The following is a 47,723-nucleotide window of genomic DNA, read 5'->3' as shown; positions in this document are numbered from 1 at the left end:
TTCCTCGCCCCCGCCAAAGGCGGGGGAGAGGTGGCTCGGCGAAGCCGAGACGGAGAGGGGGCAGCGCCGTCGGCGATTGCATACGGCCGCACGGCAAAGTGAGAACCTCCCGACGCCTTCATTCGTATATAGTGAGACAACAACAAGGAGACCCAACATGACCGGCATTGAAAAGAAAGCCGCGCGGCCGTTCCTTGCCAAAGGCGCGCTGGCGGCGCTGGTGCTCAGCGCGGCGGCGGCCGTGTTCTGGCAGAGCCCGGCCCGCTCGGCCGAGGACGCGGTGGTGATCCCGCCGCCGGCGATGGATGAGAAGGCGGCGAGCGGCAGCGAGACGGCGATCTTCGCCGGCGGCTGCTTCTGGGGCGTGCAGGGCGTGTTCCAGCACGTCAAGGGCGTGAGCAAGGCGGTGTCCGGCTATACCGGCGGCAGCGCCGACAACGCCGTCTATGAAGTGGTCGGCACCGGCCGCACCGGGCATGCCGAATCCGTCGAGATCACCTACGACCCGTCGAAAATCACCTATGGCCAGCTGTTGCAGGTCTATTTCTCGGTCGCGCACAATCCGACGCAGCTCAACTATCAGGGGCCGGATTCAGGCACGCAATACCGCTCGACGATCTTCGCCGAGAATGACGAGCAGAAGAAGGTCGCCGAGAGCTACATCGCGCAGCTCGACAAGGCCAAGGTGTTTGGCAAGCCGATCGTCACGACGCTGGAAACCGGCAAGACCTTCTATCCGGCCGAGGATTACCATCAGGACTTCCTGACGCTGAACCCGACCTATCCCTATATCGTCTACAACGACCTGCCCAAGATCGAGAATCTGAAGTCGCTGTTCCCCAAGCTCTACAGCGAGAAGCCGGTGCTGGTGCTCGCCTCCAGCAAGAGCTGAGGGACGCCGACCGGTTCCTGACACAGGAATTTACCGTCGGCATGTCTGCGACGGCAGGGGCATGCGGCGATTGGCGGACGCCGCCCGAACCTCGTCATTCCAGGGCGGAGCAGCCGCGAAGCGGCGTCGCGGAGACCCTGGAATCCATTCCGTGACCTTGATCGAAGAGCGCAGCGGAGCAGAATTCTGGATCGTGAGCGGCGCTTCCAAGTCACGGAATGGATCCTCGGGTCTGCGCGCGTCGCTTCGCTCCTTGCTCCGCCCGTGGATGACGAGGCTGGGGAGGCCTCGGCTAATCTCCAAGGCAGGCGGCCTGCCGGCATAGCCGACTGGTCAAAACTCCTGTGCGGGGGAACTTGGTTCCTCTTTTTTCGCAACCCGAACGGAAGGCTCCGGCGAAGTCGCCGGGCCCAGCCGCTACTCATCTTAAGGCCACATCTCGTGCGAGGCGTTCAGCTTTTGCATCAGCTCATGCTGACGCAGCCTCGCCCACAGGCGCTCGATGTTCGGCCAGGCCTTGCGCGCCCGCTCGACCTCGGGATGCCAGGCCACCAGCATGACGAGGTAGATGTCGGCGAGCGAGAGCGTGTCGCCAGCGAGCCAGTCACGTCCGGCCAGCGCCTGGTCGAGAATGGCAAAGCCGCGGTCCATCTCGGCGACCGCCGCCTGCTTGACCGGCTGCAGGCCTTCGCCGTCGGCGGTGTAGCGGTGCGCGTAGTAGAGCCTGAGGACGGCCGGATAGAGCACCGACGACATGAAGGCCAGCCAGCGCAGGAAATCGGCGCGGCCGGGCGAACCTGCTTCCGGCGCGAGGCCCGCTTGCGGGTGGCGCTCGGCGAGCAGGATGCAGATTGCCGCAGATTCGGTCAGCGAATGGCCGTTCGGCAGCGTCAGCGCCGGCACCTGGTTCAGCGGGCTGACGGCGAGGAAGGCCGGATCGGGCGGATCTTTCTTGGGCACATCGATCTGCTCGAAGGGCACGCCGGCCATGGCCAGCGCCGCCTCGACGACGAAGCCGCCGCTGCCGGGGCGCGTATAGAGCTTGTACATGCGAATCCTCCCGCAGGCCGATTGGGCCAGCGGCGATATGAGCCGGAAGCCCAGCCTCGCTCAAGCCAGTCAGCGGCTGCCACGGATGCTTTTTTGAACAGTCCAGCCACTCCGGGAGTGCCGCTTGTCCGCAAACTCTGGAGATTTGCCGAGGCGTTCCCGCCTTCGTCATCCACGGGCGGAGCAAGGAGCGAAGCGACGCGCGCAGACCCGAGGATCCATGCCGTGACGTCTCCGCGCCACGGCGTTGCAGGTCTTTCTTTCGAGGAACAGCAGCTCCGTTAGTGCATGTCGCCCAAAAGTGCGGAGCGGTTTTGGGACAACGACATGCATTAAAACAAGGACTTAAAGCGTGTCGCCTGAATCCGTTTCAACGCGACACGCTTTAGTCTCGACAAAATGCGGTGACAGACGGGATCCGTTCTGGACCGCGGCATTCCTCGGCCACGGTCACGGCATGGATCCTCGGGTCTGCGCGCGTCGCTTCGCTCCTGCTTCGCCCTGGGATGACGACCGCGAGGACCGCTGAAGCCACTCTCGGAGGTATGTTTGCCTACGCGCCCAACCCGTCGAACAGGATGGTCGAGAGATAGCGCTCGGCGAAGGAGGGGATGACGACGACGAGGTTCTTGCCCTTGTTCTCCGGCCGCGAGCCGACGACGATTGCCGCCTGGAGCGCCGCGCCCGACGAGATGCCGACCGGCACGCCTTCGAGGCGGGCGACGAGGCGGGCATTGGCGACCGAATCCTCGTTCGAGACCCTGACGACCTCGTCATAGATCGAGGTGTCGAGGATTTTCGGCGCGAAGCCGGCGCCGATGCCCTGGATCTTGTGCGGGCCGGGCTGGCCGCCGGACAGAACCGGCGAGGCTTCCGGCTCGACAGCCACGACCTGCAGCGACGGCTTGCGCTTCTTCAGCACCTGGCCGACGCCGGTGATGGTGCCGCCGGTGCCGATGGCGGAAACGAAGATGTCGACCTCGCCATTGGTGTCGTTCCAGATCTCCTCGGCCGTGGTGCGGCGGTGGATCTCGGGATTGGCCGGGTTCTCGAATTGCTGCGGGATGATGGCGTTGGGCAACGTCGCGGCGAGCTCGTCGGCCTTGGCGATGGCGCCCTTCATGCCTTTCGGCCCTTCGGTCAGCACCAGCTCGGCGCCGAGCAGCGCCAGCATCTTGCGACGCTCGACCGACATCGTTTCCGGCATGGTGAGGATCAGCTTGTAGCCCTTGGCGGCGGCGGCGAAGGCGAGCGCGATGCCGGTGTTGCCGGAGGTCGGCTCGATCAGCGTCGTCTTGCCGGGCGCGATCTTGCCCGCTTCCTCCAGCGCCTCGATCATGGCGACGCCGATGCGGTCCTTGACCGACGCGATCGGGTTGAAGAATTCGAGCTTGGCCATAAGGTTGGCGACGATGCCCTTCTCCTTGGCGAACTTGTCCAGCCGGACCAGCGGCGTGTCGCCAATCGTCTCCGTGATCGAATTGAAGACGCGGCCGCGGCCGGGCACGCGCGCGGAGGTGACGGGCTTGTTCATTGGTTCGCTCCCAGGCAATGGTACAGGCGGACAGAATAGGGCTTTCAGCCGCGCAAGATAGGCCGGCGGCGGAAAATATCCCAGTTGCGCGGTTGCTCAAAAGCGCCCGTGACCGGAAATGCATTTTCCGCCGCGGCCGGTTTCAGGAATGGTTTGGCTGAAATCGGGGAGCGGTTGAGATCGGAGCCTATTGACGCGCCGCGATCGCGGCGGCCGCGCCCATCATGAAGCCGGCGGCGGTGCGGTTCAGCACCTTCAGAGCGCGCGGCGATTTCAGGAACCAGCGCGCCTTGGCGGCCAGCGCCAGGTAAGGCACCAGCACCACGAACAGCACCACCACGGTCAGCATCGCAAGAATGGCGTAGTCGGCGAGCGTGATCGTCTTCAGGTCGACGATGGTCGGCGTGATGGCGAGATAGAAGATCATCGTCTTCGGATTGCCCAGCGTCACCGTCAGCCCGGCGATGAAGCTCGACGCCAGCCCGCCCTTGGCCTTCCGCGCCTCGACGGTTTCGGGCGTGATGCCGCTGGTCCAGAAGCGCCAGGCGAGGAAAGCGAGATAGGCGACGCCGGCCCATTTGATGGCGAGGAAGACCATGCCGAAGGTCTGGGCGACGAAGGCGAGCCCGAGCACCACTGCGGTGAGATAGGTGAGGTCGCCGAGCATCAGGCCGAACGACATGGCGAGCGAGGAACGGAAGCCCGAGCCGAGCGCGCGGGCGACAAGCGCCGTGACGCCGGGGCCTGGAATGGCGGCGGCGACGCCGAGCGCGGCACTGTAAGCGAGGAATCCGGTGAGTGTCATGGTTCTGGCCTAAGATCAGGACGCGTCTGTTGCACGAAACAGCACGAAACGGAACGGGAATGAATTCGCTTAGAGCCGGATTCGTTTGCGCCAGCCCCCTCATCCGGCCGCTTCGCGGCCACCTTCTCCCCGAGGGGAGAAGAGGTTGGCGCCGCCGCTTACCTGCTCCTCTCGCCTTGGGGAGAGGTCGGATTGCCCCGAATTGCAGTTCGCAATTCGGCTGGCCATCCGGGTGAGGGCGAGCCCGCTACAGCTCGACCGAGGAACTACCCGCCATAGGTAATGCGCCAGATGGTGCCGTTGCCGTCCTCGGTTAGGATCAGAGCGCCGTCCCTGGCCACCGCGACGCCGACCGGCCGGCCCCAGACCGCGTCGTCCGCAATGACGAAGCCGGTGGCGAAATCCTCATATTCGCCGGTCGGCTTGCCGTCCTTGAATCTCAGCCGCACCACCTTGTAGCCGGTGCGGACATTGCGGTTCCACGAACCGTGCAGCGCGACGAAGGCATCGCCCTTGTAGTCGGCCGGGAAATTGCCGTTGTCGTAGAAGGCGATGTTGAGCGGCGCCGAATGCGCCTGCATCAGCACATCCGGAACCGTGACCTTGCCGGCGAGATCGGGGCGCGTGCCCTTGTAGCGCGGATCCTCGTTGTCGCCGATGAAATACCAGGGCCAGCCATAGAAGGCGCCGTCCTTCACGGCGGTCGCGTATTCGAAGGGGGTGTTGTCGCCAAGCTCGTCGCGTTCGTTGACGACGCACCAGAGCGCGCCCGTCGCCGGCTGCACGGTCATGCCGGAGCAGTTGCGCAGGCCGGTGGCGACGGTTCTGCGGTTATTGCCGTCGGGGTCGAAGGCGAGCACGTCGGCCCGGCCCTTCTCCGAACCCCAGGCGGCGCCCAGCGGCTGCGATTTCGCCCAGTCCTCGAGGCCGCCTCTCGGACTGGCGCCCATGTCCTCGGCGATGTTGGAACCGGAACCGACCGACAGATAGAGCGTCTTGCCGTCGTGCGAGAAGGCGATGTCGCGCGTCCAGTGGTGGCTGGCGGGGACTTTGGCGACGATGGTCTCCGGCTTACCGGACGCTTCGAGGTCGCCGTCGCGATAAGGGAAGCGCACGACGCTGCTGCTGTTGGCGACATAGACCCATTGCGGCTTGTCGCCCGGCGGGTAGAAGGCGATGCCGTAGGGGCGGGTCAGGCCCTTGGCGAAGACCGATTTCTGCACGGGCTTGGCACTGCCTTCCGCCAGGCGATAGACGCGGACCTGGTTCGCCCGGCTGTCGGCCACGAAGAGATCGCCGTTCGGCGCCACGCGCACGACGCGGGGGCTGTCGATGCCGGAAGCGACCAGCTCGGCGGAGAAGCCGGGCGGAAGTTTTGGCTTCGCGTCCCCGGGGCGATCGGCGACACCGCCGCCGTTCGAAGCGGACTCTGCCAAATCCGGTTTCGGCAAATCTTGCGGCTTCAGCAGCCTGCGCACGCCCGGGTGGTCGGCCCTCCAGCCGCCGAAGGCCTTTTCGCCGCTGAGCAAGGGTTGACCGGCCTGCTGTGCAAAGGCGCCGCTGGCCAGAACCAGCGCGAGGCCCGCAAGGCCGGCGATCCGCATCATGCTGTCCTCCGTCGTCTGTCGACGTGTCTCGATCGATCGAGCGCCGCAGACCGGAGATATTGGGCAAGCGATCTGAAAGAGAAGCATGCGCACGCGGATTTGACGTTAGAGCGCCGGGGCTCAGGCCTCCTCGGCATCCAGATCGTCGTCGAGACGCTTCTCCAATTCGACGAGGTCGGCCGGCAAGGGCATGCCCATGGCGCGCATTTCCCTCAGCTTCTCGCGCAACTGTTCCTGGATCTCGTGCTCGTCCTCGGGCTGGTTCACCATTTCCTCGAGCAGCAGGCTGATCTGGGCCTTGAGTGCTTCCAGCGCCATTTTCTTACCTCCTTGAGGTGCCTTACCGGAGCATGCGCGAAATCAGCTGCGCGGTATAGTCGACCATCGGCACGATGCGGGCGTAATTCAGGCGCGTCGGGCCGATGACGCCGAGCGCGCCGACGACGCGGGCGTCCTTGTCGCGATAGGGGGCGACGACCAGCGACGAGCCGGACAGCGAGAAAAGCTTGTTCTCCGAGCCGATGAAGATGCGCACGCCCGGCCCTTCCTCGGCGAGGTCGAGCAGCTGCAGGAGCCCGTCCTGGGTTTCGAGGTCCTCGAACAGATGGCGCAACAATTCGAGATCGGCCTGGGCGGTGACGTTTTCCAGCAGGTTGGCGCGGCCGCGCACGATGAGACGCGCCGGCAGGCCGCTTTCGGCGCCGGCCCAGACCGCGAGGCCCTTCTCGACCAGATCCTGCGACAAGGTATCGAGGGCCGCGCGCGTCTCGTCCTTGATGCGGGCGATCTCGATGCGCGACTCGGCGAGCGTGCGGCCGCGGATATGGGCGTTGAGGAAATTGGACGCCTCGTGCAGTTGCGACACGGTGATGCCGGCCGGCAGGTCGATGACGCGGTTCTCGACGTCGCCGTTCTGCGACACCAGCACGGCAAGCGCCTTGGTGGGCTCGAGCTGGATGAATTCGATATGCTTCAGCGCCACCTCGTTCTTGGAGGCGAGCACAAGGCCGGCGCCGCGCGACATGCCGGACAGCATCTGGCTGGCCTCGGTCAGCATATGCTCCAGCGTCGCGCCCGAGCCGGAGGCGCGCACCTGCGCCTCGATGATGCGGCGCTCGTCGTCGGAAAGGTCGCCGAGCTCCATGAAGGCGTCGACGAAGAAGCGCAGGCCGGTCTGGGTCGGCAACCGCCCGGCGGAAACATGCGGCGCGTAGATCAGCCCCAGATGCTCGAGGTCGCTCATCACGTTGCGGATGGTGGCCGGCGACAGCGAGGAGGGCATGATGCGCGACAGGCTGCGCGAGCCGACCGGCTCGCCGTCGCGCAGATAGGAATCGACGATCCGCCGGAAAATATCGCGCGAGCGCATGTCCAGTGACTGAAGTACCGGCGACTGAAGCCCGGGCGACTGCGACGTCGGATCGACTGGTTTGTTCATTCCGGCGAGAAACCTCCTATCGAAAAGATATAGACTTAAGCCACAGCGGCGCAACCCGGTGCTGTGTTTGCGGTTACCCAGGTGCCGCGTTTGCGGTTACCGAGGTGCCGCGTTTGCGGTCACCCCGACGTTTTCCTTGCCGCCCCTTTTCCTTTGCGACTTGCCTCGCATGCGTCTACAAGCCGGCCACGATTCCGAAAACGAGAAGAAAGCAGGCCGAATGCGCCCCTCCAAACGCCAAGCCGACGAAATGCGCGCCATCTCCTTCGAGCGCGGCGTCTCCAAGCATGCCGAAGGCTCGTGCCTGGTGAAGTTCGGCGACACGCATGTGCTGTGCACGGCGAGCCTGGAGGAAAAGGTGCCGGCCTGGATGCGCAATTCCGGCAAGGGCTGGGTGACGGCCGAATACGGCATGCTGCCGCGCTCGACCGGCGAGCGGATGCGCCGCGAGGCCTCCGCCGGCAAGCAGGGCGGCCGCACGCTGGAGATCCAGCGGCTGATCGGCCGGAGCTTGCGCGCCGTGGTCGACCTGCAGGCGCTGGGCGAACAGCAGATCACCGTCGACTGCGACGTCATCCAGGCGGATGGCGGCACCCGCACCGCCTCGATCACCGGCGGCTGGGTGGCGCTCTACGATTGCCTGCGCTGGATGGAAGCGCGCCAGATGGTGAGCGTCGCCAAGGTGCTGAAGGACCATGTCGCGGCGATCTCCTGCGGCATCCATGACGGCCAGCCGGTCATCGATCTCGATTATCTGGAGGATTCCTCGGCCGGCACCGACGCCAATTTCGTCATGACCGGCAAGGGCGGCATCGTCGAGATCCAGGGCACGGCCGAAGGCGAGCCTTTCTCAGAGGAGCAGTTCGCGGCGCTGATGGGGCTGGCGAAGAAGGGCATTTCGCGGCTGGTGAGCCTGCAGCAGATGGCGGTGGCGTAGGTTTTCGAATGCCGAGCCTAGGCCCCCCTCTCTGGCCTGCCGGCCATCTCCCCCTCAAGGGGGGAGATTGGGTGTCGCTACGGCTTTCGCCAATCGCCGGCGTTGCAATATTTGCGGCGGCATCGAAGCTGCTGATCTCCCCCCTTGAGGGGGAGATGCCCGGCAGGGCAGAGAGGGTGGCCTCGTGACTCCCTCGGGAATTTTGGAATCCGCCCTCTACGTCACCGACTTGCACGCCGCCGAAGCCTTCTACCGCGACATCATCGGCCTCGAGGCGCTGGGCAAGGTCGAAGGCCGCCACGTCTTCTTCCGCTGCGGCAATGGCGTGCTGCTTCTGTTCAACGCGGAGGCGACGAAAATCCCGCCGGCGCCCGACGCCAGGCTGAAAGTGCCACCGCACGGCACCGCCGGCGAGGGGCATCTCTGTTTCGCCGCAACCGCCGATGAAATCGCCGCGTGGCGCAAGCATCTCGCGGCCAGGAACATCGCCATCGAAAGCGATTTCGAGTGGCCGCAGGGTGGGCATTCGATCTATATCCGCGACCCGTCGGGCAATTCGATCGAGTTTGCCGAGCCAAGGATCTGGGGTTTTTGATGCATTCCCAAACTTTTCATTCCCTTGGGGGAAAGAAGATCGTCGTCGCCAGCCATAATGAAGGCAAGCTGCGCGAATTCGCCGATTTGATGGGCCCGTTCGGCTTCGAGGCGAAATCGGCCAAGGAATACGGCCTGCCCGAGCCGGACGAGACCGGCACCACCTTCGAGGAGAATGCCTATATCAAGGCATACGCCGCGGCCAAGGCCACCGGCCTGCCGGCGCTGTCGGACGATTCCGGACTCTGCGTCGACGCGCTCGACGGCGCGCCGGGCGTCTATACCGCCAATTGGGCTGAAACGCCGGACGGGTCACGCGATTTCGGCATGGCCATGCAGAAGACGGAAACAGCCTTGCAGGAAGCCGGCGCGACCGAGCCTTCGCAGCGCAGCGGCCGCTTCGTCGCCGTCATCTGCCTGGCCTTTCCGGACGGCGAGGCTGAATATTATCGCGGCGAGGCCGAAGGCAGGCTGGTGTGGCCACCGCGCGGCACGCTGGGTTTCGGCTATGATCCGGTGTTTCTGCCCAACGGCTTCGACAAGACCTTCGGCGAGATGAGCGCGGAAGAAAAGCATGGCTGGAAGCCCGGCCAGGCGACGGCGCTTTCGCACCGCGCCCGCGCCTTCCAGAAATTCGCGCAAGCGAGATTGGATTTGGCACACCTCGACTTGGCCAGATTAGGATCGGCATGAGCGCGGTTACGATACCGCTCGACCGGACCCCCGGCTTCGGCGTCTACATCCACTGGCCGTTCTGCGCGGCCAAGTGCCCTTACTGCGACTTCAACAGCCATGTCCGCCACCAGCCGGTCGACCAGGAGCGTTTCGCGCGCGCCTTCGAGACGGAGCTTGCGACCATGCGCGACCGCACCGGGCCGCGCGAGGTGACCAGCATCTTCCTCGGCGGCGGCACGCCGTCGCTGATGAAGCCGGAAACGGTGGGCGCCGTGCTGGAGGCGGTGGCGAAGAACTGGACGGTGCCGGACGGCATCGAGGTGACGCTGGAAGCCAATCCGTCCTCGGTCGAGGCCGAGCGTTTCCGCGGCTATCGCGCCGCCGGGGTCAACCGCGTCTCGCTCGGCGTGCAGGCGCTGAACGACAAGGACCTGCGCTTCCTCGGCCGGCTGCACAATGTCGAGGAGGCGCTGCTGGCAATCGGGCTGGCGCGCGAAATCTTTCCGCGGCTGTCCTTCGACCTCATCTATGCGCGGCCCGGCCAGACGCCGGAGGAATGGGGCGCGGAGCTGGAGCAGGCGATCGGCTATGCCGTCGACCACCTGTCGCTCTACCAGCTCACCATCGAGGAGGGCACGCCCTTCCATGCGCTTTACGCGGCGCGCAAGTTCACGCTGCCCGACAACGACCACGCCGCCGACCTCTATGCGCTGACGCAAGCGGTGACGACAGCGCATGGACTGCCGGCCTATGAGATTTCCAACCACGCCCGGCCGGGCGCCGAGAGCCGGCACAATCTCACCTATTGGCGCTACGGCGAATATATCGGCGTCGGCCCAGGCGCGCATGGCCGTTTCGTCGAGAGCGGCCGCCGCACGGTGACGATAGCGGAAAGGATGCCGGAGACCTGGGCCAACCTTGTCGAGGCCAAGGGCCATGGCGTCACCGGCGGCGAGATTCTCACGCGCGCCGAGGAAGCGGATGAGTTCCTGCTGATGGGGTTGCGGCTTGCCGAAGGCATCGACCTGCAGCGCTACGAGGCGCTGTCGGGGCGCGGCCTGTCCAGCGCGCGGCTCTCGGTGCTGCAGGAGGAAGGGCTGGTGGCGCCGGTCGGCAACGCCCGGCTGCGCGCCACGACCGCCGGCATGATCGTGCTCGATGCCGTCGTCGCCGATCTGGCAAGGTAGAGCCAGCAGCCAACTGATTTGTCGGTCTGTGTGATGATGTTAGAATTTGGCTCACCTGGCCGAATGCCATTTCCATGCATCCAATGGAACCTGCAATGAAGTTCCTGATCCATGAGACGCTGCGAACTTTGAACACGGATGATGTTTTTGAGTTCGGATTGACCGAAATTTCGAAATCCCGCGAGGATCCCGACCTCTATGAAGCAGTGATCGTGTTCGTCAGAAACCAGAAATCGAAGAAGCATAAAACATCGGGCTTGAGCGAGTTTGACGTCGTGCGTAACTTCATGACCTATGTCGGTATAAATTTAAGGGCAATCGCGAAAGACGACTCGATAGAATTCGACTTGAACGGACTTACTCTGGATCAGTACATACCGGTTGCGAAATCAATACGCGAGATTATGGACGAGTAACGCCAGTTTCCCCGTCCATAGGAATGTCTGCCAGCTTTGAGGAACGTCCTTTTCGTCTGCAGCCAGAACCGGTTGCGCAGCCCCACCGCCGAGCAGGTGTTTTCCGGGCGCCGCGACATCGAGGTCGAATCGGCCGGCACCAATCACGACGCCGACAACCCGCTGACGCCTGAACTGGTCGCCTGGGCCGACATCATCTTCGTCATGGAAAAGGCGCACCGCGCCAAATTGCAGAAGAAGTTCCGGTCAAGCCTGAAAGGCGCCAGGGTGATCTGCCTGGATATTCCGGACGACTATGAGTCCATGGACCCGGAGCTGGTTCGTCTGCTGGAGGTGAGGGTCGGCAGATACCTCTGAAGATGCGGCGCTTTCCAGCGCGTTCGTCGTTCTCGGGCTTGCCCGAGCATCCATGCCGTGACCTGTGCGAAGGGCGCGGCGGTGCGGAGTTCCGCACCGCTGGCGGAGCTTCGATGTAACAGCATGGATTCCAGGGGCTGCGCGCGTCGCTTCGCTCCTTGCTTCGCCCTGGAATGACGAAGTGGGAGCGGCCTGCGCTCACTTACAACGCTCTAGGCGTCGTGCTTCTGGCGATGCTTGCCGCGGGTCTTCTCGCCATGCGCTTCGCCATGGCGGACCTGCTTCTGGTCGCCCTTGTCGCGGCGCGCACCGTGCTGCTCGGCGATCGGATGTGGGGGCATGCCCTCGCGGGCGGTTTTGCTTTCAAGTCGGCTGATGAAGATGTCGAAGCGATTGGGCATCGTCCGGTCCTGCCTCCTCCCGGGGAATCAGGGGTTAAATTCGCCGTTGCCGGTTTCGTTCCGCACTGTGGCAAAGGCATGGCGGTTTGCTTGACTCGACCTCACGTTTTGCAACGGGGCCTTCGCCATGCGAAACAGACTTAATTCTTTCGCAATTCCGGACGGAAAACCACGACACACTTTTCCTGGAATTGCTCGGAATGAGGGGCAATCGGTGACCGGCGACAAACGCAGCTATGTGATTGGGCAGACGGAGATTCCGGCGCGGCCGCTTCAGCCGGCGCTCTATCTGGTGGCGACGCCAATCGGCAATCTGGCCGACGTCACATTGCGCGCGCTGGAGACGCTTGCCGCCGCCGACATCGTCGCCTGCGAGGACACGCGCGTGTCGCGCGTGCTGCTCGAACGCTACGGTATCCGGCGGCGCACCACCGCCTATCACGAGCACAATGCGAGCGAGGCCGGGCCAAAGCTGATCGAGGCGCTGGCGGCCGGGCAGAGCGTGGCGCTGATTTCGGACGCCGGCACGCCGCTGGTCTCCGATCCCGGCTACCGGCTGGTCGGCGAGGCGCTGGAGCGCGGCATACGCATCGTGCCGATCCCGGGGCCCTCGGCAGCACTCGCCGCGCTGACGGCGTCGGGCCTGCCGTCCGATGCCTTCCTGTTCGCCGGTTTCCTGCCCGTGAAGACCGGGCAGCGGCTGACCAAGCTGGAAACGTTCAAGGCGGTGCCGGCGACGCTGATCTTCTTCGAATCGCCGCGGCGGCTGGCCGAGACGCTCGGCGCCATGGTCGAGGCGCTGGGCGGCGCCCGGAAAGCCGCGATCGGCCGCGAGCTGACCAAGACCTTCGAGGAGATGCGGACCGGAACGCTCTCCGAGCTGGCCGACCATTATGCGGCGGCCGACACGCCGAAGGGCGAGATCGTCATCTGCGTCGGCCCGCCCGAAGCGGCGGAGGACCAGCCGGCGGATATCGACCGGCTGCTCTTGTCGCTTGCCACCGAAATGCCGGCCTCCAAGGCGGCGGCGGAAGCGGCGAAGATGACCGGCGGCCAGAAGCAGGCGCTCTACCGGCGGCTCCTGGAGCTGAAGGACAGACCATGATCCCAAAAAGTGGAACCCGGTTTTTGGAAAAGATCATAGTCAAACAAAAAGATGGCTGAGCGTTCGGCCGGCCATCGCCGCAAAGCCTATCGGCGCGGTCATCGCGGCGAATGGCTGGCGGCGCTGGCGCTGATGCTGAAGGGCTATCGCATCCTCGCCCGCCGCCACCGCACCAGGCTCGGCGAGATCGACCTGATCGCAAGACGCGGCGACCTCGTGCTGTTCGTCGAGGTCAAGGCGCGCCGCACGCTGATCGAGGCAATGGAAGCGATCGGCCGTGAATCGGAGCGCCGCATCGAGGGCGCCGCGGATTTGTGGCTGTCGCGACAACCTGACTACGGGCGGCTTTCGATGCGTTTCGACATGGTGGCGGTGCTGCCCTGGCGCTGGCCGGTGCATGTCGAGAACGCGTTTTATGGGAGGAATTGAACCCCTCCGTTCGTCATCCTAGGGTGGAGCAGTCGCGAAGCGACGTCGCGCAGACCCGAGGATCCATGCCGTGACTTAGACGCGTTGCCACCGTGCAGAATCTGGATCAAAGAGCGTCGCGCCAAAGTTATTGCGGCCGCCGCATTCTATGGGCTGCGTCACGGCATGGATCCTCGGGTCTGCGCGCGTCGCTTCGCTCCTTGCTCCGCCCGTGGATGACGAAGGCGCGTTGGTGAGTCGCCTCAACTCACCCCCAAACCATAAGCGCCACCAGCCCGACGATACCCACCACAAGCCGCCACCAGCCGAACAGCGAATAGCCGTTGCGCGAGACGTAATCGAGCAGGAAGCGCACCACGATCAGCGCGGTGACGAAGGCGGCGATGAAGCCGACGGCGATGATCGGCAGGTCGGCCGAGGTCAGCACGTTGCGGTTCTTGAAAAGGTCGAAGGCGAAGGCGCCGACCATGGTGGGCATGGCGAGGAAGAAGGAGAATTCGGCCGCCGCGCGCTTGTCGACGCCCATCAGCAGCGCGCCGACGATGGTCGAGCCGGAGCGCGAGGTGCCGGGGATCAGCGACAGGCACTGGAACAGGCCGATCTTCAGGTAAACGCCCAACGGGAAGCGCTCGACATCGTGATGCACCGGCTTGAAGTTGATGCGGTCGACGACGAGCAGGACCACGCCGCCGATGATCAGCATGATGCAGATCAGCCTGGGCGATTCGAACAGGATGGTCTTGATGAAATCATGCGCCAGCGCGCCGATGACCGCCGCCGGCAGGAAGGCAATCAGGATGCCGATGACGAAATGCCGGGTCTGCGGGTCGGTGGGAAGCTTGATCAGCATCTGCCAGAGCTTGCTGAAATAGACGCTCAAAATGGCCAGGATCGCGCCGAGCTGGATCAGGATCTCGAAGGCCTTGCCGGTGGAATGGAAGCCGAGGAAATGGCCGGCGAGCAGAATGTGGCCGGTCGAGGACACCGGGATGAACTCGGTCAGCCCCTCCAAAAGCCCAAGCAGCAGCGCTTCGACGATGGTCTGGCTTTCCATGGCAACCTCAGGATTTCGGGGACGGCTGGGGACAACGGCTTGCTTGTCACGGCGCGGAAGTCCCCCTATAGGTCGCAGCACCGTGACGGCCGCATGACGGGCCGCCAAGACTTACCGGCGCTGACATCGATTCGCCAGTGCGCCCTATCATCGCGGAACCATGCTGACGCTTTTCCATCATCCCATGTTCGCCACCTGCCGGTTCGTCCGCCTCGCCTTCGGCGAGTATGGCGAGGAGCTGGCGCTGATCGAGGAAAAGCCGTGGACGCGGCGCAAGGAGTTCCTGGCGCTGAACCCGGCCGGCACGCTGCCGATTCTGCTCGCCGAGGGCGACGTGCCGATCGTCGGCGCCATGGTGATCGCCGAATATCTCGACGAGACGCGCGGGGTGCTCAAGCGCGACAAGCGGCTGTTCGCCGAGGACCCGATGCAGCGCGCCGAAATCCGTCGGCTGACCGACTGGTATCTGAGCAAGGCCGAAAGCGAGGTCACCCGGCATCTGGTGCGCGAGCGCGTGCTCAAGCCGGTGATGCCGGAGACGGCCGGCGGCGGCTCGCCGGATTCGGCGGCGATCCGCGCCGCGCGCGCCAACATCCGCCAGCACATGAAATATACCAACTGGCTCGCCGGCACCCGGCATTGGCTGGCCGGCAACAAGGTGACCTATGCCGACCTCGCCGCGGCGGCGACGCTTTCGGTGCTCGACTATCTGGGCGAAATCGACTGGCGCGAGCATGCCGCCGCGCGCGAATGGTACACGCGGGTGAAATCGCGGCCGTCGTTCCGGCCGCTGCTTTCCGACCGGGTGCGCGGCCTGTCGCCGGTATCGCATTATGCGGACCTCGACTTCTGAAACCTTACGCGCGCTGATCGACGCGGAGGCGCGCCGCGCCGGCTTCGAGGCGGTCGCCGTGACCCGGCCGGACGCGATCCCGCTGGCGCCGGCAAGGCTCGCCGAATTCGTCGCCGACGGTTTTCACGGCTCGATGGCGTGGATCGCCGAGACGCTCGAGCGCCGGGCCGAGCCATCGACGCTGTGGCCGGAGGTGCGTTCGGTCGTCGTGTTGGCCATGAATTACGGTCCGGACCGCGATCCGCGCGATGTCCTCGCAAAGCCCGACCGCGGCGCGATCTCGGTCTATGCGCAAAACCGCGACTATCACGACGTGATGAAGGGCCGGCTGAAGGAGATCGCCGGCAAGATCGTGGCGAAGGCGGGCGGCGACGTGAAAGTGTTCGTCGATACCGCGCCCGTGATGGAGAAGCCGCTGGCGGAAGCGGCGGGGCTCGGCTGGCAGGGCAAGCACACCAACCTGGTCAGCCGCGCGCATGGCTCGTGGCTGTTCCTCGGCACGATCTTCACCACGGCGGAGCTTGAGCCGGACAAGGCCGAGATCGACCATTGCGGCTCTTGCCGTGCCTGCCTCGACGCCTGCCCGACCGACGCTTTCCCCGCGCCCTACCGGCTCGACGCGCGGCGGTGCATTTCCTATCTCACCATCGAGAACAAGGGGCCGATCCCGCGCGAGTTCCGCGACAAGATCGGCAACCGCATCTATGGCTGCGACGATTGCCTGGCCGCCTGTCCGTGGAACAAGTTCGCCAGCGCCGCCTCGGAGGCGAAGCTTGCCGCGCGCGCCGACCTGCGCGAGCCGAAGCTTTCGGAGTTGCTCGCCCTCGACGATGCGGCGTTTCGCGCTTTCTTCTCGGGCTCGCCGGTCAAGCGCATCGGCCGCGACCGTTTCATCCGCAATGTGCTGATCGCCGCCGGCAATTCGGGCGACGCGTCGCTGGCGCCGATCGCGCGCCGCCTGCTCGGCGACGCCGCGCCGCTGGTGCGGGGTGCGGCAATCTGGGCCCTGTCGCGACTGCTCCCGGATCGCGAATTTGGCGATCTTGCCGCCACGGCCTCGAAGACCGAGACCGATGCGATAGTCCGCGAGGAATGGCTGGCGGCGGCAAACCCGGCGAAGGCCGATTGATGGGGGTTCAACGATGAGCGAAAGACGCTTCTTCATCTTCGGCGCCGGCTATTCGGCCAAGGCTTTCGCGCGGGCCAACGCCCAACATGCGCCGATCTCCGGCACGACCCGGGCGCCGGAAAAGTTCGACGCGCTGCGATCGGCCGGCATCGAGCCGCTGCAATTCGACGGCGCGCTATCGCCCGAGCTCGGCGATGCGCTGGCAAAGACCACGCATCTCATCGTCTCGGTCGCTCCCGACGACGCCGGCGACCCGGTGCTCAACGCCGCGGGCGACGCGCTTCGGGAAAAGATGCCGGCACTCGAATGGATCGGCTATCTGTCGACCGTCGGCGTCTATGGCGACCATGGCGGCGCCTGGGTGGACGAGACCAGCGACTGCCGCCCAGTGTCGAAGCGCTCGGTGATGCGGGTGGCGGCCGAACGGGAATGGCTGACGCTTGGCCGGGAGACCGGAAAGCCGGTGGCGGTCCTGCGTCTGTCGGGCATTTACGGGCCCGGCCGCAACGCGCTGGCCAATCTCGATGACGGAACCGCAAGGCGGCTGGTCAAGCCGGGCCAGGTGTTCAACCGCATCCATTGCGACGACATCGCCGGCACGCTTTGGCATCTCGCCGACAACAACCTCGGCGGCACCTTCAACGTCACCGACGACGAGCCGGCGCCGCCGCAAGACGTCGTGGCTTACGCCGCCGGGTTGATGAGTGTCGCACCGCCCCCCGAAATTCCCTTCGAGACCGCCCAACTTTCGCCCATGGCGCGGTCTTTCTATGGCGAGAACAAGCGTGTCGCGAATCAGGCGATCAAGGCGGCCGGCTACCGCTTCCGGTTCCCCAACTACCGGGTGGCGCTGGAGCGGATGTGGGCCGAGGGCAACTGGCGGGACGGAGCGCCGCGCAGCCCGATGAGAAGATGATGCCGGAAAGTGTGAAGCGGTTTTCGGACGAAATCGTCTTCCACTGCTTTGATCGATGCGGGATGCGCGGCGTGGTATGATTCGTTCCTGATCGGGCCCGCCTGACCGCGCGGCAAACGGATAGACTGGAGAGGGACCCAGCCTGATGAATCTGCGATCGCTGCCTGACCGCAAACCGTTCCTGACCGCGGCGCTGACGCTGCTGACGCTCGCCGCGCTGGCGGCTGCGGCCATTTCGGCCGAACCCCGCGCCAAGGAGCTGTTCGGCGCCCGCAAGCTGCCCGCCGTGGCGCCCGCGCAATCCTTCGGCTTCTATTCGAAGGGCTGCTTCACCGGCGGCGTGGCGCTGCCGATGGACGGTCCGACCTGGGAAGTGATGCGCCCGTCGCGCAACCGCCGTTGGGGCCATCCCGCGATGATCGCGCTGATCGAAAAGCTGTCGCGCGACGCCCAGGCGGATGGCTGGCCGGGGCTTCTGGTCGGCGACGTCTCGCAGCCGCGCGGCGGACCGATGATGACCGGCCATGCCTCGCACCAGATCGGGCTCGATGCCGACATCTGGCTGACGCCGATGCCGAAGCGGCCGCTGAGCATGGCGCAGCGCGAATCGATGAGCGCGACGCTGATGGTCGACGAAAAGACGCATCTGGTGAAGGACGCGCTGTGGACGCCGCAGCACACCAGGCTGCTCAAGCGTGCGGCAAGCTATCCGGAGGTCGAGCGCATCCTGGTCAATCCCGGCATCAAGAAGAAGCTCTGCGACACCGTCACCGGCGACCGTTCCTGGCTGCGCAAAGTCCGGCCGTTCTGGGGCCATGACTATCATTTCCACATGCGCATCGGCTGCCAGCCGGGCTCGCCTTTCTGCAAGGGCCAGGAGACGACGCCGGACGACGATGGCTGCGGCAAGCCGCTGGCCTGGTGGTTCACCGAGGAGCCGTGGCGGCCGAACAAGAATCCGGACGCGCCCAAGGCGCGCGACGTGATGACGATGGCCAATCTGCCGAAGCAGTGCCAGGGCGTGGTCGATGCGCCGGACGCGCCCTCGCTGGAGGCGGTGACCTATCATGGCGGCGGCGCCGCCGCGGTCGCCGTGGCCGAACCTGAGCCGAGCGAGCCGGCGGAGACGATCTCCAGCGGCAACGCCGCGATCCCGTCGGCGGCAAGTGCCTTCGCGCCGACGCCCAAGATCGGCATTCCGCTGCCGCGCCCCCGGCCAGGGAACTAGCGGGCTTCCCCTTTCGGGGGTCATGCGCTAGTCAATCGATTGAAATGGGCGATTGAAACGGCGCAATGGCGCCGCAACGAGGACGATCAAGAGCATGTCAGTCGAGAACGAGACGGGGCTGCGGTTTCCGGTCCTGATCGGCGATATTGGCGGCACCAATGCGCGCTTCTCGATCGTGCTCGACGCCAATTCGGAAGCGACCGAGCCGCATATCGTCCAGACCGCCAACTTCAAGACCATCGACGAGGCGATCCAGGCGGCAGTGCTCGACCGTTCGTCCATCCAGCCGAACTCGGCGGTGCTGGCGATCGCCGGGCCGGTCGACGGCGACGAGATCCCGCTCACCAACTGCCCCTGGGTGGTGAAACCCCGGCAGATGTTTTCCAATCTGGGCCTGAGCGAGGTCGTGGTGCTCAACGATTTCGAGGCGCAGGCGCTGGCCGTGGTGGCGCTCGGCGAAGAGCATATGGAAAAGATCGGCGGCGGCACGCCGGAACCCAATGCGAGCCGCGTCGTGCTCGGCCCCGGAACGGGGCTGGGCGTCGCCGGGCTGATCTATGCGCTCGACCACTGGATACCGGTGCCGGGCGAGGGCGGGCATATGGATATCGGCCCGCGCACGCCGCGCGACTTCGAGGTGTTTCCGCATATCGACAAGCTCGAAGGCCGCGTCTCCGGCGAGCAGATCCTGTGCGGACGCGGGCTGGTCAACGTCTATCGCGCCGTGGCGAGGACGGACGGCAAGCCGACGCCTTTCACGACCCCGGCCGAGGTCACCGGCGCGGCGCTCGCCAAATCCGATCCGGTAGCCGAGGAGGCGCTGGAGTTGTTCGTCACCTGCCTCGGCCGCACCGCGGGCGACCTCGCGCTGGTGTTCATGGGGCGCGGCGGCGTCTTCCTCACCGGCGGCATCGCGCAAAAGATCGTGCCGGCGCTGAAGGCCGGCAATTTCCGCGCCGCCTTCGAGGACAAGGCGCCGCACAGCGCGCTGATGCGCGAAATGCCGGTCTATGTCATCACCCATCCGCTGGCGGCGCTGCTCGGGCTCGCCGCCTATGCCAGGACGCCGTCGCTGTTCGGCGTGCAGACGGCGGGGCGGCACTGGCGGGCCTGATCGCGACCTGTTTCGGGATGGCGATCGGCCGCCGCGACGAAGTTTCGCCATAGGCAAGCCGTAGCCGGGGCGCTAAGAGGATGCCGGAATGCGGCCCATCCGACACGCGGAAAACCACGAAGCGCCCCTGATTTGACTGTTCAAACTTCCCTCAAACTGAAAGTCCAGCCCACCGAGGTCAGCGCGGTGCTGCGCCGCATCCTGTCCGAAAACGGCAAGGAATACCGCTGGACCTATGTCGTCGCCGTCGCCTGCCTGCTGATCGTTTCCGGCACCACCGCCTTCACGGCGTGGATCATGGCGCCGATGATCAACCAGATCTTCTACGAACGGCGCAGCGACATGATCGTCTGGATCTGCGCCGGTTTCATGGGCGCCTCCCTGCTGCGCGGCTTCGCCGGCTATGGCCAGGCAGTGGCGCTGGCGACGATCGGCAACAATCTGGTCGCCCGCTACCAGAAGCGCAGCTTCGACCATCTGATGAAGCTCGGCGTCAACTTCTTCAACGAGACCCGTTCCGGCCGGCTGGCGGCACAGGTCAACGAGAATGTCGGCGGCATCCGCGACCTGCTGTCGCTGACGCTGACCTCAATCAGCCGCGACGCGGTCTCGCTCGTCGCCCTCGTCGGCGTGATGATCTACCAGGATCCGGTGCTGTCGCTCAGCTCGCTGCTGATCGGGCCGCCGTTGATCTGGGCCGTCGTCTACATCACCCGCCGCCTGCGCAAGATCAACCGGGAATCCGTGCTGATCAACTCGCGGCTGAACGGCTCCGTGCAGGAGGCCACCCAAGGCATCGCCATCGTCAAGGCCTTCACCCTGGAGGACGAGCTGGCGCGCCGCATCGGCATCATGGCCGAGACGGCCGAGCAGCGTAACAACAAGATCGCCCGGGTCGCGGAGCGGCTGTCGCCGATTTCCGAAATCCTGGGCGGCCTCGCCATTACCGCCGTGCTCGCCTATTCCGGCTACCGGGCGCTGGTGCTCGGGCAGCCGCCGGGCGCGGTGTTCTCCTTCATCACCGCGCTGATCCTGGCCTATGACCCGGCGCGGCGCCTGGCGCGCACGCAGGTCGGCATGGAACGTGCCCTGGTCAACGCGCGCATGATCTACGAGCTGCTCGACCTCGAGCCGAAGCAGGGCGACGCCCCCGACGCGGTCGAGGCGAAGGTCACCACCGGCGAGGTGCGCTTCAACCATGTGACGTTCGGCTACAACGCCGACACGCCGGTGCTCAGGGATTTGAGCTTTACCGCCGCGGCCGGCAAGGTCACGGCCGTCGTCGGCGCATCGGGCGCCGGCAAGTCGACGATGGTGGCGCTGCTGCAGCGCTTCTACGACGTCGACGAGGGCTCGATCGAGGTCGATGGCCAGGATATCGCCAAGGTGACCAAGCATTCGCTGCGCCAATCGATCGCCTATGTGGCGCAGGCGCCCTATCTGTTCGAAGGCACGATCCGCGACAACATCCGCTACGGCCGGCTCTCGGCCACCGATGCCGAGATCGAGCAGGCGGCGAAGCAGGCGGCGGCCGACGAGTTCATCCGCCAGCAGCCGCAAGGTTACGACACGCCGGTCGGCGAAGGTGGCTCGACGCTCTCGGGCGGCCAGCGCCAGCGCGTTTCGATCGCGCGCGCGATCGTGCGCCAGGCGCCGATCCTGTTGCTCGACGAGGCGACCTCGGCGCTCGACAACGAGGCCGAGGCGCGCGTGCAGGAAGCGCTGACCCATGTCATGGAAGGGCGCACCACGATCGTGATCGCGCACCGGCTGTCGACCGTGGTCAATGCCGACCACATCATCGTGCTGGAAGAGGGGCGGCTGGTCGAGGAAGGCACGCATGCGACGCTGATGGCCGACCCGCACAGCATCTATGCCCGTTTCCACCGTATCCAGGGCAAGAAGGGGCTGGGGCTTGTCGACGACGTCAAGGCAAGCCAGACTTCGGCCCAAGCTCCGGCACCGCGCAGCCGCGCCAAGAAGACCGTCAGGAGAAGCGCATGAGTGAATCCGGCGATATGGGCCTGGTGGTGGTGGGCGCCGCCGGCCGCATGGGCCAGACGCTGATCCGCGCCATCCACACCATGCCCGGCGCGCGCGTCGCCGCCGCGATCGAGCGGCCGGACTCGGCCCATCTCGGCAAGGATGCCGGCGAGCTTGCCGGCATCGGCATTATCAACGTGCCGATCGTCGACGATCCGCTGCCGGCCTTCGCCAAAGCTGACGGCGTGCTCGATTTCACCGCGCCCGCGGCAACCGTCGAATTCGCCGGCTATGCCGCTCAGGCGCGCATCGTCCATGTCATCGGCACCACCGGCTGCTCGGCCGACGACAATGCCAGGATCGCCGCCGCCGCGCGGCATGCCACGATCGTCAAATCCGGCAATATGAGCCTCGGCGTCAACCTGTTGGCAGTGCTGGTCGAGCAGGCGGCGAAGGCGCTCGACCCGGAGGATTTCGACATCGAGGTCCTGGAAATGCACCACCGGCACAAGGTCGACGCGCCGTCCGGCACGGCGCTGCTGCTCGGCGAGGCGGCGGCGAAGGGGCGCGGCATCGATCTTGCCGACAACAGCGTCAAGGTGCGCGACGGCCATACCGGCGTGCGCAAAGCGGGCTCGATCGGCTTCGCGACTTTGCGCGGCGGCTCCGTCGTCGGCGATCACAGCGTGATCCTTGCCGGCACCGGCGAGCGCATCACGCTTTCCCACCATGCCGAGGACCGGGCGATCTTCGCCCGCGGCGCGGTCAAGGCCGCGCTTTGGGCCCGTGGCAAGAAGCCGGGCCTCTATTCCATGCGGGATGTGCTCGGACTTTCCTGACACAAGCCTGAAGCATTTCCTTCTTACGCAGTTCCGGACGAAACCGTTGGAATTGCCCAAACCCCAAAGGAGCTGACATGTCGGGAACTCTCGTGCTCGTGCGCCACGGCCAGAGCGAATGGAACCTGAGGAACCTGTTCACCGGCTGGGGCGACGTCGACCTGACGGACCAGGGCACCGCCGAGGCGCTCGCGGCCGGCGAGAAGCTCAAGGCGCGGGGCCTGAAATTCGACATCGCCTATACCTCGGCCTTGAAGCGGGCGCAGAAGACCTGCCAGCACATCCTCGACGTCGTCGGCCAGAGCGGCCTGAAGACGATCCGCGACCAAGCGCTCAACGAGCGCGACTATGGCGACCTCTCCGGCCTCAACAAGGACGACGCGCGCAAGAAATGGGGCGAGGAGCAGGTACATGTCTGGCGCCGTTCCTACGACATCGCGCCGCCCGGCGGCGAAAGCCTGAAGGACACCGGCGCGCGCGTATGGCCCTATTACCTGCACGACGTGCAGCCGCATGTGCTGCGCGGCGAGACAGTGCTGGTCGCCGCGCACGGCAATTCGCTGCGCGCGCTGATCATGGCGCTGGACGGCAAGTCGGGCGAGGAGATCGTCAAGCTCGAGCTCGGCACCGGCGTGCCGATCGTCTACAAGCTCAACGCCGATTCCACCGTGGCGTCGAAGGACGTGCTGGAGGGGTGAGGCCATTCGGCCAGCCGGGGCGGCTCACGAAAAAAGCGCGTTGACACACATCGTTTGCCCGCTTACATGAGCGCCCACCAGCCCAGATGGCGGAATTGGTAGACGCGCACGGTTCAGGTCCGTGTTCCGCAAGGAGTGGAGGTTCGAGTCCTCTTCTGGGCACCAAAATCCCGTTCGGACCACGTCGCGGTTCCAGAACGCAAGGAAGAAGCCCGGTTCGTCCGGGCTTTCTTTTTGAGCCAACCTGCCCTTCCGGCCAGTCCCGTAACAAAGCGCTTCAAACCCGGCGGCCATGACGCTACGGTCGCGCCATGGCCCCTTCCGTCAGCCCGACCATCGCCGCCCGCCGCGACCAGATGTTCCCGGTCCTTGCCGATGCGGATATCGAGCGCATGCGCCGCTTCGGCGAGGAACGCGCCTATGCCGCCGGCGAGCACATCGTGACGGCGGGCACGGTCTCGCCAGGCGTGATCCTCATCCTGTCGGGCAAGGTCGACATCACCCAGGCCGGCGGGCTCGGGCCGCGCGAGCCGATCATCACCTACGGCGCCGGCAATTTCGTCGGCGAGCTGGCGCAGCTGTCGAACCGGCCGTCGCTGGTCAACGCAGAGGCGAACGGACCGGTCGAGGCGATCGTCATCCCCTCGCAGCGGCTGCGCGACCTGATGGTGCAGGAGGCCAATCTTGGCGAGCGCATCATGCGGGCGCTGATCCTGCGCCGCGTCGGCCTGCTCGAAAGCGGCGCCAGCGGCCCGGTCGTCATCGGCCCTCCGGGCAATGGCGACGTGCTGCGGCTTCAAGGTTTTTTACGGCGCAGCGGGCTTCCGCACCGGGCGCTCGATTCCGACACCGACCCTTGCGCCAAGACGCTGATCGAGCGGTTCCATGTCGACCCACACCATCTGCCGATCGTGCTCTGCCCCAACGGCAAGCTGATGCACAATCCGGGCGAGACCGAGCTTGCCCGCTGCGTCGGCCTGCTGCGGCCGATCGATGCCGACAAGGTGTTCGACGTGGCGATCGTCGGCGCCGGACCGGCGGGGCTGGCCGCGGCGGTCTATGCCGCCTCGGAAGGGCTTTCGACCATCGTGCTCGACTGCCGCGCCTTCGGCGGACAGGCCGGCGCCTCGGCCCGGATCGAAAACTATCTCGGCTTCCCGACCGGCATCACCGGCATGGCGCTGATGGCGCGCGCCTATAACCAGGCGCAGAAATTCGGCGTCGAGATGGTCATCCCCGACGAGGCGAAGCTGCTGGACGATGCCGACGGTGGCGCCCGCTACCAGCTTGCCATCGGCGACGGCGAGAGCGTGCGCACGCGTTCCGTGGTGATCGCCAGCGGCGCGCGCTACCGCCGGCTCGATATCGCCAACCTGGCGCAGTTCGAGGGAACGTCGGTGCATTACTGGGCCTCGCCGATCGAGGCCAGGCTTTGCCAGGACCAGGAGGTGGCGCTGGTCGGCGCCGGCAATTCGGCCGGACAGGCGGCCGTCTATCTGGCGAGCCAGGTGCGCAAGGTGACGCTCTTGGCGCGCCGCGACAGCCTCGACGCCACCATGTCGCGCTATCTCGTCGAGCGCATCGCGGCGCAGCCGAACATCGAGGTGCTGGCGGAGACCGAGGTCGCGGCGCTGGAGGGCAGCGAAGGCAATCTGGAAACGCTGCGCTGGCGCAACCGGGCGACCGGCGAGGAGACGAGCCGCGCCATCCGCCACCTCTTCCTGTTCATCGGCGCCGACCCGAACACCGACTGGCTGGCGAATTGCAATGTGGCGCTCGACGCCAAGGGTTTCGTGCGCACCGGCCCGGACACGACGCCGGGGCACGGGCCGATGGAGACCAGCCGAAGCGGCGTGTTCGCCATCGGCGACGTGCGCTGCGGCTCGATCAAGCGGGTCGCGGCCGCCGTCGGCGAAGGCGCGCAGGTGGTCGCGGCCTTGCATGCCTATCTGGCGCAAAATGGCGAACCGGCGAGGAGAGCGTGATGGACGAATGCAGGCATACCAAGGACATCAAAAAGGTCACGCCGAGCGCGCTGGGCTGCGAGGAATGCCTGAAGAGCGGCTCGTGGTGGGTGCATCTGAGGCTCTGCCGCACCTGCGGCCATGTCGGCTGCTGCGACGACTCGCCCAACCGCCACGCGACAAAGCATTTCCATGCCACGCAGCATCCGATCATCGAGGGCTACGACCCGCCGGAAGGCTGGGGCTGGTGCTTCGTCGACGAGGTTTTTGTCGACCTCGAGGGCGATACGACGCCGCAGAATGGGCCGATCCCGAAGTTTGTTTGAGGGTACGCTTTAACGCACCGAACCCGTCACCGTCGGGTCGACGGCATCGGGCACGGATTTGCGCTCATTGCCGGCGAAGATGCCGATGAGGAGGAGGCTGAGCACAACCGGCACGAACAGGATGGCGACGCGCGCCTGCACGTAGAAGATGGCACGCCATTCGTTTCGCTTTTCGTCGTTCATCATGCTCGCTCTGTGATGCCTCCCGGCGAGGGGACATAGAGACGAAGCGTTAAACATCTCCTTCCGATTCGGTTAACGGGCCATAGGAAAGCAAAATGTCGTCCCTCGCTGCCCGGGGCCGATCGCTTATGGCAGCGCTGGCCCCCGCTCCGTCTCGGCGCTGCGCGCCGATCCACCTCTCCCCCACTTTGTGGGGGTGAGGAAATGCTAACCGCCGAGGTCACGGCCTCCGCAAGCCTAGGTTCCTCGCCCCGCCAGAGGCGGGGAGAGGTGGATCGGCGAAGCCGAGACGGAGAGGGGAGCGCCCCATGCGGTTGGCCACATGATACGCCGACCCTCGAACTCCTACGACGGGCGAGGCTGCCCGTTCCAAGTCACGATAACCAGGCGAACGCACGCCGTAGGAATTCGCGGCCGTCCTTGGTGACCGGCTCGCCATGCGCCATCACCACATTCTCGGCCGGCCATGAGAGAGCGCGTTCGATGGCCGCGCGGGCGGCCTGCCTGTCGGTGAAGGCGAGGCGGAATTTGCGCGGCACCGACGGTTCGGGCGCCATCATCAAATCGAGCCGCGCGACAATGGCGCGCCAGCCCTTGAACCAGCCGGGGCGGAATTGCTGGATGAGGTCGGTGAACAGCGCGGTGCGGCTCGGATGGTGGAAGAACACCACCTCCGTGGTGATCCGGTTGCCGCGTATCACCACCTGGTCGAGGTCGTCCCTCCATTCCGCGATCGGGGCATCGCCGAGGTCGCCGTCGAAACGGATATCCGGGCGCTTTTCGCGCAGGCCCGGCGGGGCATAGATTTTTGCTTGAGGATAGGCGCTCTGCCAGTCGGCAAGGAAGACGTGATGCAGCGAATTAGGCGGGATGAGAAAGCGCACTTCGCCGAGCGCGGCCAACTCCGCACGCAGATCCTTGCTCAGTGCGACCGGCGACCAGACGAACAGGCCGCCGCCGACCAGGCGGATGACGGCCATGTGCGTCGGGTAGTGGAAGCCGGCTGCGGCGGTGACGACCGGTCCATCGGCGAGCCAGATCCCGGGACCGAACTGCTGCAGGATCATGGTGAACAAACGCCAGCCTTGTTTTACACACGTGTAAATTTACACTAGCGTATAAAAATGACAACACCGAAGCGCACCGACCGGTCCCGGGCCTTGATCCTCGATGCCGCCGACGCCGCTTTTCGCGAGCACGGTTTCGACAACACCGGCATGGAAGAAATCGCGCGACGCGCCGGGCTGACGCGCAAGACCGTCTACAATTTGTTCAGCGCCAAGGAGGAAATCGCGCTGCAGCTGATTGCGCAGGTGGAGGCCGAGTCGGATCCGGCCTACCGCGCCCGCATCGCCGCCAATGAGGACGTCTTCGCCCAGCTCGAGAATGTGCTGAACGACAGCGCCGGCTGGTGCCTGGCCAACCCGTCGCTGGCCAGGCTGGCGCTGGCGCCGGCGGAGCGCCCGTCGCTCGAGCCGCCGCCTGGACGGCCGTCGTTCCAGCGGCTGGTGCGCGACATACTGGTGCTCGGGCAAAGCCAGGGGAAGATACGCGCCGACGAGGACCCGAACTTCATGGCGCTGGTGCTGCTCGGCATCTATGGCCAGGCGATGCTGTCGGCGCTCGCCGGCTTCCCGTTCGGCGCGGACGATATCCGCCGGCTCGTCCGGGTCGTGGCCGAAGGGATCGGCGCTCGGCGGGCCGAGTAGCCGATCAGCTTGCCGGCAAGGCAAACAACCGGCCGCCGGCCGGCACGACGTCGTCGATGCCGGCAAGCCGCAGGCAGTGCCAGGCCATGGCGTGGTTGGAGGAGGTGACGGGAATGCCGATGCGCCGCTCCAGCTCCGCCACCGCCTCGGCGACGCGCAGGCTGGTGCAGGAGATGAAGATCGCTTCGACGCCGGGCACTTGCGCCATGCGCTCGGCCGCCGCCTCGATCGAGGCAAGCGATATGCGCGCCGCCTCGCGGTCGTCGCGCCGGTCGAAGGTGGCGACGGCGGCGATATCGAGGCCGCGGCCACTGAAGTAGCGGACCAGGCCCTGGTTGATCTCGGGCGCATAGGGTGTGAGCAGGCCGATGCCTTTGGCGCCGAGCGCCTTGAAGGCGGCCAAGGCGCCAGTGACCGGCGTGGTGCAGGCGACGCCGGGCCGCGCCTTCCTGATCTCGGCGAAGACGGCTTCCTCGCCAAGCGTCATGGTCGCCGAGGTGCAGCCGAAGCCGACGACGTCGAGCGGGATGCTGGGCAGGATGAGATCCACGGTGGGCGCGATGCGCGGGCCCATGGCCCTCAGCGTCTCCGGCGTGATGTCGTTGTCGTTGAACAGGCGCGCCTCGTAGAAGGCGACGCCGGGAATGCGGACCAGCGCGCGGAACTCATGCTCCAGCGTCTGGTCGGTGGCGAGGATCGCAAGGCCGATCGCCGCGCGCGAGGCGAGGCCGCCGTCGATCTCCGATGGCAATATGCCCAGATCGACCGGTCCCGAGGATTGAGGGCGGGTGGCAGCCGCGCTGACAGACATGGCATTCCCTTTCCTGGTCGACCCCGTCCGGGATCCTGCTCTCAGTTCAAAAGACCGTCCATCGATATGGCCGGCTTGCGGCCGGCAATGAGATCGGCGGTGATGCGGGCCGAGCCGTGCGACATGGTCCAGCCGATATGGCCGTGCCCGGTGTTGAGGTAGAGATTGCGCAAACGCCGCTGGCCGAACTCGGGCAGGTTGTTCGGCGTCATCGGCCTGAGACCCGCCCACATCTCGGCGCGGTCGTAATCGGCGCCTTCGGGATAAAGCTCCTCGGTCACGCCTTTCATGAAGGCGAAGTCGGCCGGCTTGTGGCTGGTGTCGTAGCCGGCGAACTCGGCGGTGGCGGTGACGCGCAGCCGGTCGCCGAAGCGCGAGATGGCGACCAGATTGTGCTCGTCGATCGCGGCGATGGTCGGCGGCGCCGGGCGGTTGCCGACAGGAATGGTCAAGGAATAGCCCTTGATCGGATAGATCGGCAGGCTGATGCCGACCGTCTTGGCGATGAGCGGACTGTAGGAGCCGAGCGCCAGCACATAGGCGTCGCCCTTGACCGCGCCCTTGTCCGTCATCACCTGCGCGACGCCGTCTCTGGAAGTCTCGATGCCGGTGATGGTGGTGCCGGTGCGGATCTCGCCGCCGCGCTCGACCACCTTGGCGGCAAGCGCCCGGGTGAATTTCGCCGGGTCGCCGGTCTCGTCGGTCGGGCAATGGATGCCGCCGGCGATCTTTTCCTTCGCCGAGGCCAGCGACGGGTCGAGTGCGACGATGGCGTCGCGGTCGAGCACCTTGATCAGCTGGCCGTCGGATTCGAGCAGCCGCATATGATCGACGCCTTTGTCGAGCGCCTGCTGGCTGCGATAGAAATAGAGGATGCCGCGATCGTTGCGGTCGTATTCGATCGCCTCGTCTGCGACGACCTCTTGCAGGACGGATTGCGAATAGGCGGCGAGGCGATGCTTGAGCAGCGTGTTGCGCCTGGCCTTCTGCGCCGTGCATTCCATCAGGAAGAGCCACGACCAGCTGTAGAGCCGGGGATCGGCCGAAAGCTTGAAGCGCAGCGCCTGGTCCTTCAGCACCAGCGATTTCAACAGGATCATCGGCGCCCTGGGCGACGACCAGACGAAGGAATGCCCCGGCGCGATCATGCCGGCATTGCCCCAGCTGGTTTCGGCCGCGACCTGGGGCCGGCGCTCGAGGATGACGACCTCGTGCCCGTCCTTCTGCAGCTGGTAAGCCGTGGTGACGCCGACAACGCCGCCACCCAACACGATCACGCGCATGGCGCCTCCAGAGATCGCAAAGTGAGTACACTTTAGAATGGAATTCGCGATCCGCAAGGGGCAGCCTGCGATTGGCAGATCTTTGGGGAGCCGGCGGGGCAGCCCTTCCTCGGGACGCTAAGGATCACGCAGGGAGGCTTTGGGCGAAGGTCCCTCTACGCGGCGGTGTCCGGAAAAAGCCGTGCCAGGCCGCGGGCGGCCACCTCGATGGCATGCGCAGAGCTCAGCGTGATGTGTCTTTCGAGAAGACTTGCTCCATCGGCGGCATCGCGGCGGCGCAAGGCGTCGATGATCGCGTCATGTTCGTGATAGGTGCGGTCGCGTCGCGGCGCGGACTCCAGATCGATACGTCTGAAGAAGCGGATGCGCGCGCAAAGGCCGTCCAGCGCGCCGATCATCTGCGCATTCTTCGACAGTTTTGTCAGCGCCCTATGGAAGCTTTCGTCGGCGACGGCGATCTTCGCCCATGAGCCTTCATCCTTCAGGCTGCTGTGCCTCGTCCAGGCCTCGGCCGCCGCTTTGATCTCGGCGTCGGTCGCCCGTTTACAGGCAAGCACGAAGGCAGCCCGCTCGATCGCCGCGCGAAGTTCATAGAGATCGCGCACCGCTTCCGGCGTCAGTTCGCGAGCGAAAAAACCCTTGTTTGGCACCGCGGTGACAAAACCGTCCCGCTGCAGCCTGTTGAGGGCGGCGCGAACCGGCGTGCGGCTGACCGCCAGCTCGGCGGCGAGCTCGACCTCGTTGATCCTTTCGCCAGGCCGGAATCGGTAGTCTATGGCGAAGTCTTTGATCCGCGCATAGACCCGCTCGACGCTGTCGGCGGCACGCACGGCGCGCGCGCGGTCCGGTGCAGGCTTCTCGTCATCGTTGCGTTTCCTTGCCATTCCCGTCCTCATATTGGCGCCCGCCGAAAGGCAAGCGCCAATATGATACGTTCCGAAAACGCAAAGTGCACTCAGTTGCGCTTAGAGCGTTTTCACCGTTTCATGGAACGGCGAAGCGCTCTATCTCCTTGTTTGTCGCAATTCCCGGATGGAAAACCGCTCACATTTTTCCTGGAATTGCGCTAGTGCGCCAGAGCCTGCTCCAGATCCGCGATCAGATCATCGCCATCCTCGATCCCGCAGGACAGCCGCACCAGCGAATCCGATATGCCGATGGCCGCGCGTTTTTCCGCCGGGATCGAGCCGTGCGTCATCAGCGCGGGATGCTCGATCAGGCTTTCGACGCCGCCCAGGCTTTCGGCCAGCGTGAAGAGCTGGGTGCGTTCGAGGAAGCGCTTCGTTCCCGCCAGATCGCGGTCGAGGTCGACCGAGATCATGCCGCCGAAGGCGTGCATCTGTTGGACGGCGATGGCGTGCTGCGGGTGGCTGGCGAGGCCGGGATAGATGACGCGGCGGACGTCTTTTCGCGTTTCCAGCCATTGCGCTATTTTCAAGCCGTTGGCCGAGTGACGCTCCATCCTGAGCGCCAGGGTCTTGATGCCGCGCAGCGCGAGAAAGCTGTCGAACGGGCCGGAGATGGCGCCGATGGCGTTCTGCAGGAATTTCAATTGCGCCGCGAGGTCCTTGTTGTCGCCGACGACCGCGACGCCGCCGACCATGTCGGAATGGCCGTTCAAATATTTCGTCGTCGAATGCACGACGATGTCGATGCCGAGCTCCAGCGGACGCTGGATATAAGGGCTGCAGAACGTGTTGTCGGCGACGGTGAGCAAGCCCTTGCGTTTGGCCAAGGCCGCGAGCGCTTCGAGATCGACGATGCGCAGCAGCGGGTTGGTCGGCGTCTCGACCCAGAGCAGCTTCGTCTCGGGGCGGATCGCCGCCTCGACCGCGGCAAGGTCGGTGAAGTCGGCAAAACTCACCTCAAGGCCGGCGGAGCGCTTGCGCACGCGCTCCATCAGTCGGAACGAGCCGCCATAGATGTCGTCGGTGGCGACGATGTGGGCGCCGGAGTCGAGCAGCTCGAGCACCGTGCCGATCGCCGCCAGGCCGGAGGCGAAGGCGAAGGCGGCCGAGCCGCTTTCGAGGTCTGCCACGGCGCGCTCGAAGGCGAAGCGCGTCGGGTTCTGGCTGCGGGCATACTCAAAGCCCTTGTGCACCCCGGGCGACTGCTGGCCGTAAGTGGAGGTGGCGTAGATCGGCACCATCACCGCGCCGGTCAGCGGGTCGTGGCTCTGGCCGCCATGGATGGTGCGGGTGGAAAAGGCCAGGCGGTTCTTGCCGTTTGACGTCATTTTGCGCGGCGCCTCAAATGGTTGATCAGGTCGATACGGGTTATCAGGCCAACGAACTCCTCGCCATCGAAGACGATGGCGACCTCGTTGCGGTCGAAGACGGGCAAGAGCGCATCGAGCGTCTGGTTGGCCTGCAGCGTGTGCAGGTTGGACGTCATGGCCGAGCGCACCGGGCCGTTGAAGCGGTCCCAGCGGCCGTCATAGGGGCCGTCGACCTTGGCCAGGATGTCGCTCTCGTCGACGATGCCGATCAGCCTGCCTTCATCCAGCACCGGCAGTTGCGAGACGTCGGAGCGGCGCATGCGGCCATAGGCGTTGAGCAGGCTCTCGTCCGGGCCGACGGTGACGATGTCGCCGGTGCGCGGCGAGCGCATGACGAGGTCGCGCAGATCGCCATGCTGCTCCTGGTCGGCAAGGCCCTGCTCGGCCAGCCAGATATCGTCGAAGACTTTCGACAGATATTTGTTGCCGCTGTCGCAGACGAAGGTGACGACGCGTTTCGGCACCGTCTGCTCGCGGCAATAGCGCAGGGCCGCCGACAACAGCGTGCCCGACGACGAGCCGGCGAGGATGCCTTCGCGCGACAACAGATCACGCACGGCCAGCATGCTCTGCTTGTCGGGAATCGAATAGGCCTTCTTGACCAGCGACAGATCGGCATTGGGCGGCACGAAATCCTCGCCGATGCCTTCGACGGTCCAGCTGCCGGCCTCTTCCATCTTGCCGGTCTTGATCAGCGGCGCCAGCACCGAGCCGACTGGGTCGGCCAGCACCATCTCGGTCTTGGGCGAGTGTTTCGCGAAAAAGCGGCCGAGGCCGGTGAGCGTGCCGCCCGAGCCGACGCCGACCACAACCGCGTCGACATCGCCTTCGAGCTGCGAGAAGATTTCCGGGCCGGTGGTCGTCTCATGCGCCAGCGGGTTGGCCGGGTTGGCGAACTGGTTGGCGTAGAAGGCGCCAGGCAATTCGGCGGCGATCTTCTCGGCCATGTCCTGGTAATATTCGGGATGGCCCTTGCCGACATCGGAGCGGGTCATGCGCACCTCGGCGCCCAAAGCGCGCAGATGCTGGATCTTTTCGCGCGACATCTTGTCGGGCACGACCAGGATGATGCGATAGCCTTTCGGGATGCCTACCTGGGCAAGGCCGAGGCCGGTGTTGCCGGCGGTCGCCTCGACGATGGTGCCGCCGCGCTTCAGCACGCCCGATTTCTCGGCCGCCGCGATCATCGACAGCGCGATGCGGTCCTTGATCGAGCCGCCGGGATTCTGGCTTTCGAGCTTGATGAACAGGCGGCATTTGCCGGTGTCGAATCTGGTCAGCTCGACGATCGGCGTCTGGCCGATCAGGTCGAGCACCGACGCATAAGGCGGCCGCAGCCTCGACAGGTTGGTGTCCGCCCCGCCGGGCGCCGGTTGTCTTTGCTCGCTCATCAGTTGCTCCATGGAAGCAGGTCGATGCGGGTGTTCGCAATCTCGCGCATCCTTGTTGGATCATGATCTTTTCCAAAACCGGTTCCCACTTTTTGGGATCATGCTCTAGCCGCCGCAACCCATTCCGGTTTCGCGGATCGCGCGACGCCGTCTTTTCCAGCCCTTTTCATCTGGAAAGAAGATAGATCGTGCCAATCCGGCGGCGAGTGGAGGAATGGAATTTCAGGCGAGCGTGCGCTTCACGCTTCTCATTTAGGCCGGCGCCAAGTCCCCCCTCTCTGTCCTGCCGGACAGAGAGGGGGGCGACGGATCGCCGACCTCGACGAAAAATCACCCCAGCAGCTGCTTGCCCAGCTTCGCGCATTGCACCCGGATATCCGGGATGGCGTCGATCTCGAAGAAGGTGCCGCGCGTCAGCGGGCCGACGGCGAGCAGCTTCGACGACACCGTGCCGTCGGCCGCGATCAGCTCGCATTTCGCGGTGACATCGAGGCCGAGGCGCAGCGGATCCGGTCGCGCCAGGCCGCGCTCGATCAGCGAGCGCACGACGCCGTTCGACGTCCTCGAAATGTCGCGGGCGATGCCCATGCAATCATAGAGGCGGCCGACCTCCAGGGTCTCGACATCCTGCGTGCCGCGCGGCTGGATCTTCACGACGGAACCGCCATTCGCCTCGACATTCACGACCCTGCCGGCAATGAGGCGGATGCGGCCCGAGCGCACCGCTTCGGTAACGCGCGCGAAGACCTCCGGCGCCATGCGGTGGCGGTGGATGTCCCACCAGGCCTTGGTGTGCTCGACGAAGCGGCGCTTGGCCGAGGACGGCCAGTTCTGCCAGATCGTCTGGTTGAACGGCCTCAGGCCGTCGACCACGTCGCGCCAGTCGCCGCCGGCCTTCTGGGTCTCGCGGATCAGGTTGCGGAACCAGCCGACGAAGTAGGAAAGCTCGGTGCCGAGCGGAATGTCGGCGATATCGAGCTTGATGGGGTTGCCCTTGCGGTGCGGCGACGGCAGCAGGCCGCGCCGCGACACAGCTATGATGGCGCCCGAATGGCCGCGCTGCTGGAGCGACAGGAAGGCGTCGACCATGCTCAAGCCGGTGCCGAGCAGCAGGACGGCGGCCTGCGGATCGAGTTTGGTATCGGCCTCCGATCCCATACGGATGGCTTGGCCCTGGAAGGCGCCGGGCTGCTCGTCATGGCCGGTCGCCAAAACGGCCAGATGCGCGACGACGCTGGTACCGTTGGCCAGGGCCACCTCGACGCCCGACGGGGTTGGCGAGATGGACAGGCTCTCCTCGCGGATCAGCCGCAGACGACCGGTCTCGCGCTCGCGTTCCTCCAGGCCCTCGAGCACGTCCTGCAGATAGCGTGCATAGAGGCTGCGCGGCGCATAGAACGGCCCCTGGTCCGGCTTGGCGAGGCCGCGCTCCAGCACCCAGCGCGCGAAATGGGTGGGGTCGTCGGCATAGGCGCTCATGCCGGAGGCGTTGACGTTGAGCACATGCGCCGAAAGCAGCGTCGAATAGGCCATGCCCTGGCCGAAATGCGGCCGCTTCTCGATCAGCGTGACACGCAAATCCGGATTGGGCGACTTCAACAGATGCGCGGCCAGCACGACACCGCTGGCGCCGCCGCCGACAATGATGATGGAATTGGCGCGTCCAACCATGACTGCTAGCCGGAATTTATCGAGCGATCAGCGCGCGGCGCTCGCCGCGAGCCGCCTCGGCTGCGGGCCGCGAACGATCGCCGGAACGGTCTTCAGAAGGTCGCGCATCGTTCTCTCACTCCCAATGTTGATAAGATTACTATACTAAGCGGGTCGGGCACGAAACCCGGTTTCCAATTCGCCTGCGATTTGAAGCATGGATTTGCCTGAATGGGGCGATGGGAGAATTTTCGTTCGGCCCAGGAGGGGCCGTCCATACATGACGAGCGGAGGGACCAGTGGCACACAGACGTCACCTTCGTGGACGCCTATCCCGGTGCTGCGCGGCGTCGTCATTCCCGCTACCGGAGGCGACACGATCTGGTCCAACACGCATGCCGCCTATGAAAGCCTGCCGGCGCCGCTCAAGCTCCTGGCGGAGAACCTGTGGGCGATTCACAGCAATGCCTATGATTACGCCGCCGTCCGTCCCCGCGCCTCGGCCGAGGAAAGGAAGCATTTCGAGGAGGTCTTCACCTCGACCGTCTACGAAACCGAGCATCCTGTCGTGCGCGTGCATCCGGAGACCGGCGAGCGCTCGCTGCTGCTCGGCAATTTCGTCCAGCGCTTCGTCGGCCTGTCGAAGAGCGACTCGTCAAAACTCTACGAGCTGTTCCAGAGCTATGTGACGACGCCCGAGAACACCGTGCGCTGGCGGTGGCAGGCCGGCGACGTGGCGATCTGGGACAACCGGGCCACGCAGCATTATGCGGTCAACGACTATGGCGCCGAGCACCGGATCGTGCGGCGCGCCACGGTCGACGGCGACGTGCCGGTCAGCGTCGACGGACGCCGCAGCGCCACCCAGGTCAAATCGGCCAAAACGGCGGCAAAAGCGGCTTAAGAGCTGTCGGGCGGCCCCTTCTCCCACAACAAGGGGAGAAGGGGGGCGCCACCGATCAGACGCGCGAGCGGGTCGCCCAGCTGAGCCCGACGATGCCGATCAGCATGGTGACGAGCCCGACATAAAGCCACTGCGTCTGTCCGGTCATGAAGCTGCCCTTGACCAGGCCGAGGCCCTGCAACGACCACAGCGCGCCCAGACCAAGCACAATCAGCGCCAGGACAAACCTGATCAATCGCATCGGCTTGACCCTCTCCGGAAGTCGATCCTGAACGGCAATGGGGACGCGACAAAAGACGCCGAGGAAGCGAAGCAGTACCGCTTCTCTCTACTTGAATCTCGACGGCCGATCTTACCCGGGATGCCCCGGATATCGGACCGATATTCATTGAGAATACGCCCTGTCGGCGTCAGAAATATCATGACAAACTGTTTCGCGGCGACTCCAAACGTGTGCCCTCGCCACGGAACCGCCAGAAGGCTGCCGCATTTCCCGCCTCATTCGGCACTTAACGGCGGGGCCTATCTCTAACGGAGCCACCCCCAAAGCATGAAGAAAACCAACCAGACCGCGCTTGTCGCGGTAACGATCGCGGCTGGCCTGATGGCCGGCGCCTCGTCCGCCTCCTCCGCCGCGCAGTGCGGCCGCGCTTCCTGGTATGCGCTGCATTCCAGAACCGCCTCAGGGGAACGCATGAACCCCTCGGCAATGACCGCCGCCCATCGCACCTTGCCCTTCGGCACCAAGCTCCGGGTCACCAACAAAGACAATGGCCGCAGCGTCGTCGTGCGCATCAACGATCGCGGCCCGTTCGTCAGGGGACGCGTGCTCGATCTCTCCCGCGGCGCCGCCAGCCAGTTGGGCTTCATCGGTTCGGGACACACCGCCGTCTGCATGGCGCGCGTCTAGCCGGCTCTGAATTGAAGACGGAGCATGGTGTCGTCCGAAAACCGCTTCACGCTTTTCGGCACCATGCTGTTGCTATCTGACCATGATCCAAGGCCACCTTCGAGGTTGGGGATCATGGCCGGTGTCCGGCATGAGGGCCGGACACATATCCTTCACATTTCGGCAGCGCACATTGAGCCGGCTCCGCCGTTCGCGACCGATTCCCAACGCTTTGCACCAAAGACGCATTGTTCACGCGACGTGACGTATTGCATCGCAACAATATCTTGTTAACCTCGCCGGGAGACATTCAAGGCTCGGCGCGGTTCGTCGTCCCTTTGGTCGTCGGACGGCAGCGGGGTTCGCGATGTTCTACCAGCTCTACGAATTGAACCATGCGGCGCTGCAGCCGGCCCGGCTCTATGCCGACGCGGTGCGGCTCTTCTATTCAAACCCGCTCAATCCGATTTCCCACACGCCCTTCGGCCGCTCGGTCGCGGCGACCGCGGAGCTCTTCGAGCGCACCACCCGCCGCTACGGCAAGCCGCAATTCGGCCTGGACAAGACCGTGGTCGACTGGAAAAGCGTCGGCGTCACCGAAAAGACCGTCTGGTCGAAGCCGTTCTGCAACCTGATCCGTTTCGAGCGCGCGCTGCCGGCCGGCCGCAAGCCGGACCCGAAGCTGCTCATCGTGGCGCCGATGTCGGGCCATTACGCGACGCTGCTGCGCGGCACGGTCGAGGCGATGCTGCCCCATGCCGACGTGCACATCACCGACTGGGTCGACGCCCGCATGGTGCCGGTGGCGCAAGGCAGCTTCGATCTCGACGACTATATCGACTACGTCATCGACATATTCCATGCGCTCGGTCCCGACACGCATGTGATGGCCGTGTGCCAGCCTTCCGTGCCGGTGCTGGCGGCGGTGGCGCTGATGGAAAAGCGCGGCGATCCCTTCGTGCCCTCGACCATGACGCTGATGGGCGGCCCGGTCGACACGCGCCGCAATCCGACCGCGGTCAATCTCCTGGCCAAGGAAAAGGGCATCGACTGGTTCCGCGACAATGTCGTCATGCAGGCGCCCTGGCCGGTGCCGGGCTTTGGCCGCGTGGTCTATCCAGGTTTCCTGCAGCTTTCGGGCTTCATGAGCATGAATCTCGACCGCCACATCATCGCCCACAAGGACTTCTTCATGCACCTTGTGAAGCATGACGGCGACAGCGCCGAGAAGCACCGCGACTTCTACGACGAATATCTGGCGGTGATGGACCTGACGGCGGAGTTCTACCTGCAGACGGTCGACACCGTGTTCGTGCGCCACGCTTTGCCGAAGGGCGAGATGACGCATCGCGGCGAGCCTGTCGATCCGAAGGCGATCCGCAATGTCGCGCTGCTGACCATCGAGGGCGAGAACGACGACATTTCCGGCCTCGGCCAGACCCATGCCGCGCATGACCTTTGCGTCAACATCCCGGCCGACAAAAAAGCGCATTACATGCAGCCGGCCGTCGGCCATTACGGCGTCTTCAACGGCTCGCGCTTCCGCTCGGAGATCGTGCCGCGCATCGCCGACTTCATTTCGAGCTATGGCCGCCAGCAGCGGGTGGCGGTGAAGCCGAAGCTGGTCCGTTCCGCCAAAAGCTGACGGCCGGAACCCCGGCATCAGCCCTGCCGCCGCCTAAAGCGCTTCACCGTTTCACGCAAACGGCGAACCGCTCTATCTCCTTCTTTTGCGCAATTCCAGACGGAAAACCGTGTCACACTTTTCCTGGAATTGCTCTGGCAGCCGGCGGTGTTGCGGCCATGCCTCTGTTGCGAAACTGCCGCTACGGGATCGTCCAGGTAACCATGCCGCCAAACGGACCGTCGTCTCCAATTGACACGGACTGTAAATCGCCTTTAACGTTTCGTTAATAAAGAACAGGGCGGCGGGGGCAATGACTTCCTCAGCGATGACGCGAATTCTGCGTTTATGTGCAGTCGCAGGGCTGGCGATCTCTGCGCATTGGGCGGTGCCGGCATGGGCGGCAGGCGCGATGGCCACGGGCGGCCTGACATCGCAGCCGATCGGCCATTACGATTTCTGCAAATCGCATCCGAACGAATGCAACATCCATCCGGCCAATCTCGATCCTGCCAGGATGACCGACAGCCTGTGGCGCCGGCTGGTCAGCGTGACCGCCAAGGTCAATGCCGCCGTCAAGCCGATGAGCGATCTCGATCACTACGGCAAGGACGAAGTCTGGGCCTATCCGGATGACGGCTATGGCGACTGCGAGGACTATGTGCTGGAGAAGCGCCGCCAGCTCTACCGCATGGGCATGTCGCTGGCCGACCTTCTGATCACCGTCGTGCGCAAGCCCGACGGCGAAGGCCATTCGGTGCTGACGGTGCGCACCGACAAGGGCGATTACGTGCTCGACAATCTGACCGACAAGGTCAAAGCCTGGGACGCGACCGGCTACCGCTACCTTAAGCGCCAGGCGATCGACAACACCGGACGCTGGGTCTCGATCCGCGACGGCCAGGCGGTGCTGGTCGGCTCGGTGCAGTAGGAAGAGCTGGGCGCACCCTAATTTTCGTCATGTGTGGGCGAAGCGAGGAGCGTAGCGACGCAGCGCAGATCCTAGAATCCATTCCGCGACCTTCGCGCATCGCAGCGATGCAGAACGACCTCTGTCTTGCGCCGTCTTTGCCCTTCGCGCGAGATCACGGAATGGATCCTCGGGTCTGCGCGTCCGCTTCGCTCCCGCTCCGCCCGTGGATGACGAAGTCTCACAACTCCATGAACCATTTCCGCCCGGCCGGCGACACACGGCCGTGGATTGAAACTCAACATGGAGAATTCAAATGACTGCTTTCCTGCGAAACACCCTGCTTGCCGCCGTCGCGGTGTCGGCCCTGACCGGATCCGCCCTGGCGGACGAGACCGTCAAAAGCTGCGCCCAGAAAAACCTCAATGATCTGTGGAGTGGCCATTGCTGTGGCGCCGGCGATGCGAGTTGCATGGGCGGGCACGGTCGCGGCGGCGATCACGACAATGGCGGCCGGGGCAGCACCAACGGCGCGGGCGCCGGCAAGTATTGATCTCGGGCGGCTCCTACGGGCTCAGTTGTGGAGGGCGAAGGCAACGGTCACGCGGCTTCGTCATTCCAGGGCGGAGCAAGGAGCAGAGCGACGCGCGCAGACCCTGGAATCCATTCCGTGAAGTTGAGGCGTTACCGGGATGCAGAATTCTGCTCCGCTGCATCCCCCGGCCAAAGGTCACGGAATGGATCCTCGGGTCTGCGCGTCCGCTTCGCTACCGCTCCGCCCGTGGATGACGAAGTTCGGGCGCTTCGGATAAACCCACCCGTTTGTCATCCTGGCAAACTATCCCCTCAGCGCGGCCCGGACCGTCGCCGTGATTTTCCGCAACTCCGCCTCGTCCAACCTCTCGATGCTTTCGGCCAGAAGGTTGGCCAGCTCGGTCGCCGCCGGCGACAGGCCGGACGTGTCGATCCTAACCCTGGGATGCGAGCTTTCGGCGAGACGGGCGAGATCCTCGGCATCGTCCCAGATGATGTTGAAATAGCCGATGATCTTCTGGATCAGCGTCCAGGTCGGGGCGCCGCGGCGGCCGTGCTCGAGCGCCGACAGATAGGCGGCGCTGACGCCGATGGCCTCGGCCATCGCCTTCTGGCTGACGCCGCGTTCGGCGCGCAGCGCCCTGAGCTTTTCGCCGAACGGGGTCACCTAGGCATCCTCTTGGTCGGCCCGCTCATGCGCGTATCCGCCGCAGCCGCACATAGAGCGCGCCCGAACCGCCGTGGTTGCGGGCGGCGTGATCGTGGCTGGACACAAGATGCCTAAAAGCGGGCGTCGACAGCCAGGCCGGCACGGCGCGGCGCAGGATGCCATCGCCGCCGGAGGACGAACCCTTGCCGGTGATGATCAGCACATAGCGGATGCCGCCGGCATGCGCCCGGTTGAGGAAGGTGAGCAGCAGCGAATAGGCCTCGTCCTGCGTCATGCCGTGCAGGTCGACGCGGCCTTCGAGCGGCAGCCGGCCTTTTTTCAGCTTGTGCAGCGTCTGGTCGTCGAGCGTATGCGAGACATGCGGCGTCTTCGGCTTGGCGGCCACCGCCGCAACGCCGTTGACGGGCGGGCGCGGCGGCTCGGGCGGCGGCTCGACGATGTCGGGGATCTCGACCGCGGTCTTGCCCTTCAGCGGCCGGGCCGAACGCGCCACCAGGTTCCACAGGATGCGGTCGTCGTCGCTCAGATGGTCGTCGCGGCGACTCACCGGGTCGCTCCGTCGAGCAGGCCGCGGGGAACCAGGGCATAAAAATCCGCCGCATTGCGGACGACGCCGGCGATTTCGCCGGCGGCATCGCCGGAGCCGGCGAAGAGATCGCCGCGGGCCGGGCCAGTGATGGCCGAGCCGGTGTCCTGCGCGATCATCAGCCGCCGGAACGGTTTTTCGCCGAAGGCGGTGAGCGTCGGCGCGTCGATATAGAAGGGCGTGCCGAAAGTGTGCAGCAGGCGGTCGACCGCGACCGAGCGCCCAGGCGTCAGCGGCACCTTGGCGGCGGCGATCGGCCCAAGCGCCGCATCGTCGACCGCGGCTTCGCGGAAGAAGATATAGGAGCGGTTTTGCCACAGGATCTCGTCGACGCGATCGGGATGCGCCTTGAACCAGGCGCGGATCGACTGCATCGTCACCTTTTCCAGCGGGATCTCGCCGAGATCGCTCAGGACCTTGCCGGGGCCGGCGAAGCGCTGGCCGGACTTGGCGGCATAGGTGACGCGGGTGAGCCTGCCGTCGGTCATCTTCAGTCTAGCTGCGCCCTGCACATGGACGAAGAAGGCGTCGACCTTTTCGGCGAGCCAGGCGATTTCGAGGTTCTGGCCGGCAAGCGCGCCGCGCTCGATTTCGCCGCGGTCGAAATATTCGGCAGGGCCGGTATCCGTCCGGCGGGCGAAGGCCAGATAGGCATCCATGCCGGCCGGCCGGTTGCCGTCGTCGATGTCGACCAGGTCGGCGGGGCGGGACAGCAGCGGCACGGTGAACCGCTCCGTCCTGACCGGCGAGGCCTCGACTTGCGGTTCATAAAAACCGGTGACGAGACCCGAGCCTCCATTGTCGGGGACGACCAGAGCGGGGACGAAATGCCGTTCGAAGAAGGATCGCGCCTCGAACCGATTCGGCTCCGAAACGGCACGCGCCTGGGCATAGGCATCGGCAAAAGCATTGAAATCGACGCCGAGCGATCCGGTGCGGTAAGGTTTTATCGGCGCGTGGAAGGCCGAGCGGCGAAATGCGGCGAATGCCGCAGCGTGATCATCCCCGCTCCAGCCGGGCAGGTCATCGAACGATTTTTCCCTGAATGTGGAAGAGAGCGGCACGACCGAGCCCCGCCACTTAGAGACGGACGATTTCAGGTCTGTCCGACCTGAAATCTGAATCCGCCTCTAATTCAAAGATATGGAGCATGATGTCATCCGAAAACCGCTCCACACTTTTCGGCATCATGCTCTAGATCAATCTTCTTCTTCGGTGGCGACGAGCTTCCAGTTCGGGTCGCGCGAGCGCGTGTCGCGGGCGAAGGTCCAGACATCCTTGACCTCGGCCACCGTTTCCGGGTCGCCGTCGATGACGGCGCCGGCCTTGTCGCGGGTCGCCGAGATCAGCTCGGAGACGATGCGCAGCGTGAGATGCGCTTCCGAGCCCTTCATTTCGGCGGCGACGATGTCGGCCTTGTCGATGCCGACGAAGGACGACTGGATCTTCTCCGACTTCGCCTCGCGCTCGCCGATCGCGGCGACGAAGCCGTCATAGACCTCGCGCGACAGAAGGTTCTTCAGCGTTTTGCGGTCGCCGTCGGCATAGGCCATGACGATCATCTCATAGGCCATCTTGGCGCCGTCGACGAAGCCCTTGGGCTCGAAGGACGCATCATTGTCCTTGATGGTGCGCAGGCCCTTGTTGAGATCGGTGTCGGGCTTGGCGAAGGCGTCGATATCGGCATAGGTCTCGGCCTCGCCAGGCATGCGCTTGCGCGGCAGCGACACCACATTTTCGGGCTTCTGCGCCGCATCGGCCTCGCGCGTGCGGCTCGCCGAGTAGGGATCGAAGGGCGGACGCTCGTTTCCGGTGCGACGCCCAAGCACGTTACGCAGCTGGAAAAAGATCACAACCGCCGCAATCAGGAAGAAAATCGTGCCGAAGTCGAAGAAACCCATATTTTCCGCCAACTCGAACCCTGTTCTTGCCGGACCGGCTTAACCCGTCGGGGCGGCGGTCGCATAGCGTTCAACACTCAAAGCATATAGAACGGTAGGCGCAATCATTCAAATCAAAGGCAGCCATACCTATCTAAGGGCGCCAAGGCCAGTGGCGATTATCCGCCAGGCCGCAAAACAAGAAAGCGATCGGTCAAGACTTGCGCATTTCGTTCATCCCGCTGTTCCTGCTGTTGCTGCCGCTGCTGGAGATCGCCGGCTTCGTGGTTGTCGGCCGCGAAATCGGCGCTTTGGCGACGGTCGGGCTGGTCATCCTTTCCAGCGTCGCCGGCAGCCTGCTGCTGCGGCATCAGGGTTTCGGCGTCATGACGCGGGTGCGGGCGGAAATGGATGCCGGGCATGATCCCAGCCGCCAGCTCGCGCATGGCGCGATGATCGTGCTGGCGGCGATCCTGTTGATCATCCCGGGCTTCATCACCGACATTTTCGCCATTCTTCTCTTGCTGCCGCCGGTGCGCGACTTCGCCTGGCGCGTGCTAAAGAGCCGCATCGTCATGGCGACCAGCTTCTCGAGCGGCTTTTCGGCGCGCCGGCGCGATACTGTCATCGATCTCGACGACAGCGACTATTCGCGCGACGATTATCCGAACCGGCCGGACCACAATTCGCCCTGGCGGCGGCTGAAGAACGACTAGTCGGATTCTGGCCGGTCGTTCGCGTTGGCAAGTAAGATGCCTTGGAGACTGGCCGAAGCGCCCACTGCGATCGTCATCCACGGGCGGAGCAAGAAGCGAAGCGCGCAGAATGTCGTCCCTGATCCAGACGGCCTCAATGGAAACGATCGTGCGGCGATGCCGGGCTTGCCGACGTCCGAGATTAGCCCGAGCCCACGTGACGTCGTCATACTCGGGCTTGACCCGAGTATCCATGCCGTGACGCATGAGCGCCGCAACGGTGCGGAATTCCGCTCTGCTGCGTCCTACGATCAGGGTCACGGAATGGATTCCAGGGTCTCCGCGACGCTGCTCCGCAGCTGCTCCGCCCTGGAATGACGAGGTTGGGGAGCTTTGGCCAAATCCCCAACGTTTGCACTGTCCTGCTCCTTCTGCCGACAGAGGCGGCAAAACTTGTTTTGTCCAGCAGGCCATGGTAGCGAACCCGCGATTTCAATCCGGTCAGCAGTGCTGCCCAGGCAAAAGGACCAAGGCTCATGGCCAGCAACGATGACGCCGCGACCGGCGCCGCCAACGGCAACGGCACCCAGAACCAGCCGTCGCTCAATGTGCTTGCGCAATATGTGAAGGACCTGTCCTTCGAAAGCCCCGGCGCGCCGAATTCGCTGCGCGGCCGCGACAAGGCGCCTGGCATCGCCATCAATGTCAACGTCAACGCCAACCCGCTCTCGGACAAGCAGTTCGACGTCAATCTGACGCTGAACGCCAAGGCCTCCTTCGACCAGGAAGTGCTGTTCAATGTCGAGCTGGTCTATGGCGGCGTCTTCGCCATCTCGGGCTTCCCGCAGGAGCACATGCTGCCGCTGCTCTTCATCGAATGCCCGCGGCTCCTGTTCCCGTTCGCCCGCCAGATCATCGCCGACGCCACGCGCAATGGCGGCTTCCCGCCGCTGATGCTCGACCCGATCGATTTCGCGCAGATGTTCCAGCAGCGCATCGCCGAGGACCAGGCGGCGGCGAGCAAGGTCCAGGTGAGCTGAGAAGGCGCACCGTCACATCGTATCGAGAGCCCGGCTTCGCGCCGGGCTTTTTTTGTTGGAGATGCTGGCTGTCGCCAACGTTCGCGATTGGCTGAGACGGTCCAGCGATCCATGCCGTGACGCCAAGGGGTTGCAACGGTTACAGAATTCCGCACCGTTGCACTCTGTGGCAGAGGTCACGGCATGGATACTCGGGTCAAGCCCGAGTATGACGAAGGGATGGGCGGTTCGGCTAATCGCGACGGTTGGCGCCAAGAGGGCCCGCTCAGCCCACCGCCACTTTCAGCCACAGCGCCTTTTCGCCGAGCGTCGAAACCAGCCCGGCATGCGCCGCGCGGTCCACCTCGCTCAAGCGCGGCGGCAGGGCGATGGGTCTTGCGCCGACCGAGATGTCGATGTCGGCCACCTCGCCTGAGCCGTTCATCTGCACCGCCACCGCTTCCAGCACGAGCGCCGCCTGCTTGCCGCCGATGAGCTCGATATAGACCTCGGCCAGCAATTCGGAATCGAGCAGCGCGCCGTGCTTGGTGCGGCGCGTGTTGTCGATGCCGTAGCGCCGGCAGAGCGCGTCGAGCGAGTTCGGGCCCATCGGATGCTTGCGGCGCGCCAGCGCCAGCGTGTCGACGATGCGGCCGGGATCGATGGCCGCCTGGTCGAGCCGGCTGAACTCGATGTTGAGGAAGCCGATATCGAAGGTGGCGTTGTGCGCGATCAGCTTGGCGCCGTCGGTAAAGTCCAGCCATTCCTGCGCGATTTCGGCAAAGGTTGGCTTGCCGACAAGGTCGGCGGCGCTGATACCATGCACGGCCTGCGCCTCGGCGTGGATGGCGCGGCCTTGCGGATTGATGAATTTGTGAAAGGTGCGGCCGGTCGGGAAGCGGTTGACCAGCTCGACGCCGCCGAGCTCGATGATGCGGTCGTCGCGCAAATCGAGGCCGGTGGTTTCCGTATCGAAGATGATCTCACGCATTTCGAATCAATCCGCTCCAAAGAGCAGAATCACAAACCAGAACAAAATGGCAATGGGGACTGCTGTCAGCGGACGTCAGGAGCCATGCCGGCCGGACTTATCCCCCGTCAATTCGACGATGACGGCTTCGACCGCTTTTCGCGCCGCCTCGAAACCATGGCCGGTGTCGATGATGAAATCGGCCTGGCGGCGTTTTTCCGCGTCGGGCACCTGCTTGGCGAGGATCGAGGCAAATTTCTCCTCGCTCATGCCTGGCCTAGCGAGCACACGGACGCGCTGGATTTCGGGCGAAGCGGTGACGACCACGACCTTGTCGACGCGGCCGCGGCCGCCCGTTTCGAACAGCAGCGGAATGTCGAGCACGGCGAGCGGCGCACCGGCGGCGCGGTGTTTGGCCAGAAACGCATCGGCGTCGGCGCGCACCAGCGGATGCACGATCGCCTCGAGCTGCTTCAGCGCGGCGGGATCGCCCAGCACTTTTCCGGCGAGCCTGACGCGATCGACCACGCCGGCCTGCGTCGTGCCCGGGAAGGCCGCCTCGACCAGGGGCGCCGCCTTGCCGGAATAAAGCCGATGCACGGTCTCGTCGGAATCATGCACCGGCACGCCCGCCTCGGCGAACATCTTTGCCGTCGCCGACTTGCCCATGCCGATCGATCCGGTAAGGCCGAGCACGATCATCAATGGCCCTCGATGTCGGCGACGATCATGCGCCGCAGCTCGCTCGTGACCTCCGGCTTCCTGCCGAACCAGCGTTCGAAGCCAGGCACAGCCTGATGCAGCAGCATACCGAGCCCGTCGACCGTCTTGAGGCCGCGCGCCCTGGCGGCGGCAAGCAAAGGCGTCTCGAGCGGCACATAGACAATGTCGGTGACAACGGCGTGGTCCGGCAACCCGCTCGGATCGGCGGCGAGGGCTTCGTTGCCATGCATGCCGAGCGCCGTGGTGTTGACCAGCAGGCCGGCGTCGCCGAGCAGCTCGCCGAGCGCATCGGCGCCATGCGCCGAGATGCCGGCGCCAAAGTGGCGCCCGAGTTCCTCGGCGCGGGCGAGCGTCCGGTTGACGATGCGGATATCCGTCACCCCGCGCTCCTTCAAGGCATGGATGACCGCGCGGGAAGCGCCGCCGGCGCCAAGCACCACGGCCGGGCCATTGGCCGCCCATCCAAGCGCATATTGGTCGAGATTGGCGGCAAAGCCGTAGCCGTCGGTGTTGCCGCCCCAGAGAAGCCCATCCTCGAGCCACAATGTGTTGACCGCGCCGATTTCATCGGCCGCATGGTCCCGGCGGTCGACGCCGGCGAAAGCGGCTTCCTTGTGCGGGATGGTGACATTGCCGCCGCGATAGCCGTCCGCGCCGAGAGATTTCAGGAAAGCGGCGAAATCCACCGGCGCGACGTCGAGCGCCCGGTAGCTGCCGTCGATGCCGTATTTGGCCAGCCAGTGGCCGTGGATCTTCGGCGAGCGCGAATGCGCGATCGGATGTCCGGTGACGAAGGCCTTTTTCTCAGCCATCGATGGCTCCCAACGCGCGCAGCTCCTTCAGCACCGGCAGCAGCGGCAGACCGACGATGGTCAAATAATCGCCCTCGATCTTGTCGAACAGCTGGATGCCTTCGCCCTCGATCTGATAGGCGCCGACGCTGGACAGCGCCTTGGCGCCGACGCGCGCGAGATGGCGGCCGATGAAGGCGGGATCGAGCTTGCGCATGGTGAGGCTCACAACGCCGACATGGCGCCACAGCACAGCGCCGTCGCGGCAAAGCACGGCGGCGCTGTTCAATTGATGCGTCTTGTCCGAGAGCGCAAGCAGGTGGTGGCGCGCGCCTTCCATGTCGGCAGGCTTATGAAAGACCTCGTCGCCGAGCGACAGCGTCTGGTCGCAGCCGAGCACCAGCGCGCCTGGCCTGCGCTCGCTGACCTCGGTCGCCTTGGCCTCGGCCAGGATCGAGGCGACGTCCTCCGGCGAGGCGCCGCTGTCCTTCAGCGGGGCCTCCAGCGCGCGCTCGTCGACATTTGCCGGCACCGCCTCGATGTCGAGGCCGGCATTGACGAGCATCGCCTTGCGGTACGGGCTGCCCGAAGCGAGGATAATTTTTTCCGGCATGATGGCTCATCCAACGGTTGCGATCCGTCCAGCACCCCTCATCCGTCTCGGCGCTACGGCGCCGATCCACCTTCTCCCA

General features: G+C 65.2%; 51 protein-coding genes, 1 tRNA gene and 1 pseudogene. 28 read left to right on the top strand and 25 right to left on the bottom strand.

The features are described 5' to 3' along the window. Window positions 1-157 precede the first annotated feature (157 nt). A complete protein-coding gene (msrA, locus tag FJ471_RS17535) occupies window positions 158-892 on the top strand; it encodes a peptide-methionine (S)-S-oxide reductase MsrA (RefSeq protein ID WP_140805169.1) in 735 nt (244 codons plus the stop codon). Between the two features lie 426 nt (window positions 893-1,318). Here the strand turns inward: msrA and FJ471_RS17530 are convergent, their stop codons facing one another. The 6 genes from FJ471_RS17530 to hrcA form a co-directional block, all read right to left on the bottom strand. Continuing rightward, window positions 1,319-1,942, bottom strand: a complete 624-nt coding sequence (locus FJ471_RS17530) for a glutathione S-transferase family protein (RefSeq protein ID WP_140805167.1) — start codon at window positions 1,940-1,942, stop codon at window positions 1,319-1,321. A gap of 553 nt (window positions 1,943-2,495) precedes the next feature. After that, complete coding sequence (gene cysK / locus FJ471_RS17525; RefSeq protein WP_140681040.1) at window positions 2,496-3,476, bottom strand: cysteine synthase A; 981 nt, start codon at window positions 3,474-3,476, stop codon at window positions 2,496-2,498. A 187-nt stretch (window positions 3,477-3,663) separates the two neighbouring features. Continuing rightward, the gene (locus tag FJ471_RS17520; RefSeq protein WP_140805165.1) at window positions 3,664-4,281 is read right to left on the bottom strand and encodes a LysE family translocator; all 618 of its coding nucleotides are present in this window, start codon (window positions 4,279-4,281) and stop codon (window positions 3,664-3,666) included. A gap of 266 nt (window positions 4,282-4,547) precedes the next feature. Next, entirely contained in the window at window positions 4,548-5,888 is a 1,341-nt protein-coding gene (locus FJ471_RS17515; protein ID WP_140805163.1) for a sorbosone dehydrogenase family protein, read from the bottom strand. Window positions 5,889-6,008: 120 nt separating this feature from the next. Then, window positions 6,009-6,206, bottom strand: coding sequence for a hypothetical protein (locus FJ471_RS17510; RefSeq protein ID WP_140805161.1), 198 nt, complete (start codon window positions 6,204-6,206; stop codon window positions 6,009-6,011). Window positions 6,207-6,228: 22 nt separating this feature from the next. Beyond that, entirely contained in the window at window positions 6,229-7,326 is a 1,098-nt protein-coding gene (hrcA, locus tag FJ471_RS17505) for a heat-inducible transcriptional repressor HrcA (protein ID WP_140805159.1), read from the bottom strand. 220 nt (window positions 7,327-7,546) lie between these two features. Here hrcA and rph point away from each other — a divergent pair, with 220 nt between their 5' ends. The 6 genes from rph (at window position 7,547) to FJ471_RS17470 (ending at window position 11,492) form a co-directional block, all read left to right on the top strand. After that, entirely contained in the window at window positions 7,547-8,263 is a 717-nt protein-coding gene (gene rph / locus FJ471_RS17500) for a ribonuclease PH (RefSeq protein ID WP_027169620.1), read from the top strand. Between the two features lie 184 nt (window positions 8,264-8,447). Continuing rightward, window positions 8,448-8,858, top strand: coding sequence for a VOC family protein (locus FJ471_RS17490; protein ID WP_140805155.1), 411 nt, complete (start codon window positions 8,448-8,450; stop codon window positions 8,856-8,858). After that, window positions 8,858-9,550, top strand: coding sequence for an RdgB/HAM1 family non-canonical purine NTP pyrophosphatase (gene rdgB / locus FJ471_RS17485; protein WP_140805153.1), 693 nt, complete (start codon window positions 8,858-8,860; stop codon window positions 9,548-9,550). Before FJ471_RS17490 ends, rdgB begins: the two co-directional genes overlap by 1 nt. Further along, complete coding sequence (gene hemW / locus FJ471_RS17480) at window positions 9,547-10,719, top strand: radical SAM family heme chaperone HemW (RefSeq protein WP_140805151.1); 1,173 nt, start codon at window positions 9,547-9,549, stop codon at window positions 10,717-10,719. The genes rdgB and hemW overlap by 4 nt, the downstream gene beginning before the upstream one ends. Before the next feature lie 95 nt (window positions 10,720-10,814). Next, window positions 10,815-11,135 (top strand): hypothetical protein, encoded by a 321-nt coding sequence (locus FJ471_RS17475; RefSeq protein ID WP_140805149.1) that lies wholly within the window; start codon window positions 10,815-10,817, stop codon window positions 11,133-11,135. A gap of 36 nt (window positions 11,136-11,171) precedes the next feature. Then, window positions 11,172-11,492, top strand: coding sequence for a low molecular weight protein tyrosine phosphatase family protein (locus tag FJ471_RS17470; protein WP_140805147.1), 321 nt, complete (start codon window positions 11,172-11,174; stop codon window positions 11,490-11,492). Between the two features lie 212 nt (window positions 11,493-11,704). Here FJ471_RS17470 and FJ471_RS17465 read toward each other — a convergent pair whose 3' ends face one another. Then, entirely contained in the window at window positions 11,705-11,893 is a 189-nt protein-coding gene (locus FJ471_RS17465; protein ID WP_140805145.1) for a hypothetical protein, read from the bottom strand. 214 nt (window positions 11,894-12,107) lie between these two features. On the opposite strand from FJ471_RS17465, the gene rsmI reads away from it, so the two are divergent. Beyond that, window positions 12,108-12,998 carry a 16S rRNA (cytidine(1402)-2'-O)-methyltransferase gene (rsmI, locus tag FJ471_RS17460; RefSeq protein ID WP_181179499.1) on the top strand — a complete coding sequence of 297 codons (891 nt, stop codon included), beginning with the start codon at window positions 12,108-12,110 and terminating at the stop codon, window positions 12,996-12,998. Between the two features lie 51 nt (window positions 12,999-13,049). Further along, the gene (locus FJ471_RS17455) at window positions 13,050-13,427 is read left to right on the top strand and encodes a YraN family protein (protein ID WP_140805143.1); all 378 of its coding nucleotides are present in this window, start codon (window positions 13,050-13,052) and stop codon (window positions 13,425-13,427) included. A 247-nt stretch (window positions 13,428-13,674) separates the two neighbouring features. On the opposite strand, the gene FJ471_RS17450 is transcribed toward FJ471_RS17455, so the two are convergent. After that, entirely contained in the window at window positions 13,675-14,481 is an 807-nt protein-coding gene (locus FJ471_RS17450) for an undecaprenyl-diphosphate phosphatase (RefSeq protein WP_140805141.1), read from the bottom strand. Window positions 14,482-14,641: 160 nt separating this feature from the next. On the opposite strand from FJ471_RS17450, the gene FJ471_RS17445 reads away from it, so the two are divergent. The 11 genes from FJ471_RS17445 (at window position 14,642) to FJ471_RS17395 (ending at window position 25,531) form a co-directional block, all read left to right on the top strand. Then, window positions 14,642-15,334 carry a glutathione S-transferase family protein gene (locus FJ471_RS17445; protein WP_140805139.1) on the top strand — a complete coding sequence of 231 codons (693 nt, stop codon included), beginning with the start codon at window positions 14,642-14,644 and terminating at the stop codon, window positions 15,332-15,334. Continuing rightward, complete coding sequence (queG, locus tag FJ471_RS17440) at window positions 15,315-16,463, top strand: tRNA epoxyqueuosine(34) reductase QueG (RefSeq protein WP_140805137.1); 1,149 nt, start codon at window positions 15,315-15,317, stop codon at window positions 16,461-16,463. Before FJ471_RS17445 ends, queG begins: the two co-directional genes overlap by 20 nt. A 13-nt stretch (window positions 16,464-16,476) precedes the next feature. After that, on the top strand, window positions 16,477-17,379 hold the full coding sequence (locus FJ471_RS17435) for an SDR family oxidoreductase (RefSeq protein WP_140805135.1): 903 nt from the start codon (window positions 16,477-16,479) through the stop codon (window positions 17,377-17,379). Window positions 17,380-17,524: 145 nt separating this feature from the next. Further along, entirely contained in the window at window positions 17,525-18,607 is a 1,083-nt protein-coding gene (mepA, locus tag FJ471_RS17430) for a penicillin-insensitive murein endopeptidase (RefSeq protein WP_140805132.1), read from the top strand. Between the two features lie 85 nt (window positions 18,608-18,692). Next, window positions 18,693-19,721, top strand: a complete 1,029-nt coding sequence (locus FJ471_RS17425; protein ID WP_181179502.1) for a glucokinase — start codon at window positions 18,693-18,695, stop codon at window positions 19,719-19,721. A 132-nt stretch (window positions 19,722-19,853) separates the two neighbouring features. After that, complete coding sequence (locus tag FJ471_RS17420; RefSeq protein WP_140805128.1) at window positions 19,854-21,725, top strand: ABC transporter ATP-binding protein; 1,872 nt, start codon at window positions 19,854-19,856, stop codon at window positions 21,723-21,725. Next, window positions 21,722-22,543, top strand: a complete 822-nt coding sequence (gene dapB, locus FJ471_RS17415; protein ID WP_140805126.1) for a 4-hydroxy-tetrahydrodipicolinate reductase — start codon at window positions 21,722-21,724, stop codon at window positions 22,541-22,543. Before FJ471_RS17420 ends, dapB begins: the two co-directional genes overlap by 4 nt. Window positions 22,544-22,620: 77 nt before the next feature. Then, window positions 22,621-23,241 (top strand): 2,3-bisphosphoglycerate-dependent phosphoglycerate mutase, encoded by a 621-nt coding sequence (locus FJ471_RS17410; RefSeq protein ID WP_140805124.1) that lies wholly within the window; start codon window positions 22,621-22,623, stop codon window positions 23,239-23,241. An 80-nt stretch (window positions 23,242-23,321) separates the two neighbouring features. Then, window positions 23,322-23,406 (top strand) — tRNA-Leu (locus tag FJ471_RS17405). A gap of 146 nt (window positions 23,407-23,552) precedes the next feature. Beyond that, window positions 23,553-25,226 (top strand): cyclic nucleotide-binding domain-containing thioredoxin-disulfide reductase, encoded by a 1,674-nt coding sequence (locus tag FJ471_RS17400; protein ID WP_140805122.1) that lies wholly within the window; start codon window positions 23,553-23,555, stop codon window positions 25,224-25,226. After that, entirely contained in the window at window positions 25,226-25,531 is a 306-nt protein-coding gene (locus tag FJ471_RS17395) for a UBP-type zinc finger domain-containing protein (protein WP_140681002.1), read from the top strand. The genes FJ471_RS17400 and FJ471_RS17395 overlap by 1 nt, the downstream gene beginning before the upstream one ends. A 9-nt stretch (window positions 25,532-25,540) precedes the next feature. On the opposite strand, the gene FJ471_RS17390 is transcribed toward FJ471_RS17395, so the two are convergent. After that, window positions 25,541-25,714 carry a hypothetical protein gene (locus FJ471_RS17390; RefSeq protein WP_181179496.1) on the bottom strand — a complete coding sequence of 58 codons (174 nt, stop codon included), beginning with the start codon at window positions 25,712-25,714 and terminating at the stop codon, window positions 25,541-25,543. 374 nt (window positions 25,715-26,088) lie between these two features. Then, window positions 26,089-26,781, bottom strand: a complete 693-nt coding sequence (locus FJ471_RS17385; protein ID WP_140805171.1) for a DUF4336 domain-containing protein — start codon at window positions 26,779-26,781, stop codon at window positions 26,089-26,091. A gap of 57 nt (window positions 26,782-26,838) precedes the next feature. Between FJ471_RS17385 and FJ471_RS17380 the strand changes: the two genes are divergently transcribed. After that, entirely contained in the window at window positions 26,839-27,423 is a 585-nt protein-coding gene (locus tag FJ471_RS17380; RefSeq protein ID WP_140805120.1) for a TetR/AcrR family transcriptional regulator, read from the top strand. A gap of 4 nt (window positions 27,424-27,427) precedes the next feature. On the opposite strand, the gene FJ471_RS17375 is transcribed toward FJ471_RS17380, so the two are convergent. The 6 genes from FJ471_RS17375 to FJ471_RS17350 all read right to left on the bottom strand — a co-directional run bounded on the left by FJ471_RS17375 (window position 27,428) and on the right by FJ471_RS17350 (window position 34,857). Beyond that, on the bottom strand, window positions 27,428-28,234 hold the full coding sequence (locus FJ471_RS17375; RefSeq protein ID WP_140805118.1) for an aspartate/glutamate racemase family protein: 807 nt from the start codon (window positions 28,232-28,234) through the stop codon (window positions 27,428-27,430). Between the two features lie 41 nt (window positions 28,235-28,275). Beyond that, the gene (locus FJ471_RS17370) at window positions 28,276-29,517 is read right to left on the bottom strand and encodes a D-amino acid dehydrogenase (RefSeq protein ID WP_140805116.1); all 1,242 of its coding nucleotides are present in this window, start codon (window positions 29,515-29,517) and stop codon (window positions 28,276-28,278) included. A 155-nt stretch (window positions 29,518-29,672) separates the two neighbouring features. Then, entirely contained in the window at window positions 29,673-30,401 is a 729-nt protein-coding gene (locus tag FJ471_RS17365; RefSeq protein ID WP_140805114.1) for a GntR family transcriptional regulator, read from the bottom strand. Between the two features lie 182 nt (window positions 30,402-30,583). Beyond that, the gene (locus FJ471_RS17360) at window positions 30,584-31,753 is read right to left on the bottom strand and encodes a cystathionine gamma-synthase (protein WP_140805112.1); all 1,170 of its coding nucleotides are present in this window, start codon (window positions 31,751-31,753) and stop codon (window positions 30,584-30,586) included. After that, window positions 31,750-33,186: a pyridoxal-phosphate dependent enzyme gene (locus FJ471_RS17355; protein WP_140805110.1), complete on the bottom strand. Its 1,437-nt coding sequence runs from the start codon at window positions 33,184-33,186 to the stop codon at window positions 31,750-31,752. Before FJ471_RS17355 ends, FJ471_RS17360 begins: the two co-directional genes overlap by 4 nt. A gap of 330 nt (window positions 33,187-33,516) precedes the next feature. Continuing rightward, window positions 33,517-34,857, bottom strand: coding sequence for an FAD/NAD(P)-binding protein (locus FJ471_RS17350; RefSeq protein WP_140805109.1), 1,341 nt, complete (start codon window positions 34,855-34,857; stop codon window positions 33,517-33,519). 273 nt (window positions 34,858-35,130) lie between these two features. On the opposite strand from FJ471_RS17350, the pseudogene FJ471_RS17345 reads away from it, so the two are divergent. Continuing rightward, window positions 35,131-35,740, top strand: a pseudogene (locus FJ471_RS17345) (TauD/TfdA family dioxygenase); the annotation flags it as partial. Between the two features lie 55 nt (window positions 35,741-35,795). Here the strand turns inward: FJ471_RS17345 and FJ471_RS17340 are convergent. Further along, the gene (locus FJ471_RS17340) at window positions 35,796-35,981 is read right to left on the bottom strand and encodes a hypothetical protein (protein WP_140805107.1); all 186 of its coding nucleotides are present in this window, start codon (window positions 35,979-35,981) and stop codon (window positions 35,796-35,798) included. Window positions 35,982-36,290: 309 nt separating this feature from the next. Between FJ471_RS17340 and FJ471_RS17335 the strand changes: the two genes are divergently transcribed. The 4 genes from FJ471_RS17335 to FJ471_RS17320 all read left to right on the top strand — a co-directional run bounded on the left by FJ471_RS17335 (window position 36,291) and on the right by FJ471_RS17320 (window position 39,716). Next, window positions 36,291-36,650 (top strand): septal ring lytic transglycosylase RlpA family protein, encoded by a 360-nt coding sequence (locus FJ471_RS17335; protein WP_140805105.1) that lies wholly within the window; start codon window positions 36,291-36,293, stop codon window positions 36,648-36,650. Between the two features lie 346 nt (window positions 36,651-36,996). Beyond that, window positions 36,997-38,274: a polyhydroxyalkanoate depolymerase gene (locus tag FJ471_RS17330; protein WP_140805103.1), complete on the top strand. Its 1,278-nt coding sequence runs from the start codon at window positions 36,997-36,999 to the stop codon at window positions 38,272-38,274. Between the two features lie 292 nt (window positions 38,275-38,566). Then, window positions 38,567-39,184 carry a transglutaminase-like cysteine peptidase gene (locus FJ471_RS17325; RefSeq protein WP_140805101.1) on the top strand — a complete coding sequence of 206 codons (618 nt, stop codon included), beginning with the start codon at window positions 38,567-38,569 and terminating at the stop codon, window positions 39,182-39,184. Window positions 39,185-39,479: 295 nt separating this feature from the next. After that, window positions 39,480-39,716 carry a hypothetical protein gene (locus FJ471_RS17320; protein WP_140805099.1) on the top strand — a complete coding sequence of 79 codons (237 nt, stop codon included), beginning with the start codon at window positions 39,480-39,482 and terminating at the stop codon, window positions 39,714-39,716. A 285-nt stretch (window positions 39,717-40,001) separates the two neighbouring features. Here the strand turns inward: FJ471_RS17320 and FJ471_RS17315 are convergent, their stop codons facing one another. The 4 genes from FJ471_RS17315 to FJ471_RS17300 all read right to left on the bottom strand — a co-directional run bounded on the left by FJ471_RS17315 (window position 40,002) and on the right by FJ471_RS17300 (window position 42,854). Next, window positions 40,002-40,364, bottom strand: a complete 363-nt coding sequence (locus FJ471_RS17315) for a helix-turn-helix transcriptional regulator (RefSeq protein WP_140805097.1) — start codon at window positions 40,362-40,364, stop codon at window positions 40,002-40,004. A gap of 25 nt (window positions 40,365-40,389) precedes the next feature. Then, window positions 40,390-40,914, bottom strand: coding sequence for a Smr/MutS family protein (locus FJ471_RS17310; protein ID WP_140805095.1), 525 nt, complete (start codon window positions 40,912-40,914; stop codon window positions 40,390-40,392). Further along, window positions 40,911-42,017, bottom strand: coding sequence for a murein transglycosylase A (locus FJ471_RS17305; RefSeq protein ID WP_140805093.1), 1,107 nt, complete (start codon window positions 42,015-42,017; stop codon window positions 40,911-40,913). The genes FJ471_RS17310 and FJ471_RS17305 overlap by 4 nt, the downstream gene beginning before the upstream one ends. Window positions 42,018-42,152: 135 nt before the next feature. Next, window positions 42,153-42,854, bottom strand: coding sequence for a Tim44/TimA family putative adaptor protein (locus FJ471_RS17300; RefSeq protein ID WP_140805091.1), 702 nt, complete (start codon window positions 42,852-42,854; stop codon window positions 42,153-42,155). 200 nt (window positions 42,855-43,054) lie between these two features. Here FJ471_RS17300 and FJ471_RS17295 point away from each other — a divergent pair, with 200 nt between their 5' ends. Next, window positions 43,055-43,549 (top strand): FxsA family protein, encoded by a 495-nt coding sequence (locus FJ471_RS17295; RefSeq protein ID WP_140805089.1) that lies wholly within the window; start codon window positions 43,055-43,057, stop codon window positions 43,547-43,549. A gap of 515 nt (window positions 43,550-44,064) precedes the next feature. Then, a complete protein-coding gene (gene secB / locus FJ471_RS17290) occupies window positions 44,065-44,568 on the top strand; it encodes a protein-export chaperone SecB (RefSeq protein WP_040986315.1) in 504 nt (167 codons plus the stop codon). 265 nt (window positions 44,569-44,833) lie between these two features. Here the strand turns inward: secB and dnaQ are convergent, their stop codons facing one another. From dnaQ to FJ471_RS17270, 4 genes are all read right to left on the bottom strand, one after another. Beyond that, window positions 44,834-45,538: a DNA polymerase III subunit epsilon gene (gene dnaQ / locus FJ471_RS17285; RefSeq protein WP_140805087.1), complete on the bottom strand. Its 705-nt coding sequence runs from the start codon at window positions 45,536-45,538 to the stop codon at window positions 44,834-44,836. 75 nt (window positions 45,539-45,613) lie between these two features. Then, window positions 45,614-46,219: a dephospho-CoA kinase gene (gene coaE, locus FJ471_RS17280; protein ID WP_140805086.1), complete on the bottom strand. Its 606-nt coding sequence runs from the start codon at window positions 46,217-46,219 to the stop codon at window positions 45,614-45,616. Beyond that, window positions 46,219-47,052, bottom strand: a complete 834-nt coding sequence (locus FJ471_RS17275; RefSeq protein WP_140805085.1) for a shikimate dehydrogenase — start codon at window positions 47,050-47,052, stop codon at window positions 46,219-46,221. Before FJ471_RS17275 ends, coaE begins: the two co-directional genes overlap by 1 nt. After that, window positions 47,045-47,644 (bottom strand): Maf-like protein, encoded by a 600-nt coding sequence (locus tag FJ471_RS17270; protein ID WP_140805084.1) that lies wholly within the window; start codon window positions 47,642-47,644, stop codon window positions 47,045-47,047. Before FJ471_RS17270 ends, FJ471_RS17275 begins: the two co-directional genes overlap by 8 nt. Window positions 47,645-47,723 lie beyond the last annotated feature (79 nt).

The organism is Mesorhizobium sp. B2-7-1 (assembly GCF_006440735.1).
Lineage (GTDB): Bacteria > Pseudomonadota > Alphaproteobacteria > Rhizobiales > Rhizobiaceae > Mesorhizobium.
This window is presented reverse-complemented; position numbering and strand designations above follow the sequence as displayed.

Coding starts and splice junctions, on each gene's coding strand:
- FJ471_RS17410 (WP_140805124.1), top strand. CDS start 22,621: ATGTCGGGAACTCTCGTGCTCGTGCGCCACGGCCAGAGCGAATGGAAC.
- hrcA (WP_140805159.1), bottom strand. CDS start 7,326: ATGAACAAACCAGTCGATCCGACGTCGCAGTCGCCCGGGCTTCAGTCG.
- FJ471_RS17530 (WP_140805167.1), bottom strand. CDS start 1,942: ATGTACAAGCTCTATACGCGCCCCGGCAGCGGCGGCTTCGTCGTCGAG.
- FJ471_RS17270 (WP_140805084.1), bottom strand. CDS start 47,644: ATGCCGGAAAAAATTATCCTCGCTTCGGGCAGCCCGTACCGCAAGGCG.
- coaE (WP_140805086.1), bottom strand. CDS start 46,219: ATGATCGTGCTCGGCCTTACCGGATCGATCGGCATGGGCAAGTCGGCG.
- FJ471_RS17300 (WP_140805091.1), bottom strand. CDS start 42,854: ATGGGTTTCTTCGACTTCGGCACGATTTTCTTCCTGATTGCGGCGGTT.
- dapB (WP_140805126.1), top strand. CDS start 21,722: ATGAGTGAATCCGGCGATATGGGCCTGGTGGTGGTGGGCGCCGCCGGC.
- FJ471_RS17275 (WP_140805085.1), bottom strand. CDS start 47,052: ATGGCTGAGAAAAAGGCCTTCGTCACCGGACATCCGATCGCGCATTCG.
- secB (WP_040986315.1), top strand. CDS start 44,065: ATGGCCAGCAACGATGACGCCGCGACCGGCGCCGCCAACGGCAACGGC.
- FJ471_RS17450 (WP_140805141.1), bottom strand. CDS start 14,481: ATGGAAAGCCAGACCATCGTCGAAGCGCTGCTGCTTGGGCTTTTGGAG.
- queG (WP_140805137.1), top strand. CDS start 15,315: ATGCGGACCTCGACTTCTGAAACCTTACGCGCGCTGATCGACGCGGAG.
- FJ471_RS17330 (WP_140805103.1), top strand. CDS start 36,997: ATGTTCTACCAGCTCTACGAATTGAACCATGCGGCGCTGCAGCCGGCC.
- FJ471_RS17370 (WP_140805116.1), bottom strand. CDS start 29,517: ATGCGCGTGATCGTGTTGGGTGGCGGCGTTGTCGGCGTCACCACGGCT.
- FJ471_RS17350 (WP_140805109.1), bottom strand. CDS start 34,857: ATGGTTGGACGCGCCAATTCCATCATCATTGTCGGCGGCGGCGCCAGC.
- FJ471_RS17435 (WP_140805135.1), top strand. CDS start 16,477: ATGAGCGAAAGACGCTTCTTCATCTTCGGCGCCGGCTATTCGGCCAAG.
- FJ471_RS17325 (WP_140805101.1), top strand. CDS start 38,567: ATGACTTCCTCAGCGATGACGCGAATTCTGCGTTTATGTGCAGTCGCA.
- FJ471_RS17385 (WP_140805171.1), bottom strand. CDS start 26,781: ATGATCCTGCAGCAGTTCGGTCCCGGGATCTGGCTCGCCGATGGACCG.
- FJ471_RS17445 (WP_140805139.1), top strand. CDS start 14,642: ATGCTGACGCTTTTCCATCATCCCATGTTCGCCACCTGCCGGTTCGTC.
- msrA (WP_140805169.1), top strand. CDS start 158: ATGACCGGCATTGAAAAGAAAGCCGCGCGGCCGTTCCTTGCCAAAGGC.
- hemW (WP_140805151.1), top strand. CDS start 9,547: ATGAGCGCGGTTACGATACCGCTCGACCGGACCCCCGGCTTCGGCGTC.
- FJ471_RS17355 (WP_140805110.1), bottom strand. CDS start 33,186: ATGAGCGAGCAAAGACAACCGGCGCCCGGCGGGGCGGACACCAACCTG.
- FJ471_RS17395 (WP_140681002.1), top strand. CDS start 25,226: ATGGACGAATGCAGGCATACCAAGGACATCAAAAAGGTCACGCCGAGC.
- FJ471_RS17465 (WP_140805145.1), bottom strand. CDS start 11,893: ATGCCCAATCGCTTCGACATCTTCATCAGCCGACTTGAAAGCAAAACC.
- FJ471_RS17335 (WP_140805105.1), top strand. CDS start 36,291: ATGAAGAAAACCAACCAGACCGCGCTTGTCGCGGTAACGATCGCGGCT.
- dnaQ (WP_140805087.1), bottom strand. CDS start 45,538: ATGCGTGAGATCATCTTCGATACGGAAACCACCGGCCTCGATTTGCGC.
- FJ471_RS17320 (WP_140805099.1), top strand. CDS start 39,480: ATGACTGCTTTCCTGCGAAACACCCTGCTTGCCGCCGTCGCGGTGTCG.
- FJ471_RS17510 (WP_140805161.1), bottom strand. CDS start 6,206: ATGGCGCTGGAAGCACTCAAGGCCCAGATCAGCCTGCTGCTCGAGGAA.
- FJ471_RS17455 (WP_140805143.1), top strand. CDS start 13,050: ATGGCTGAGCGTTCGGCCGGCCATCGCCGCAAAGCCTATCGGCGCGGT.
- FJ471_RS17475 (WP_140805149.1), top strand. CDS start 10,815: ATGAAGTTCCTGATCCATGAGACGCTGCGAACTTTGAACACGGATGAT.
- rph (WP_027169620.1), top strand. CDS start 7,547: ATGCGCCCCTCCAAACGCCAAGCCGACGAAATGCGCGCCATCTCCTTC.
- mepA (WP_140805132.1), top strand. CDS start 17,525: ATGAATCTGCGATCGCTGCCTGACCGCAAACCGTTCCTGACCGCGGCG.
- rdgB (WP_140805153.1), top strand. CDS start 8,858: ATGCATTCCCAAACTTTTCATTCCCTTGGGGGAAAGAAGATCGTCGTC.
- FJ471_RS17390 (WP_181179496.1), bottom strand. CDS start 25,714: ATGAACGACGAAAAGCGAAACGAATGGCGTGCCATCTTCTACGTGCAG.
- FJ471_RS17515 (WP_140805163.1), bottom strand. CDS start 5,888: ATGATGCGGATCGCCGGCCTTGCGGGCCTCGCGCTGGTTCTGGCCAGC.
- FJ471_RS17365 (WP_140805114.1), bottom strand. CDS start 30,401: ATGGCAAGGAAACGCAACGATGACGAGAAGCCTGCACCGGACCGCGCG.
- cysK (WP_140681040.1), bottom strand. CDS start 3,476: ATGAACAAGCCCGTCACCTCCGCGCGCGTGCCCGGCCGCGGCCGCGTC.
- FJ471_RS17400 (WP_140805122.1), top strand. CDS start 23,553: ATGGCCCCTTCCGTCAGCCCGACCATCGCCGCCCGCCGCGACCAGATG.
- FJ471_RS17375 (WP_140805118.1), bottom strand. CDS start 28,234: ATGTCTGTCAGCGCGGCTGCCACCCGCCCTCAATCCTCGGGACCGGTC.
- FJ471_RS17360 (WP_140805112.1), bottom strand. CDS start 31,753: ATGACGTCAAACGGCAAGAACCGCCTGGCCTTTTCCACCCGCACCATC.
- FJ471_RS17520 (WP_140805165.1), bottom strand. CDS start 4,281: ATGACACTCACCGGATTCCTCGCTTACAGTGCCGCGCTCGGCGTCGCC.
- FJ471_RS17380 (WP_140805120.1), top strand. CDS start 26,839: ATGACAACACCGAAGCGCACCGACCGGTCCCGGGCCTTGATCCTCGAT.
- FJ471_RS17340 (WP_140805107.1), bottom strand. CDS start 35,981: ATGCGATTGATCAGGTTTGTCCTGGCGCTGATTGTGCTTGGTCTGGGC.